Source organism: Chloroflexota bacterium, assembly GCA_009840355.1.
In the GTDB taxonomy this organism is placed as follows: domain Bacteria; phylum Chloroflexota; class Dehalococcoidia; order Lucifugimonadales; family JADFKI01; genus Bin90.
Map to the genome: position 1 here is coordinate 57672 of VXNZ01000019.1, position 57547 is coordinate 115218.

57 protein-coding genes, 2 tRNA genes, 1 other RNA gene and 1 other annotated feature (1 of these 61 running past the window's edge) are annotated in these 57547 nt (G+C 57.6%); of the genes, 39 read left to right on the plus strand and 21 right to left on the minus strand.

The annotated features are described in order from the left end of the window. From F4X57_04880 to F4X57_04890, 3 genes are all read left to right on the plus strand, one after another. A protein-coding gene (locus tag F4X57_04880; protein MYC06492.1) for a 4-coumarate--CoA ligase family protein crosses the window boundary here: on the plus strand, positions 1 to 623 show its final stretch. 967 nt of this gene lie to the left of the window's left edge; 623 of the gene's 1590 nt are visible here — the last part of the coding sequence; its start codon lies off the left edge, out of view; its stop codon occupies positions 621 to 623. A 221-nt stretch (positions 624 to 844) separates the two neighbouring features. Beyond that, the gene (locus F4X57_04885) at positions 845 to 1072 is read left to right on the plus strand and encodes an NrdH-redoxin (GenBank protein ID MYC06493.1); all 228 of its coding nucleotides are present in this window, start codon (positions 845 to 847) and stop codon (positions 1070 to 1072) included. Next, positions 1050 to 1328: an NrdH-redoxin gene (locus tag F4X57_04890; protein ID MYC06494.1), complete on the plus strand. Its 279-nt coding sequence runs from the start codon at positions 1050 to 1052 to the stop codon at positions 1326 to 1328. Before F4X57_04885 ends, F4X57_04890 begins: the two co-directional genes overlap by 23 nt. A gap of 22 nt (positions 1329 to 1350) precedes the next feature. On the opposite strand, the gene F4X57_04895 is transcribed toward F4X57_04890, so the two are convergent. Continuing rightward, positions 1351 to 1995, minus strand: coding sequence for a hypothetical protein (locus F4X57_04895; protein MYC06495.1), 645 nt, complete (start codon positions 1993 to 1995; stop codon positions 1351 to 1353). Between the two features lie 273 nt (positions 1996 to 2268). On the opposite strand from F4X57_04895, the gene F4X57_04900 reads away from it, so the two are divergent. From F4X57_04900 to F4X57_04965, 14 genes are all read left to right on the plus strand, one after another. Continuing rightward, positions 2269 to 3321: an LLM class flavin-dependent oxidoreductase gene (locus F4X57_04900; protein ID MYC06496.1), complete on the plus strand. Its 1053-nt coding sequence runs from the start codon at positions 2269 to 2271 to the stop codon at positions 3319 to 3321. Between the two features lie 121 nt (positions 3322 to 3442). Beyond that, complete coding sequence (locus F4X57_04905; protein ID MYC06497.1) at positions 3443 to 4858, plus strand: NYN domain-containing protein; 1416 nt, start codon at positions 3443 to 3445, stop codon at positions 4856 to 4858. A 91-nt stretch (positions 4859 to 4949) separates the two neighbouring features. Then, a complete protein-coding gene (locus tag F4X57_04910) occupies positions 4950 to 5714 on the plus strand; it encodes a type III pantothenate kinase (GenBank protein ID MYC06498.1) in 765 nt (254 codons plus the stop codon). A gap of 114 nt (positions 5715 to 5828) precedes the next feature. Then, entirely contained in the window at positions 5829 to 7010 is a 1182-nt protein-coding gene (coaBC, locus tag F4X57_04915; GenBank protein MYC06499.1) for a bifunctional phosphopantothenoylcysteine decarboxylase/phosphopantothenate--cysteine ligase CoaBC, read from the plus strand. Positions 7011 to 7061: 51 nt separating this feature from the next. After that, the gene (locus F4X57_04920; protein MYC06500.1) at positions 7062 to 7247 is read left to right on the plus strand and encodes a 4-oxalocrotonate tautomerase; all 186 of its coding nucleotides are present in this window, start codon (positions 7062 to 7064) and stop codon (positions 7245 to 7247) included. A 99-nt stretch (positions 7248 to 7346) separates the two neighbouring features. After that, positions 7347 to 9587: a DUF262 domain-containing protein gene (locus F4X57_04925; protein ID MYC06501.1), complete on the plus strand. Its 2241-nt coding sequence runs from the start codon at positions 7347 to 7349 to the stop codon at positions 9585 to 9587. A 50-nt stretch (positions 9588 to 9637) separates the two neighbouring features. Next, positions 9638 to 9924: a binding site (T-box leader), on the plus strand. Positions 9925 to 10053: 129 nt separating this feature from the next. Continuing rightward, complete coding sequence (gene trpS, locus F4X57_04930) at positions 10054 to 11112, plus strand: tryptophan--tRNA ligase (GenBank protein ID MYC06502.1); 1059 nt, start codon at positions 10054 to 10056, stop codon at positions 11110 to 11112. Between the two features lie 68 nt (positions 11113 to 11180). Then, positions 11181 to 12635, plus strand: a complete 1455-nt coding sequence (gene trpE / locus F4X57_04935) for an anthranilate synthase component I (GenBank protein MYC06503.1) — start codon at positions 11181 to 11183, stop codon at positions 12633 to 12635. 92 nt (positions 12636 to 12727) lie between these two features. Next, positions 12728 to 13291 (plus strand): aminodeoxychorismate/anthranilate synthase component II, encoded by a 564-nt coding sequence (locus F4X57_04940; GenBank protein MYC06504.1) that lies wholly within the window; start codon positions 12728 to 12730, stop codon positions 13289 to 13291. Between the two features lie 36 nt (positions 13292 to 13327). Continuing rightward, the gene (trpD, locus tag F4X57_04945) at positions 13328 to 14341 is read left to right on the plus strand and encodes an anthranilate phosphoribosyltransferase (GenBank protein MYC06505.1); all 1014 of its coding nucleotides are present in this window, start codon (positions 13328 to 13330) and stop codon (positions 14339 to 14341) included. Between the two features lie 244 nt (positions 14342 to 14585). Further along, on the plus strand, positions 14586 to 15368 hold the full coding sequence (gene trpC, locus F4X57_04950; protein MYC06506.1) for an indole-3-glycerol phosphate synthase TrpC: 783 nt from the start codon (positions 14586 to 14588) through the stop codon (positions 15366 to 15368). Then, complete coding sequence (locus F4X57_04955) at positions 15365 to 16063, plus strand: phosphoribosylanthranilate isomerase (GenBank protein ID MYC06507.1); 699 nt, start codon at positions 15365 to 15367, stop codon at positions 16061 to 16063. The genes trpC and F4X57_04955 overlap by 4 nt, the downstream gene beginning before the upstream one ends. Next, positions 16029 to 16319, plus strand: coding sequence for a hypothetical protein (locus F4X57_04960; protein MYC06508.1), 291 nt, complete (start codon positions 16029 to 16031; stop codon positions 16317 to 16319). The genes F4X57_04955 and F4X57_04960 overlap by 35 nt, the downstream gene beginning before the upstream one ends. Before the next feature lie 19 nt (positions 16320 to 16338). Continuing rightward, complete coding sequence (locus F4X57_04965) at positions 16339 to 16824, plus strand: SRPBCC family protein (GenBank protein MYC06509.1); 486 nt, start codon at positions 16339 to 16341, stop codon at positions 16822 to 16824. Between the two features lie 18 nt (positions 16825 to 16842). On the opposite strand, the gene F4X57_04970 is transcribed toward F4X57_04965, so the two are convergent. Beyond that, entirely contained in the window at positions 16843 to 17907 is a 1065-nt protein-coding gene (locus tag F4X57_04970; protein MYC06510.1) for a hypothetical protein, read from the minus strand. A 172-nt stretch (positions 17908 to 18079) separates the two neighbouring features. Here F4X57_04970 and F4X57_04975 point away from each other — a divergent pair, with 172 nt between their 5' ends. From F4X57_04975 to F4X57_04985, 3 genes are all read left to right on the plus strand, one after another. Further along, a complete protein-coding gene (locus F4X57_04975) occupies positions 18080 to 18517 on the plus strand; it encodes a VOC family protein (protein MYC06511.1) in 438 nt (145 codons plus the stop codon). Further along, positions 18388 to 18936 carry a RidA family protein gene (locus F4X57_04980; protein MYC06512.1) on the plus strand — a complete coding sequence of 183 codons (549 nt, stop codon included), beginning with the start codon at positions 18388 to 18390 and terminating at the stop codon, positions 18934 to 18936. The genes F4X57_04975 and F4X57_04980 overlap by 130 nt, the downstream gene beginning before the upstream one ends. A gap of 281 nt (positions 18937 to 19217) precedes the next feature. Beyond that, the gene (locus tag F4X57_04985; protein ID MYC06513.1) at positions 19218 to 19568 is read left to right on the plus strand and encodes a histidine triad nucleotide-binding protein; all 351 of its coding nucleotides are present in this window, start codon (positions 19218 to 19220) and stop codon (positions 19566 to 19568) included. A 34-nt stretch (positions 19569 to 19602) separates the two neighbouring features. On the opposite strand, the gene F4X57_04990 is transcribed toward F4X57_04985, so the two are convergent. From F4X57_04990 to F4X57_05000, 3 genes are all read right to left on the minus strand, one after another. Continuing rightward, positions 19603 to 20493, minus strand: coding sequence for a hypothetical protein (locus tag F4X57_04990; protein ID MYC06514.1), 891 nt, complete (start codon positions 20491 to 20493; stop codon positions 19603 to 19605). A 103-nt stretch (positions 20494 to 20596) separates the two neighbouring features. Continuing rightward, entirely contained in the window at positions 20597 to 21490 is an 894-nt protein-coding gene (locus F4X57_04995; GenBank protein ID MYC06515.1) for a hypothetical protein, read from the minus strand. Positions 21491 to 21679: 189 nt separating this feature from the next. After that, complete coding sequence (locus F4X57_05000; GenBank protein ID MYC06516.1) at positions 21680 to 22195, minus strand: YfcE family phosphodiesterase; 516 nt, start codon at positions 22193 to 22195, stop codon at positions 21680 to 21682. Between the two features lie 488 nt (positions 22196 to 22683). Here F4X57_05000 and F4X57_05005 point away from each other — a divergent pair, with 488 nt between their 5' ends. From F4X57_05005 to F4X57_05015, 3 genes are all read left to right on the plus strand, one after another. Next, positions 22684 to 23934 carry a CoA transferase gene (locus F4X57_05005; GenBank protein MYC06517.1) on the plus strand — a complete coding sequence of 417 codons (1251 nt, stop codon included), beginning with the start codon at positions 22684 to 22686 and terminating at the stop codon, positions 23932 to 23934. Between the two features lie 77 nt (positions 23935 to 24011). Beyond that, complete coding sequence (locus F4X57_05010) at positions 24012 to 24272, plus strand: type II toxin-antitoxin system HicA family toxin (protein ID MYC06518.1); 261 nt, start codon at positions 24012 to 24014, stop codon at positions 24270 to 24272. After that, entirely contained in the window at positions 24262 to 24474 is a 213-nt protein-coding gene (locus F4X57_05015) for a type II toxin-antitoxin system HicB family antitoxin (GenBank protein ID MYC06519.1), read from the plus strand. Before F4X57_05010 ends, F4X57_05015 begins: the two co-directional genes overlap by 11 nt. Positions 24475 to 24692: 218 nt before the next feature. Here F4X57_05015 and F4X57_05020 read toward each other — a convergent pair whose 3' ends face one another. Then, positions 24693 to 24926, minus strand: coding sequence for a hypothetical protein (locus F4X57_05020; GenBank protein ID MYC06520.1), 234 nt, complete (start codon positions 24924 to 24926; stop codon positions 24693 to 24695). Between the two features lie 147 nt (positions 24927 to 25073). On the opposite strand from F4X57_05020, the gene F4X57_05025 reads away from it, so the two are divergent. The 6 genes from F4X57_05025 to F4X57_05050 all read left to right on the plus strand — a co-directional run bounded on the left by F4X57_05025 (position 25074) and on the right by F4X57_05050 (position 32965). Next, complete coding sequence (locus tag F4X57_05025; protein ID MYC06521.1) at positions 25074 to 26738, plus strand: acetolactate synthase; 1665 nt, start codon at positions 25074 to 25076, stop codon at positions 26736 to 26738. 136 nt (positions 26739 to 26874) lie between these two features. Then, a complete protein-coding gene (locus F4X57_05030) occupies positions 26875 to 28107 on the plus strand; it encodes a CoA transferase (protein ID MYC06522.1) in 1233 nt (410 codons plus the stop codon). Between the two features lie 158 nt (positions 28108 to 28265). Further along, positions 28266 to 29141 (plus strand): MaoC family dehydratase, encoded by an 876-nt coding sequence (locus tag F4X57_05035; protein MYC06523.1) that lies wholly within the window; start codon positions 28266 to 28268, stop codon positions 29139 to 29141. 115 nt (positions 29142 to 29256) lie between these two features. Then, complete coding sequence (gene rsmI, locus F4X57_05040) at positions 29257 to 30084, plus strand: 16S rRNA (cytidine(1402)-2'-O)-methyltransferase (protein ID MYC06524.1); 828 nt, start codon at positions 29257 to 29259, stop codon at positions 30082 to 30084. Between the two features lie 201 nt (positions 30085 to 30285). Then, positions 30286 to 31953 carry a methionine--tRNA ligase gene (locus tag F4X57_05045; protein MYC06525.1) on the plus strand — a complete coding sequence of 556 codons (1668 nt, stop codon included), beginning with the start codon at positions 30286 to 30288 and terminating at the stop codon, positions 31951 to 31953. A 46-nt stretch (positions 31954 to 31999) separates the two neighbouring features. Beyond that, complete coding sequence (locus F4X57_05050; protein ID MYC06526.1) at positions 32000 to 32965, plus strand: polyprenyl synthetase family protein; 966 nt, start codon at positions 32000 to 32002, stop codon at positions 32963 to 32965. An 82-nt stretch (positions 32966 to 33047) separates the two neighbouring features. Here F4X57_05050 and F4X57_05055 read toward each other — a convergent pair whose 3' ends face one another. From F4X57_05055 to pyk, 5 genes are all read right to left on the minus strand, one after another. Beyond that, positions 33048 to 34601, minus strand: coding sequence for an amidohydrolase (locus tag F4X57_05055; GenBank protein MYC06527.1), 1554 nt, complete (start codon positions 34599 to 34601; stop codon positions 33048 to 33050). Between the two features lie 41 nt (positions 34602 to 34642). Further along, positions 34643 to 34963, minus strand: a complete 321-nt coding sequence (locus F4X57_05060) for an NIPSNAP family containing protein (GenBank protein MYC06528.1) — start codon at positions 34961 to 34963, stop codon at positions 34643 to 34645. Positions 34964 to 35064: 101 nt separating this feature from the next. Next, positions 35065 to 36111, minus strand: coding sequence for a sodium:calcium antiporter (locus tag F4X57_05065; protein MYC06529.1), 1047 nt, complete (start codon positions 36109 to 36111; stop codon positions 35065 to 35067). Positions 36112 to 36209: 98 nt separating this feature from the next. Next, entirely contained in the window at positions 36210 to 38453 is a 2244-nt protein-coding gene (locus F4X57_05070; GenBank protein MYC06530.1) for a cysteine--tRNA ligase, read from the minus strand. A gap of 180 nt (positions 38454 to 38633) precedes the next feature. Then, positions 38634 to 40166, minus strand: a complete 1533-nt coding sequence (gene pyk, locus F4X57_05075) for a pyruvate kinase (GenBank protein ID MYC06531.1) — start codon at positions 40164 to 40166, stop codon at positions 38634 to 38636. Between the two features lie 163 nt (positions 40167 to 40329). On the opposite strand from pyk, the gene F4X57_05080 reads away from it, so the two are divergent. The 4 genes from F4X57_05080 (at position 40330) to F4X57_05095 (ending at position 43278) form a co-directional block, all read left to right on the plus strand. Beyond that, the gene (locus tag F4X57_05080; GenBank protein ID MYC06532.1) at positions 40330 to 41067 is read left to right on the plus strand and encodes a hypothetical protein; all 738 of its coding nucleotides are present in this window, start codon (positions 40330 to 40332) and stop codon (positions 41065 to 41067) included. A gap of 50 nt (positions 41068 to 41117) precedes the next feature. After that, entirely contained in the window at positions 41118 to 42614 is a 1497-nt protein-coding gene (locus tag F4X57_05085) for a recombinase family protein (GenBank protein MYC06533.1), read from the plus strand. 70 nt (positions 42615 to 42684) lie between these two features. Continuing rightward, an RNA gene (gene rnpB / locus F4X57_05090) (RNase P RNA component class A) lies at positions 42685 to 43049 on the plus strand. A gap of 152 nt (positions 43050 to 43201) precedes the next feature. Continuing rightward, positions 43202 to 43278, plus strand: a tRNA-Trp gene (locus F4X57_05095). 281 nt (positions 43279 to 43559) lie between these two features. On the opposite strand, the gene F4X57_05100 is transcribed toward F4X57_05095, so the two are convergent. Then, positions 43560 to 43633: transfer RNA gene (locus F4X57_05100), tRNA-Gln, on the minus strand. A gap of 398 nt (positions 43634 to 44031) precedes the next feature. Here F4X57_05100 and F4X57_05105 point away from each other — a divergent pair. The 4 genes from F4X57_05105 to F4X57_05120 are packed head-to-tail and all read left to right on the plus strand — an operon-like array spanning position 44032 to position 48505. After that, a complete protein-coding gene (locus F4X57_05105; protein ID MYC06534.1) occupies positions 44032 to 44955 on the plus strand; it encodes a MoxR family ATPase in 924 nt (307 codons plus the stop codon). 4 nt (positions 44956 to 44959) lie between these two features. Beyond that, complete coding sequence (locus F4X57_05110; GenBank protein ID MYC06535.1) at positions 44960 to 46225, plus strand: DUF58 domain-containing protein; 1266 nt, start codon at positions 44960 to 44962, stop codon at positions 46223 to 46225. 2 nt (positions 46226 to 46227) lie between these two features. Next, on the plus strand, positions 46228 to 47643 hold the full coding sequence (locus tag F4X57_05115) for a DUF4129 domain-containing protein (protein MYC06536.1): 1416 nt from the start codon (positions 46228 to 46230) through the stop codon (positions 47641 to 47643). Next, positions 47606 to 48505, plus strand: a complete 900-nt coding sequence (locus F4X57_05120; GenBank protein MYC06537.1) for a sulfite exporter TauE/SafE family protein — start codon at positions 47606 to 47608, stop codon at positions 48503 to 48505. The genes F4X57_05115 and F4X57_05120 overlap by 38 nt, the downstream gene beginning before the upstream one ends. A gap of 203 nt (positions 48506 to 48708) precedes the next feature. Here the strand turns inward: F4X57_05120 and F4X57_05125 are convergent, their stop codons facing one another. The 6 genes from F4X57_05125 to F4X57_05150 form a co-directional block, all read right to left on the minus strand. Continuing rightward, complete coding sequence (locus F4X57_05125) at positions 48709 to 49215, minus strand: CrcB family protein (protein MYC06538.1); 507 nt, start codon at positions 49213 to 49215, stop codon at positions 48709 to 48711. Beyond that, complete coding sequence (locus F4X57_05130) at positions 49086 to 50270, minus strand: acyl-CoA dehydrogenase (GenBank protein MYC06539.1); 1185 nt, start codon at positions 50268 to 50270, stop codon at positions 49086 to 49088. Before F4X57_05130 ends, F4X57_05125 begins: the two co-directional genes overlap by 130 nt. Before the next feature lie 231 nt (positions 50271 to 50501). Continuing rightward, positions 50502 to 50840, minus strand: coding sequence for a type II toxin-antitoxin system PemK/MazF family toxin (locus F4X57_05135; GenBank protein ID MYC06540.1), 339 nt, complete (start codon positions 50838 to 50840; stop codon positions 50502 to 50504). Then, a complete protein-coding gene (locus F4X57_05140) occupies positions 50825 to 51067 on the minus strand; it encodes a ribbon-helix-helix protein, CopG family (protein ID MYC06541.1) in 243 nt (80 codons plus the stop codon). The genes F4X57_05135 and F4X57_05140 overlap by 16 nt, the downstream gene beginning before the upstream one ends. A 29-nt stretch (positions 51068 to 51096) precedes the next feature. After that, positions 51097 to 52023, minus strand: coding sequence for an FAD-binding protein (locus tag F4X57_05145; protein MYC06542.1), 927 nt, complete (start codon positions 52021 to 52023; stop codon positions 51097 to 51099). A 21-nt stretch (positions 52024 to 52044) separates the two neighbouring features. After that, positions 52045 to 53451, minus strand: coding sequence for an aspartate aminotransferase family protein (locus tag F4X57_05150; protein ID MYC06543.1), 1407 nt, complete (start codon positions 53449 to 53451; stop codon positions 52045 to 52047). A gap of 92 nt (positions 53452 to 53543) precedes the next feature. On the opposite strand from F4X57_05150, the gene F4X57_05155 reads away from it, so the two are divergent. Together F4X57_05155 and F4X57_05160 are read left to right on the plus strand one after the other, a co-directional pair. Beyond that, positions 53544 to 54137 carry a hypothetical protein gene (locus F4X57_05155; GenBank protein MYC06544.1) on the plus strand — a complete coding sequence of 198 codons (594 nt, stop codon included), beginning with the start codon at positions 53544 to 53546 and terminating at the stop codon, positions 54135 to 54137. A gap of 60 nt (positions 54138 to 54197) precedes the next feature. Then, positions 54198 to 55367, plus strand: coding sequence for a threonine synthase (locus tag F4X57_05160; protein MYC06545.1), 1170 nt, complete (start codon positions 54198 to 54200; stop codon positions 55365 to 55367). Between the two features lie 4 nt (positions 55368 to 55371). Here the strand turns inward: F4X57_05160 and F4X57_05165 are convergent, their stop codons facing one another. From F4X57_05165 to trmD, 3 genes are all read right to left on the minus strand, one after another. Further along, positions 55372 to 55614, minus strand: coding sequence for a hypothetical protein (locus tag F4X57_05165; protein MYC06546.1), 243 nt, complete (start codon positions 55612 to 55614; stop codon positions 55372 to 55374). A gap of 113 nt (positions 55615 to 55727) precedes the next feature. Then, on the minus strand, positions 55728 to 56600 hold the full coding sequence (locus F4X57_05170) for an amidohydrolase family protein (protein ID MYC06547.1): 873 nt from the start codon (positions 56598 to 56600) through the stop codon (positions 55728 to 55730). 184 nt (positions 56601 to 56784) lie between these two features. Next, positions 56785 to 57534 (minus strand): tRNA (guanosine(37)-N1)-methyltransferase TrmD, encoded by a 750-nt coding sequence (trmD, locus tag F4X57_05175; protein ID MYC06548.1) that lies wholly within the window; start codon positions 57532 to 57534, stop codon positions 56785 to 56787. Positions 57535 to 57547 lie beyond the last annotated feature (13 nt).

Here is a 57547-nt window from a genome sequence, read left to right on the forward strand (position 1 = left end):
TCCAAGCTTACGGCATGACCGAGCTTTCGCCCGTGTCCAATCTGGACTACATTGAGCCTGACAGGATGACGCCCGGCTCGGTCGGTCCGGCGATTTCAGACACCGAAGAGCGTGTGGTTGACACGGAGACTGGCACGAAAGATGTGCCGGTGGGCGAACTGGGCGAACTGTTAGTGCGAGGTCCGCAGGTGATGAAGGGCTACTACGCCAACGAAGAAGCCACGCGCGAAACAATCGACGACGACGGCTGGCTGCACACCGGCGACATCGTGCGAATGAACGAGGATGGCTGCGTGTGGATTGTTGACAGGGTGAAGGAACTCATCAAGTATAAGGGCTTCCAAGTGCCGCCCGCCGAACTCGAAGGCTTGCTGCTGGAACATCCGGCAATCACGGACGCCGCTGTCGTCGCCAAGCCCGATGTTGAATCCGGCGAAGTGCCCAAAGCTTTCGTCGTTACGAAGCAAGGCGAAGATGTGTCCGGCGAAGACGTGATGAGTTTCGTCGCATCGAAGGTTGCCACCTTCAAGCACATCCGCGAAGTGGAGTTCATCGATGCCATCCCCAAGAACCCGTCCGGCAAAATACTCCGCCGCATGCTAATCGAAGGCGAAGGCGAGTAGTATAGTTCCGCCTCCTTGACGAGGAAAGGTTGTGAGAGCCTTCGGCAACGAAATCTATGCCCAACACCTAACCATCCATTCACACCGCGCACTCCCAAAGGAGATGAACAGCAGACTTTGCGCCAGCGCGCCCGATAGGAGTATCATTAAAGGGCGGCGTGATTTTCTCAAGCTGCAGGCAGAGAAGGCATCAGATTTAAGAAGGGCACGAGGTAGAAAAATTGGCAGACGCAGTATTGGTCTATTCTACGATTGGATGCGGCTACACGGACATCGTTAAGGCAGAGCTCGACAAGGAAGGTAGGGCATACGAAGAGATAAACCTGTCGCTGCATCCCGACCGCTGGCCTGAGATTCTGCCGCACACGGACGGCATCCGCTTGACGCCCGTCGTTATTGACGGCGACGAAGTTACTGTCGGCGTGAATGGTATCGGCTGCGTATCGTAGGGTAAACGGAGGGCACGACTTGGCAGAATCCAATATCGTGATTTACACGCATCCCACTTGTGAGATTTGCGTGACGGTCAAAATGGAACTTGACGAGCAGGGCAAAGCCTATGAGGAAATCGATCTCGCCGAGTTTCCTGAGCGATGGTCAGAGGTCGAGGAACTAGCCGACGGCGATCGCATCACACCAGTGACCGTGGAGAACGGCGAGGTCACCATCGGCTACCACGGCATCGGCTGCATGTTCTACGACTAGCCGGAGACTCCGCGCCACCTGCTTAGGAAACGTCATGCGCCTGCATGAGGCACACCCAGCTCTTTTGGGTCATCTCCACGCGGCGGCGGCGCAGAGCATTCTCATTGTCCCAGAGCTCCCTAGCAACGCCCAGGTGACGTGGAGCGTCATACCGCGTCTGTTCCCAGTGCGACGGACTGCGGTATCCGGTCACCAGTACAATTTCCATCGGACTTGCGACTGCAAGAGTCGTCCAGAGCCCCAATATGCTGGCGCCCATAGATTCGATTCTGGGCCATATCCCGTTCTCAGAGCAATGCACAAACTCTTTGAGGTCGCCCGGCTGAATGAAGAACCGACGGAAGCCGTAAACGGGACGCCTGTCTCCCTCCGGAATGACCGACTTGGGGCGCGACGATATCGCCCTGAACAGTCGCACCTCTTCAGATTGACAAAGCCCATCTAAATATATTCGTGATAAGGACTGCGCCTTCTCCCATGAATATAGGGAGCGCCACGATGTTATCTGCACCAATTCGTTCTGCGGATTGCCTATGAGTCCGCTGAGCTGGCAAATAACATTTCCACCCGCGCCACGAATCGCAGGAAACATGTCGGACTGGCAGACAGACAAGTATTCGTTCAGCCGCTTGGCATCGACGATTACGCGTCGCTCTTCGTAAATCATGCTTCCTCCTATACCGGGTTAGTCAGCGCACATCATACCGCATCGCGCCGCTCAATTGAATGGTGTTCCGATTAGTCCCTTCGCTCTGTGGTGGAATGTTGGGATTGGAAAGTTAGGAGGGGGAGAGATGAGAAACGCCCATCCCCTTCACAGGATAGCGAACGCTTGACCAGCCGCCCGTTAAAGCGTAATCTTGGCGTAGTCCACATTGGCACACAATGGCACAGATCACCGACATGCCCTCGCCGTCGGGCGTGTTAAGGAAGGTACGCAATGCAGTTCGGTTCGTTTATGGAGTTCCATCGCCGCGAAGGCAGCACTCAGGCGGACGCCTTCCGCGAGGCGTTCGACCACATCGCGCAAGCCGAAGCACTCGCCTTGGACGGCGTTTGGCTTGCCGAGTCGCACTTCAACCCGGCGCGCTCTGTCCTGTCGTCTCCACACGCCATCGCATCCGCGATCGCCGCACGAACAGAGCGCCTACGCATCGGTACCGCAGTGAGCGTGCTGCCGCTCGGCAATCCCCTGCGCACGGCGGAAGAAACGGCGATCATCGACCACATCAGCCAAGGTCGCTTCGACTTCGGCGTGGGACGCAGCGGGCTGCCTGGCTCGTACGAAGGCTACAATATTCCCTACGCCGAAAGCCGCGAGCGGTTCTACGAGTACCTCGAAATCATCACGAAGGCGTGGACTGAAGAGCGTTTCAGCTACGAAGGCGATTACTACACCTACGACGATGTTTGCCTGGTGCCTAAGCCGTATCAGGACCCGCATCCACAGATACGCATCGCCGCGAACACATCTGCCACATTCCCGGTCATCGGCAAGATGGGACACGCTATATTCGTCGGCGTACGCCAGCAGAGCCTAAATGCGGTGGGCGAGCAGGTGGACAGCTACCGAGATGCGTGGCACAAGGCGGGACACGATGGGCAGGTCGATGTGTCGCTGCGTGTGCCGCTGTATGTTGGCGAGACAGAAGAAGACGCCCTCACCGTACCCGAAGAGAGCTTTATGCGGCAGTTCAGGCGGCTCGGCGGACAGCTGACCGCATCCGTACAGCGCGCCGGATCGCACGCGCTTCAAGAGCGCGCTGAGCGTGGTGCAGAACTAGCGGTGCTGGAATGGGAGCGCGATGTCATCGGTCAGAAGGCAGCAGTCGGCACACCTGAAATGGTCATCGAACAGCTCCGCGTGATGCGCGAAACGCTCAGCCTAACCGGAGTCGTCGCCGAGTTCAACGCCGGCGAACTAATACCGGAGGAGAAAATCGCCAGTTCCCTGCGCCTATTCTGCGAAGAAGTGATGCCCGCATTCAAGTAGATAGCGTCGTTATCGCCTGAAATCGTCTCGAAGACCACACTGTGCTATCGTTGTAATAAAGATGATATAATACATACAGCAAACGAAACCCACCAAAGAATATGTGAACGGAAATGAGACTTTGGTTGACTCAAATCTTGCAGTCTTAATTGACTACGAAAATGTCGGGCTTGATGCCATTCAGCGCCTGCTCGACCAGCTCTCCGATGTGGGCCGCGTGATAATCCGGCGGGCATACGGCGACTGGTCGGTCCAGCGCAACAAGCAGGATCAGCTCCTTGAGCTTGGCATCGAACCCATCCACCAATACCACTCCAACAAGTCTGGCAAGAACTCCAGCGACATCCGACTCGCCATCGAAGCCATCGACTTGCTATACAACAACCCCATCGACACCTTCGTCATCGTCTCTTCCGACAGCGACTTCGTGCCACTCGTTGGCAAGTTGCGCTCGTCCGGCAAGAGCGTCATCGTCGCTGGGCGGCGCGAAGCGACTTCGCCCACGCTAATCAAGAGCTGCGACCGTTACATCTTCCTCGACACTGCAGAAAAGCAGCCGACATCGCACACTTCCAGCCCTGCGCGCCGTAGAAACTACCGACGGAACGGCAGGCAAACTTCATCCGCTTCCAATCTTGAAGCGGAAGCGCGCTCGCTATTGCAGCGTGCCATGGACGCATCGATGGACGAATCCGGCGAGGTCGTCGGCTCCAAGCTGTACCAGACTATGCGCCGCATCGAGCCGAGCTTTAATTTCAAGGACTTGAAATATCGCGCGTTCAACCAGTTCCTGGAAGCGCACACAGATGTCATCGAAATGACACGCCCCAAGGACGGCAGCGGCGATGTGGTCGTACATTTCACCGGCAGGGAGCAAATCACTCCACCTCCGGTCAGTGCTGACAACGAGAATCGCGCCGCAAGGCTTGTCGATCCCGCGAGGGACGATGGGCAGGAAGAAGACGCGCCGCAGACGGCAGCAGCGGCAGCACCGGAACCGGTGGAAGAAGACAAGCCATCGACCAGCCGCGCCAAGCCTAGCACAGGCCGCAGGCAGAGCGAGCGCAGAAGCAGGTCCGGCCGCCGCTTGCTGGGTTCCACGAGACCGCAGGCAAACAGGAATGAGCCTAAAGCGACAAGCGACGAAAAGCCGATCGACATCGATGATGTCGCAAAGGCAGACTCCGCGCCGGTAGCCGCAGGAGCGGCATCACTCGCGCAGCCAAAGCAGAGCGTCGATCAGGACAAGGCATCGACGCAAAAGACCGAGCAACCGGAGCTGCCTGAGCCGGATACTGGCGCCGAGACAAATGGCGTCGCGGCACAAGTCAGTTGGGAAGTGCTGGTTGATGAGGCATGGGCGAAGCGGGATGTCGAAAAGATAGCCGGACGCTCAGCCGCATCGGACGCCGCGAAGATCCTCGGCGCTGCCAAGTTGAGCGAGTCGGAATACCCGACGCTCGAGAAGTTGCTGAATTCCAGCACGCTGCTGCAGCTAAACTGGCGGCGCGACGGCAACGCGATTTTCCGCAAATAGCAGCCGAAGGTATCCGCAAATTACCCGGCGGGAATAGGCGACGGGAACATACGGCGGATGCCTTCGTATCCACGAACGGGACGCCGCCGCTATGCTGTTAGCCCTCGACATAGGCAACACGAACATCACACTCGGTGTGTTCGACGGCGAACGGCTCGCCGCCACTTGGCGGCTGTCCACCGATCGCTCCAAGATGCCGGACGAGTACAGCATCATGCTCACTCAATTGATGAGTCTGCGCGGCATGTCGCCACAGGACATCCACGCGGTCGCGCTATGCAGCGTCGTCCCGCCACTAACGCCGATGTTCGCGGATATGTGCCGGCAGTTCTTCACGGTCGAGCCGCTGGTAGTCGCAGCGGGCACACGCACCGGCATACGCATTCTGTACGACAATCCCCGCGATGTCGGCGCAGACCGCATTGTGGACGCCGCCGCCGCGCTGAAACTGTACGGCGGGCCAATCATCATCGTCGATATGGGCACCGCTACCGTGTTCGACGCAGTTACGGCGGACGGCGACTATCTAGGCGGCGCAATCGCGCCGGGCATGACAATCGCGCACGACGCCCTGTTCAGCAGCACATCGCAGTTGCGGCGCGTGGAACTCGTTAGCCCTGCCACGCCCATCGGCAAAAACACCATCCACGCCATACAGTCCGGCATCGTGCTCGGCTACGCCGAACTCGTGCGCGGGATGGTAGCGCGCTTCGACGAAGAACTGGGCGGCGGCGCGAAGGTAATAGGCACAGGCGGCATGGCGCACATCATCGAACGAGAAGCGGGCGTTTTTGATGATCTGAACCCTGACCTGACGCTCACCGGGTTGCGCCTCATACACGAGATGGCGAAGTAGTCAGGTGGCGAAGTATCCTGACTTTCGGCACGACCATATCAGCGCTAACGCCGGACTCGTCTGCCACAATTTCAGCGCGCGAATAATTAGAGGTGAAGCATGCCGAACCCTTTAGTGAACCGCAGGATAGCGCTCGGCGTTACGGGCAGCATCGCCTGCTATAAGGCGGTTGACCTCGCCAGCAAACTCACGCAGGCAGGCGTGCTCGTCGATGTCATTATGACGCGCGAGGCGTGCCAATTCCTAACACCGCTCACCTTCCAAAGCATCACGCATCGTCCCGTCGTTACGGACGTGTTTGACCCGCAGTCCGAGTTGAGCATCGACCATGTGGCAATAGCAGAACGCGCCGACGCCATAATCGTCGCTCCTGCCACCGCGAACACGATTGCCAAGATTGCGCACGGCTTCGCAGACGACGCCCTGACTACGACAATTCTCGCCACGCAAGCGCCGCTCATCATCGCTCCCGCGATGGACGCTCATATGTACGACAACGCCGCCACGCAGCGCAATATCTCCATGTTGAAAGACATGGGATGCGTAGTCGCGGGACCGGCAAGCGGGCGGCTGGCATCCGGCCTGATTGGCAAGGGACGGCTGCTGGAAACTCCGGAACTGCTAGGATGTCTGCGGCAAACTCTCGGACGCAACGGCGACCTCGCCAATCGCAAAATTGTCGTGAGCGCAGGCGGCACACAAGAGCCGATCGACCCTGTACGCGTCATCGCCAATCATTCGTCCGGCAAGATGGGCTATGCGCTCGCAGAGGCAGCAAGGGACAGAGGCGCATGCGTCTCCATTGTGTCGGCGCCGACTGCACTGCCCGACCCGTTCGGCGTCAAGGTCGTAAATACGCAAACCGCGTTACACATGCAAGCCGCTCTGCACACCGAATGCGCCGACGCGGACGCACTAATAATGGCTGCTGCCGTGGCTGACTGGCGTCCGTCGAGCGCCGCGGAGCAGAAGGTCAAGAAGGGCGACTCCGACACTTGGGAAATCAGTCTGGTGAAGAACCCGGACATCATCGCCGGAATCACCTACGAACGCCTAATCAAAGTTGGGTTCGCCGCTGAGAGCGAAGACCTGCTACAGAACGCGGCAAGCAAGATGCTGAGCAAGAGTTTGCACCTGATTGCCGCCAACGACATCACAGCCGAGGGCAGCGGCTTCGGCGTGGACACCAACCGAGTCATCCTATTGGACCTCGAAGGCGGCAAAGAAGAGCTGCCCCTGATGAGCAAATACGACGTGGGCAGCGCAATCTTGGACAGAGTAAGCGGACTTCTGTAAGATTCGCCCAACATACAAACCAATTCGCACCGAGCAAAGAAAGGACAAACAATGCCCATAGTCAGAGTAGAAATGTGGCCCGGCCGCACGCGCGAGCAGAAGGCAGAGCTGGCAAAAATCATCACCGACGCCATCAACGACATAGCCGGCGCCCCGCCCGAAGCCACCATCATCGTCTTCGAAGACGTCTCCAAAGACGACTGGGCCCAAAGCGGCAGGCTGGCGTCCGACGAGTAGGCATATTGCGTCAAGGCATCCCTGCAAGCTAAAGGTTTACGGGGATGTCCGACGTCGTGCAATAAATGCCTTGCAATTCACATTTCAAAGGATTCTCCAATGAATGTAGCCAGTTTCGACACTACAAAGCGGCTCGTTGAAGGCTTGCTTGAAGAAGTTGGAAACGGGAAGACACAACTTCCAGACTTCCAACGCGGATGGGTTTGGGATGACCATCATATTCGCGACCTCATAGCCAGTGTGTCACTGTCATTCCCTATCGGAGCTGTAATGACTCTGGAAACGGGTGGACCCGATGTCAACTTCAAGCCACGTCCGATTGAAGGAGCCGACGAATCACTCCGAGAGGTGAGCCCCGACCTTCTGGTGCTTGACGGTCAGCAACGGCTGACTTCCTTATTCCAATCCTTGAAAACGGGGAAACCCGTCGCGACTAGAGATACAAAGGACAACGAAATTAGTCGTTGGTACTACCTAGATATGAAAAAGTGCCTTGACGACGACGTTGACCGCGAAGAGGCAGTTCTATCCGTCCCTGAAGATAGGAAGGTGAAGACATTCCGAGGTGAAGTAACCCTGGACCTCTCCACGCCTGAAAACGAATATGCCAACGATATTTTCCCGTTGAGGTATATCTTCAACGAAGGGGTGTGGATGAAAGGTTACATTGAGTATTGGCAATTGAATGCCGATAAGTGGAGTTTGTATCAAGAGTTCAATGAACGTGTCATAAAGCGATTCGGACAGTATCAAGTGCCAGTGATTGAACTCGACAAAGAAACGCCAAAGGAAGCCGTTTGTATCGTCTTTGAGAAAGTGAATCAAGGCGGTGTCTCGCTCACCGTTTTTGAACTTCTTACTGCGTCTTTCGCCGCCGATGATTTTCAACTCCGCGAAGATTGGGAGAATCGTGAAGAACGACTTCGGAACGCCCACCCCGTACTGAGCGGTATGGAAAACACGCTTTTCTTGCAGGCGCTCACATTGCTTGCTACGAAAGCTAGGGGCAATACCATCAGTTGCAGACGGCGGGACATCCTGCGTCTGAGAACGGATGAATACAAAGAATGGGCTAACAAGACCGAACAGGGCTTTATGGAAGCCGCAAAGTTCTTGCATGGGCAGAAGATTTTCAACAACCGAGACCTGCCTTATCGAACGCAACTCGTTCCTCTCGCCGCTATTTTGGCGGATTTGGAGAATGTAGCCAATACTGAAGGTGCGCGACAGAAGATCGCCCGTTGGTTCTGGTGCGGTATTCTTGGTGAGATGTATGGCGGCACGACAGAAACAAGGTTTTCTCAAGACCTAATAGACGTGACCAACTGGGTGCATGGAGAGTCTGAATTGCCGCGCACAATTCAGGACGCCAATTTTCAGGCGAACCGTCTGCTCACGCTTCGGACACGCAATAGCGCTGCGTACAAGGGAATACATGCGCTGCTTATGCGTGACGGCAGCCGGGACTTTCTATCGGGCATCCCTATTGAGGATACGACTTTCTTCGACGAAAGTGTGGACATACACCACATATTTCCTAGAAACTGGTGTGCTCGCCAAGGCATTGGTTCCTCGCTCTTCAACAGCATCGTCAATAAGACGGCAATCTCCGCAAGGACGAATCGCAGCATAGGTGGAAGAGCGCCATCTCTGTATCTCCCTACACTCGAAAGAAACGCAAAAGTCTCTCCTGAAGTTATGGATGAGATACTGGAATCTCACCGAATTCCTGCCTGGACCCTGCGCCTCGATGATTTCAATAGGTTCTTTGCGGACCGTGCCGAAGGGCTGCTTGAACGAATTGAGTCAGCAATGGGCAAACAGATAGCGCGTGAAGAAGGGATATTCAGACAGGAAGAACGCGACGATGATTTTGACATCAATGCTGTCATAGACAACGGTGAATCTGTAAGAATCGAGTTCAAGTCTTCGTTGCGAATGAACTTACACACTAACAAGACTGATAAGCGAATGGAACTCGCCGCGCTCAAAACTTTGGCCGCTTTCTTGAACTCCGACGGCGGATCTTTGTTGATTGGCGTCGCGGATGACCATGAACCTGTTGGCATTCAAATTGACGGTTTCCCTAATGAAGATAGGATGAATTTACACCTCGGAAACATCGTCAATCGCACTATGGGCGCTTTGGCGATGCAGCACATCGACATCTCCTTTCAAGATTTCAGAGGTGTGCGAATAATGGTGTTAACCTGTGAGCGTTCAAATCACCCTGTCTTCGTAAAGGACGGGAACGAAGAGGTTTTCTATATTCGCTCTGGAGCGGCAACACAATCTCTATCCATAAAAGACGCTCACACATACATCAACGACCGTTTCTAAATCCTTGACACCGCCCCACAACACGCGCTAACATCATTGCGAACATACTCACAAATGCGTTGAGCAGGAGTAGTAGGTTTTCCAGCGGGGTTCCAGAGAACCGGGATAGGTGAGAGCCGGTGCCCGCGCAGATGACTGAATGGACCTGGGAGCTGCCACCCGAAAGCCCTCACAACAGGCAAGTAGGCGTGGACGGATAGGGCACCGTTACCATAACCCATGGTATCGAGAGTGCATCGACACTCTCCGTACTTCGAATGAGGCCGCTTGCATTCGCGTTACGGTGATGTGCGGCGGCGAATTAGGGTGGCACCACGGATTTCAACCCGTCCCTTTGTGGACGGGTTTTTTCTTGCCATTTTCAGAATCAGGGAGGCAGTTGCACGATGAGCATCATCGGCGCATTATTCTGGCGAAGCCGCTAGTTGAACACAGCACATACCGAAGTTCAATGAGGTTTCAAGCCATGACAACTCAAACGAAAACGACAATCGCAGCCCCAGCACCGATCACTGCCGGAAAGCGGCGCGTGTTCAGCGGCATACAGCCATCCGGCGAGGTGCAGTTGGGCAACTATCTCGGCGCCATCAAGGGCTGGGTTGAGCGACAGGAAGAGAAGATTAACTTCTTCTGTCTCGTGGATCTGCACGCCATCACGGTGTACCAAGACCCCGACGAACTACGCAATCAAACGCGCTCGCTGGCGGCAGTGCTTTTCGCCGCCGGACTGCACCCGGACAAGAGCACGGTATTCGTGCAGAGCCATGTTGCCGCGCACGCCGAGTCGTGCTGGGTGCTCAACTGCGTCACTCCTATGGGCTGGCTCGAGCGCATGACGCAATTCAAGGACAAGTCGTCGCGGCAGGAAAGCGTGTCCGCGGGCTTGTTCGACTACCCCGTTCTGATGGCGGGCGACATCCTGCTTTACGACTCGCACGAAGTGCCGGTCGGCGACGACCAGCGCCAGCACGTCGAACTCGCGCGCGACATCGCCATCCGCTTCAACCGCATCTACGGCGACACATTCGTCGTGCCGGAGCCGATGATCCCTGAGATCGGCGCGCGCGTGATGGGAATGAACGACCCTACGGTCAAGATGTCCAAGAGCTACGCGCACATCCGCGGGCACGCCGTCCGAATGTTGGACGAGCCGAAGGAAATCGAGCGCACAATCAAGCGCGCCGTTACCGACTCTGGTAGCGACATAGTGTTCTCTGATGACCCGGAGAAGGCAGGGGTGAACAACCTGCTCGGCATCTACAAGGTTATCACCGACAAGTCGCAGGCCGATGTGGTATCCGACTTCGCGGACGCGCGCGGCTACGGCGATCTGAAGTCGCGCGTGGCAGAAGTCGTCATAGACGCGCTCGCGCCGATTCAGCAGCGGTATTACGAATTCATGGACGATCCCGCCGAGCTGGACCGCATGCTCGCTCGCGGCGCGGAGAGCGCTGCCGCCGTTGCGACGCCCAAGATGGACGAACTAAAACGACGTGTGGGCTTCGTCCTGCCGCCACCCCAATGAACTAACATTTTCTCTGGCTGCCGCCAGTGAGAATAGGCGGCAGCCGGCTGTTTTGGAGGAACGCGACAATGTACTACCCTGACTTGGAGCAAGTGAAATCGCTTGCTCACAAGGGGAATCTAATTCCCATATCACGCGAAATCAACGCTGACTTGGACACGCCGGTCAGCGCATATCTAAAAGTGGCGCGGCCACCCTACTCGTTCCTGCTGGAAAGCGTGGAAGGCGGCGAGCGAATGGCGCGCTTCAGCTTCATCGGCACAGAACCGCACAGCATAATCAAGACAGGTTATGGACAGGGACACGGAATGATTGACCCGCTCAACCCTGTCGAACAAGAGCTTAGCCAATTCAAACTCATCGAAGTGCCGGGCATGATGCGATTCAACGGCGGAGCGGTCGGCTACCTGTCTTACGAATCCGTCGGATACTTCGAGAAATTGCCCACGCCCGAAACCGTGATAATAGATGTGCCGGAATCGGTATTCATGCTGACGATGACATATCTCGTCTTCGACCACATCGGGCATACCATCAGCGTCGTGAGCCACGCCCATCTCGACGGCGATGTGGAGGCAGCGTACAACGCGGCGACCGCGCGCATCGACGACCTGATTGCACGGCTGCGTGCGCCGCTGGACATACCCATGCCATCGCAAAGCGCGGCTGATCAGAAGCTCGCCACCACATCCAACATGACATTCGAAGAGTTCGCCGATATGGTGAATCATGTGAAGGAATACATCGTCGCGGGAGATGTGATACAAACTGTCGTATCGCAGCGGCTATCGCGCCCGACGACAGCCGACCCCTTCCAGATTTATCGATCGTTGCGCGCGATTAATCCTTCGCCGTATATGTACTTCTTCGAGATTGACGGCTTTCAGATTGTAGGCGCGTCTCCGGAGATGCTGGTGCGCGTGGAGAACGGCATTGTAACTACGAACCCTATTGCCGGCACGCGACCGCGCGGCAAGAACGCGCAGGAAGACGATGCCAATGAAGAAGAATTGCGCGGCGATGAAAAAGAACAGGCTGAGCACATCATGCTGGTCGATTTAGGGCGCAACGACATCGGGCGCGTGAGCGAGCCGGGCACGGTGAAAGTCAACCAGCTGATGGACGTCGAGCGATACTCACACGTGATGCACTTAGTCTCGCGCGTGAGCGGCAAGCTCCGCGACGGCTACACGAACTTTGACGCGCTCCGGGCATGCTTCCCCGCAGGCACGGTTTCCGGCGCTCCTAAGATTCGCGCGATGGAGATAATAGCAGAGCTCGAGCCGGACAAGCGCGGTCCATATGCGGGCGCGGTGGGCTACTTCGACTTCATGGGCAATATGGACACTGCGATCGACATCCGCACGCTGATAATCAAAGATGGCATCGCGCACGCCCAAGCAGGCGGCGGCATCGTCTATGACAGCACACCGGACTTCGAGTACCGCGAAACACTGCATAAGGCATCTGCTCTGATGCGCGCAATCGACGACGCCGAAGAAGTCGGCATCACACATCAATAGACTATTCACGGCAAGGCGCACACGGCAATGCTGCCCGACCATTACGCCTATAACACATCGCCCTGCGGCTTGCCTCCTGCAAAGGACAACCAATGATACTCTTGATTGACAACTACGACAGTTTCACCTACAACCTGTACCAGTACCTGTGCGAACTCGGCGCGGACGTGGATGTCGCGCGCAACGACAAGATTACCATCGCGGAAATCGAAGAGAAGGCGCCGGAGAAGATTGTCATATCGCCGGGTCCTTGCACGCCGAAGGAAGCGGGCATATCAAACGAAGTCATCCAGCACTTCGGCGACCGCACACCAACGCTCGGTGTGTGCCTTGGACACCAGTGCATCGGCGATGTGTACGGCGGCACGGTAACCGGCGCCGGCGAGATTATGCACGGCAAGATGTCGAGCATCAAGCACGACGGCGAGGGCGTCTTCAAGGGACTACCTAACCCATTCGACGCGATTCGCTACCATTCGTTAGCGGTCATGGAGGCCGACATTCCCGATGACCTGGAAATCACCGCCTGGACGGACACCGGCATCGTGATGGGCGTGCGCCACAAGACGCATCCCGTAGAGGGCATACAGTTCCACCCAGAGTCTATAATGACTAAGGTTGGACACGATCTTCTGCGAAATTTCCTCGAAATGTAGCAGCGCAACTTGCAGCGCGAAGCAGTGGAGTTAGCGATGATTAGAGAAGCCATTGAAGCGGTCGTGAGCGGCGAATCCCTGTCGCTGGAAGCCGCCGCGCAGGCGATGAACGAGATAATGAGCGGCGAGGCGACGCCCGCGCAGTTCGGCGCATTCGTAACAGCGCTGCGCCTCAAGGGCGAGACCGTTGACGAGATCGCCGGCATGGCTCAGGTCATGCGCCAGCACTCGCTACAGGTCAAAGTGGACGGCGCTCTGGTGGACACCTGCGGCACGGGCGGCGACGGTTCCGGCACTTTCAACATATCCACCACCGCGGCATTCGTGGCGGCTGGCGCGGGCGCGAAGGTCGCCAAGCACGGAAATCGCGCGATGTCCGGCTCATCCGGCAGCGCGGATGTGCTCGAAGCGCTGGGCGCGAATATCGCACTCAGCCCGGAATCAGTTGCGCGCTGCATCAACGAGACGGGCTTCGGCTTCATGTTCGCGCAGGGCTTTCATCCGTCAATGCGCTTCGCCGCCGGTCCGCGCCGCGAAATAGGCATTCGCACGGTGTTCAACATATTGGGACCGCTCACGAACCCGGCCGGCGCAGGCGCACAAGTCATCGGCGTCGCGGATGCGTCAATGGCGGCGAAGATGGCGCAGGCGCTGAGCAGACTCGGCAGCAAGCGTGCGTTGGTCGTACATGGCAATGACGGCTTGGACGAAATTACTATCGCGGAGTCCACACAAGTTTGGGAACTCAACGAGGGCGCCGTCAGCGAGTACTCAATCTCCCCGGAAGACTTGGGTCTCGACAAGTCGCCGCTCAGTGAAGTGCAAGTCTCCAACACCGCGCAAAGCGCACAGACGCTCCGCGACGTTCTCGACGGCGGCACGGGCGCAGCGCGAGACATCGTGCTTCTCAACGCCGCAGCCGCGCTACTCGCCGGCGGACAGGTGGATAGCCTCCAAGATGGCATCGCCGCAGCCGCCAAGTCCATAGACGAAGGCAGCGCAAATTCTCGCATGGAAGCATTCATCGCGCTTAGCCAAAGTTTGGAATAGTCTAGTATAGAAGAAACTTCATGGTCTCTAGAAGAACGGAATGGAGTAGCCAAGTGCAGGCACACAAGGCGTCTCAATCGGCGACAAATACTTGACCTACAACTAGCGTCGCAACAAGGCGGAAGACCTAACCGAATGGCTAAACTACGCCAACGGCGGCGGTGTCAAAGTCTATCTGGTGGCATTAGCCTGCCACAAGCAACGGTAAGGCGTGATTGGCTGAACCTCCGATGAGAAGGGTAAAATGGCAGACATACTGCAGAAAATAGTGGAAGTCAAGCGCGTCGAGGTTGAACGGCTGAAGGCGGAAATGCCTATTGCTGAACTTGAAGCAAGGATCGAGGCGCAGGCGCCGCCGCTCAATTTGGCGGGCGCACTGTTTGGCGAATCGGTGCGCATCATCGCGGAAGTGAAGAAGGCTTCGCCGTCCAAGGGGCTGCTGCGCGAGAATTTCGACCCAAAGTCGCTTGCAAAGATTTACACCGACAACGGCGCTGCCGCTATTTCCGTGCTGACTAACACCGACCACTTTCAGGGCAGCATTGAGCACCTGAGCGCCGTCCACTCGGTCGCCAACCCGCGCAAGATTCCCGTGCTGCGCAAGGAGTTCATCTTCGACGAGTATCAGGTGTACGAAGCGCGTGCCTACGGTGCGGACGCCATCCTGCTCATCGTCGCGATGCTCACTCCGGACCGCTTGAAAGCCCTGATGAACTTGAGCCGAAAATTCTGGATGCAGTGTCTGGTAGAAGTGCATGACGAAGATGAACTGAAAGTTGCGGCGGCAGCCGGCGCGGAGGTCATCGGCATCAACAATCGTGACCTTCGCACATTCACCACCGACCTGGCAGTTACCGAGCGGCTGGCGTCCAAAGTGCCGTTTAGCAGCGTGGTCGTAAGCGAGAGCGGCATCAACAACCGCGAGCATCTGCAGCGCGTACAGAAGGCGGGCGCACACGCCGCGCTCATCGGTGAGGCGCTCGTTACCGCGCCCGATGTCGGCGCCAAGTTGGGAGAATTGGTATGACTAGCGTGCCTGAATTCAAGATATGCGGCATGCGGACGCTGGAACACGCGCTCGCGGCTGCGGACGCCGGGGCATCGTTACTCGGTTTCGTCTTCGTGCCGGGCGTACGCCGTCAAGTGTCGCTCGAACACGCGCAAGTGGTAATCCGCCGTGTGCGTGAACGGCGCGGCGCGGCTTGCCCTAGCATTGTAGGACTGTTCGCCAATCAGCCGTTGGACGAAGTGAATCGCACTGTGAGCGAGTGCGATTTGGACTTCGTGCAACTCTGCGGCGACGAACCCGCCGACTACTGGGACAACGTGGACGCCTGGGTGATGCGGCAGGTGAAGGTTGACGATTCGCTCGGTCACGATGCGGCGGTGTCGGACGCGCTGCGCGAAGTCGAAGAGGTGGCGAAACGGCTTCACATCACCCTGTTAGACAAGCGGGTAAGCGGCGCACTCGGCGGCACCGGACACACCTTCGACTGGCAGATAGCTTGCGAGATTGCCAAGCGGCATCCCGTGTTTCTAGCCGGCGGTCTTGCGCCCGACAATGTGCGCCAAGCGATCGACACGGTGCAGCCCTGGGGCGTCGATGTTTCCAGCGGCGTTGAGACCAATGGCGTGAAAGACATTGCGAAAATCGCAGCATTCGCGGATATGGTCAAGCAAGCAGCTCATGCACACAATGATGGTGGCGGGGCACAATCATAACGCGCGCGATGCAATTACAGAATTCAATACGCTCGATGCGCTGACGACACTGTTCGACAATCTGTATGTGCTTCGGAATCAGATACTACGCGGCGGCGCCACATACGGCAGTTCGGTCAATCGACAGCAATTGCAAGACGACACGAAGATTCTCGCGAGCCTGCTCCCGAATTTCTTCGACATAATGCAGGCGAACATACACATCGAAGGCTGGAGTAAACCGTACTATCCACGTGTCTATATTCAGTCGTCGTAGCAAGCAGACTAACGGTAGCATGGCAAAACCCGTCCCACTTCGCCCCCACACCGTCAGCATCGCCGCGCCGCGCGAACTGGTCTTTCAGATGTTGTCACACTTTGGCAGGGGCAGGCTGCCCGGCGACAGTAACGAGTCGTCGCGAGTTATCGAACAAGACGGCGACCGGCTGATGGTCGAATTCGTGTCGGAAACGCCAGTCGGCACATACACGACCATCGAAGAGGTGCGCCTCTACCCACCCGAGCGCATCACATTCAACCACCTGTCGGGACCGCTTCGATATGTGAGCGAAGAGTTCACGCTTGAGGAAGTGGACGCACGACACACTGACCTTACGCACAGCGGCGAGTTCGTATGGCGCGATGTGCCGCTATACGGCTGGCTCGGCGGCATTTTGTACATACGACCGGTGTTCGAGCGCACCATGGTCAAGCACATGGCGCAGATCAAGCAAGCCGCGGAAGCGCGTGCGGCGCGCAGTCGCGTCTTTCCGCGCGCGTAATGGCATAGCGTCGCTGCCCTACCCGCCTCGTACTGCCTTCGTTACCGATGTTGACGACACTTTTGGCCCCCAGCTTGGTATGACGGCGCACATCGTCCGTTCTTCACCGCCCGCGAATATCAGGAGGATGTCGTCCGGAGTCGCGACCAGCGGCAGCCAATGATTTTCGTCTTCGGGCATCACATCGCCGCCCACCTCGCCTGCGCGCTTGATGTCTGCGAGCGTGCGGCGAATTTTCGGCTGCAATGCGGCGCGAATGTCCTGTTTGCTCCATCCTTCCCACACGCTGCTTTCGCCGGAGATTACGACTGCGAGTTCTCCCTGCCGCACAACCGCAGACCTGTCGTCCGTCGAACCAACGGTCGAGAGAGACGTACCGAGCGCGGACGACACATCCGCCACGGTGTTTATCATAGTCTCGGGACTGCCGCTCGCCCGCACCTGACGCGGCGATTCACACGCGAACACCGTAACGGCGCTCTGCGCCCGCTCAAAGCCGCGCTCGACGTGCAACGGATTCCAGTGGGTCTCGGTTTCCGCCTCCGCGATGCAGTAGCTATACTTGCCAGGATGGCCAAGAATGCTGCGGTCGAACAGACCCGGTATTGCGGCGCATGCGTTAATGAGAATCAACCGCACGGCGCGTCCGATAGTCGCGTTGGCACGATTGCCCGGTCCGAATAGATTGTTGCGCGCGTTGATGTCCAATTCTCGCGCGATGGGCCCGTTCACGATGACCATTATTCCCGACCCGCCCAGACTCGACGATGGCCCGACGAGGTTGAACTTCGGGTCAAGCATCGCCTCCGCCGTTGCCAGAACTACAGGCATATACTCCGGCATGCAGCCTGCCATCACCGCGTTGGCGGCGACCTTCTCCACGCTTATCTCACGGCGGCGCTCCGGCAGTTCACCGACGATTTCGCTTGCAGGTCTGCCACCACGCTCGATGAACTCTGCGACTCGTCGCTCCGTTGGCGGCACGACCGGAAGCCCGTCCGTCCAGCCCAGCCGGTACATCTGCTCCATCGCCTCGACCGGGTCGTCCCAATCAAATCCCACTAGTGTGCTATCCGTGCTCATCTGCGCCTCCAATGCCGTCAAATTCGCGCTGCCTGAATGCCATCGCTATTCGGCTTGCAAGTATATCAGTTTGCAGCGCCTGACTGTGCCGCTGTCTTCATTCTACCGCCGGGCGCTTCTGTCTGGTGACAAGTATCAATAAACTTGACAGGCTGATACGCCTAACTTAGGCTTGACCGCACTGATTTCCGCAATAGCTGACAGGAGGATAAAGTTGGCTTTTCATTTTGACCACATCCATCTGAAGGCGCCGGACCCGGAGAAGACGGCGAATTGGTATGTTAAGGCGTTCAATTTCGAGATCTACAACGACCGCGGCGTGCGTCCGAGCGGCGACAGGTTCATCGAGTGCAGGATGCAAGACGGCACGATTGTCCGCATCTCAGGCGCGAGGACTGCCGAGGCGACGGGACAAGGCGACGCGGAAGTTCACTTCGGCTTGGAACATTTCGGCATCACCGTTGACGACATGGACGCGGAATTAGAGCGGCTGCAGGCGCTTGGCGCGGAAATCGCGGAAGGACCGATTTCCAACCCTGGCGGGCCGACCATCGCCTTCATCAAAGTGCCCGACGATGTGCGAATCGAACTGCTGCAGATGCCAAGTTAAAGCGCATCTACCAAATCAAGATTGGAGCAAATAACGTGGTAAGGCAAGTCTATTTTCCGTATCCGAACAACAAGCCGGTGGGCTTTTCGCCGGCGACGCGCGTGGGCAACCAGGTCTTTGTCTCCGGACAGGTGGCGGCTGACGAAAACGGCAATCTCGTCGGCATAGGCGACGCTAAAGCGCAGTCCGAGCAGTGCTTCAAGAATGTTGAGGCTGCGCTGACCACCGCCGGAGCGGTCTGGGACGATGTAACGAAGATTACCTGCTTCCTAGTTAATGCCGACGATTACGCCGCCTACGCCGAAGTGCGAAACGGCATATTCCCGGAGAACGGCCCCGCGAGCAGCACAGTCATAGTGACGGCGTTGGTGCGCCCGGAGATGCTCGTGGAGATTGAAGCCTTCGCAGTCGTCGAGTAGCCTGCACCAGCAGCCTGGTCGGGAATTGGGGATTATGTTCCCCCTCCTAACCTTCCCTGCCAAGGGCTATGAGACTCGTTGACCGCGCATCATTGATACTGGGGCATGTTGACATTTGGCGCGTGAGGCATTTCAAACACGACAAGCGCACTCATCTGTCATTCCGAACGCAGTGAGGAATCTAAAATCGTTGTGATCAAGCCGGTTTCCGACTCTAGATTTCTTGCTTCGCTCGAAATGTCCACACAACTTAGAACATTCCTCACAAGGATGAACGCGAAATGCCTGAAGACTGCATCTTTTGCATGTTACGCGATGGCGTAATTCCCAGCGAAAAGCTGTACAGCGACGACGATTGCTTCGTGATACGGGACATCAATCCGCTCGCGCCGACGCACCTGCTGGTCATCCCGAATCGGTGCTTCTCCCAGCTGTCCGAACTGGAAGACGAACCTGATGCCATGTTCGCCAGCGTGTTTGCGGCAGCGCGCAAGATGGCTGAACAAGAAGGCATCGCCGAATCGGGTTATCGCTTGATAGTCAACCAAGGCAGCGACGGCGGCCAAGAAGTGGCACACTTTCACATGCACGTTCTCGGCGGCAAGTCGCTGCGTGGTCTTGGCCTGGGTTAGGCTCTTGGCGTAGTAAAGCGGTAGCCGGCAGAGCCTAGACAGGCATGGTGCGGCCCGTATGCACCCTGCCTATTCGCGCCGCTTCTTCGCCCCCGGGACCGCCTGCCGAGCAGACCATCACGCCCTCGTCAATCATCTCCGTTACATTCTCGGGCGAAACGCCGTTCAGGAAGAACAGACCGGCGTCGCGACAAGCTTGAAATATACGATCACGAGCCGCGAGAAGTTCAGGTGTGAACGGGTTCGGCGGAGTTTTGAAGCCGTGCGCCATGCTCATGTCGCCGGGTCCCCATTCCGCATAGGTGATGCCGGATATACGAGTGCTGAGTTCGGCATTCTCCAGCGCGCGCTTGTTTTCCAGCTTTAGACCCAGCATGAGTTCGCCGTTAGGATTCAAGGGCCAGGGGTCGGCTTTGTCCAGATACTCGTCCGCGGACACGCCCCAAACCTCGGCGGCAGGTCCCTGAGCGCCAGCTCCACGAGTTCCCCTGCCGATGAGTTCGCCCACGCCAATATCTTGGAAAGTATAGCGGCACGATTCAACGAACGCCCTTACTGCGCCCGGCGTCTCTGCGTTGCAAAGGATGATGCCATGCACGCCGCGCGCCAAAATTTGCCGGAACTGCCATGCGTTGTAACGCACGATTTCCTCGCTGCCACCGTCAACCGGCACTTCCACAATTACCGCTGGCGTGCGGTGTCCACTATTCGTCGGTCCGGCGTCCACCAGACCGCGCATGAACTGGTCAAGCCCTGCCATATCGAACGCGCCGTGTTCCATGCCAATGTTGATGTAATCGGCGTAGGTGCTCGCCATTTCCCTGCCGTATTCATACGTCAGCACCGCGCCCGAGTGCGCGCCGGTGTAGTATATGGGCTGACCTTGTTCAAGCAGTTCGATAGCGCGATTAATTCGCTTAGCCATTATGATTTCCTTCCGTCAACTATTACAGGTCCAATCACCTAAATGGAGGGGCTGCTAAGATGAGCCTGATGAAGCTACATCAACCCTACTGCGCGAATCGCCGCTAAACAGGCATCGTCCTGCCGGTAATTTGGCGCCCGATAGCCGCGCCTTCTTCGCCCACGCCGGACAGTATCTTCACACCGTCACCCATCAGCTTATTCACGCGTGCTTCAACGCTGATGGTGTAGTCGCTCCAGCTGCACAGGAATGCCAAGCCAGCCGCGTCGCACGCCGCCTTGACGCGCTGCCGCGCCTCTTCCATGTCGTCGGGATACGGCGGGTCGTGTGCATCAGCATATCCGAACGACAAGCCCATGTCGCCTGGGCCCCACTCGGCGAAGGCAATGCCGGGCACAGCCGCACTCGCCTCGCAATTTTCCAGCGCACGCTTATTCTCTAACTTCAGCCCGAGGACAATCTCGCCGTCGGGATTGAGCGGCCATGGGTCCGCAATCTTCATGTATTCGTCCGGCGCAACACCCCATATCTCCGCCGCGCTGCGCTGTCCACCACCACCGCGCCGACCTACGCCTAGCCCGTCGCCGACGCCAGCCGTCTGGAACGGGTAACGGCACGCCTCCACGAACGCCTGCACCGCGCCTTCGGTCTCCGCATGGCACAGCAGAATACCATGAATACCACGCGCAAGCGCCTGCTTCATCATCCAGGCGTTCGCACGGACGACATCTTCGTTCGTGCCATCTGTGGGGATAGTCATGATTACTGGAGGCGTGCGGTGTCCGCTTGGCGTTGGGCCGCCGTCCACCAGCCCGCGCATGAACTCGTCGAGGGCGGACATGTCGAATGGACCATGCTCCATCTCCACACCGATGTAGTCCGCCCAAGTGGACGCCATCGCCTTGCCGTTCTCGTAGGACAATTCGTGCGCGCCGGCATTGTACAGGGGCTGCCCCTGGTCCAACAATTCGATAACTCTGTTGATTCGTTTCGCCATTCCTCACCTCGTAAAGTATTGCATCCCGCTAATTCAACGCGCAGTCTATCGCATCAAACTCGCGACTGCCAATCATCAAACTTCTAGTGCAGGTTACCCGGACGCCAGAAAGAATCTTCGCTCACAATGTTCCTTCTCCCTTCAGTGAGGAAGGGAACAAGACGTGCTACTCCACCATCTGGCACAGATTTACCGCGCCGGCACGATTGTCTCGATTTCCGCATGAAAACCACCGTTATCCACGGTAAGCACCGCGATGGTGGCAGCGACCATGAACGACGGATAGCCTTGACCCGGGTTCAAAAAATGCACGCCGTCTCTCAATTCGTTGAGAGGCTCATGTGTATGCCCGAACAGGACTATATCGACCGGTTCCTCGAAGTCGCCGAGCAGGTCTTCGAGCGGGAACTCTGGCCCGCCCCAAGCAGGATGCGTCACGCCAATACGCACGCCTTCGATTTCCAACACTTCGACATAAGGCAAAGTGTCCCGTAAGTCCGGCGGGTCGGCATTGCCGTGCACCACGACTGCCTGTTTCGCCACGCTGCGCAGCCCGTCAACCACATCCATCCGCACAATATCGCCACAATGCACGGCAATGTCGGCGTCGGCGACAGCGGTGCGTATGTCGGCGTGAACTTCGTCCCATCGGTTGCAGTGCGTGTCCGAAAACACAACGATTCTTGTACTCATAACGGCAAGCATCTTATCACAGACCGCCTTATCTATGGCGCATCAGTTGCCCATTCCTAATCAGTAGCAAGGGAGTTAGGAAGGCTATCCACACATGATATGTGTCTGTTCTAAGGTAAATCTCCGAATTCGTCCTATGCTTGAGACGATTTCACAAATTCCTATTGTTGTCATTCCGCGCTGTTTTTATCATTCCGAATACTTCTCCCTTGTCATTCCAAATACTTCTCCCCTGTCCTTTGTCATTCCGAACGCAGTGAGGAATCTGAAGCATCTCCCTGCGAAGACAAGGATCGCTGTCTGCAAACCTGTTGCCGACTTTAGATTTCTCGTTGCGCTCGAAATGACAGGCATAAATTGCACTTGTGAAATCGTCTTAATCCACGCCATTGTTATCTTGAATTTGCGTTATGTGATACAATCCCCGCAGTGTTTTATTGACCGCAACCGAAGGCTCGTCGCATCGTGCAACGAGCATACACAGACTGGAGGCATAGACTGTGAATTCCAATGGTCATTTCTCCGGTAACGGTCCCCTCAAGGGCATCCGCGTGCTGGATATGACGGTATGGCAGTTCGGACCCGTGAGCACCGCGATGATGGGCGACATGGGCGCCGATGTCATCAAGATTGAGGCGCTAGACGGAGACGCAGGGCGCGGCTTGTGGCGAGCGTCCACCATGAATATGGACTTGGGCGAAGGGCGCAATGCGTACTTCGAGGCATGCAACCGCAACAAGCGTGGCATCGCCGTCAATCTGAAGACCGAAGAAGGCCGGCAGATAATCTACAAGCTGGTAAAGGAAGCCGACGTGTTCGTGCAGAACTACCGTCAGGGCGTCGCGGAACGACTCGGCGTCGGCTACGACACGCTGCACGAGATTAACCCCATGCTGGTGTACGGCTCCGCCAACGGCTATGGGCCAGAGGGCCCGGATTCGCACCTACCGTCATTCGACGGTTGCGGACAAGCGCGCGCCGGTCTGATGATGTCGGCGACGGAGCCGGACGCCGAGTATCCTACGCGTATTTCGCAGGGCGTGTCTGACCAGATGGGCGGCATAATGCTATGTCTGGGCGTGCTGTCCGCGCTCGTGTGCCGCAATCAACAGGGCATCGGGCAGAAGGTCGAAGCGTCCCACCTAAGCGCGAACATGTGGCTGCAAGGGCTTGGCATCAGCATGAGCCTGTTGAACAACGGTCAGACCTTCGGCTCGTACGAGCGCGACGCGCCCACGAATCCGCTGTCGAACGTGTACAAGTGCAAGGACGGGCGCTGCATTCAGATGATGCATCTGCAACCCGACCCTTACTGGCGACCAATCTGCCGCGCGATGGGTATGGACGACATCATCGACGACCCGCGCTTTGCCGATATGCGCGCGCGCGCCGATAACACGGTGGAGCTTGTCAGGATAATGGACGAAAAGTTCGCCACGAAGACCGCCGACGAATGGGACAACATCTTCCGCGAGTTCGAGGTTGACTTCATCTACGCGAAGGTGCAGTCCATCACAGACCTTGAAGACGACGTGCAGGTGGTGAAAAACAACTATATCACCGACTTCGATCACCCGGTTCTCGGCGATGTAAAGATGTGCAATCATCCAAACATCTACAGCGAAACGCCTGCCGGAATATGGCAGGAAGCTCCGGAACTAGGGCAGCACACAGAGCAGATCCTAATCGACGAACTCGGCTACGACTGGGACGACATCAAGGAGTTGCAGGACGCGGGCGCAATACTGTGAAGAACAGAATAGGCACTTCCAACAGACTGATTAGAGCAAGAGGATGTTAACGCCATTTGTCCGATTCAGAAGTCAGCCTGTCATCCAGAGATCGGCGTTTGCTACGAACCATATTGGCCGGCCGATCGGACGCGAATATCAGGTTCGCAGAATTTCGTCGGCTATTGCTCAATATGGGCTTCTATGAAACCATACGAGGAAGCCACCATATTTTCCGCAGAACTGGGTTGAGAGCGTCTGTAATAATACAGCCGAGGAACTCAATGGCGAAGGCATACCAAATCAGGCAGTTCCGACAAATGGCGATCAGATATGGACTGACTCCGCATGACTCATAGATACGAAATAGTGATGTATTGGAGTGAAGAAGACGGCGTTATCGTCGCAGAAGTGCCTGAACTTCCTGGGTGCGTCGCCGACGGACCCACATACGAAGACGCACTGGAGATGATCCAAGAGGTCATGGACATCTGGATTGAGACACAGAGGGAGATGGGGCACCCCATACCCATACCCAAGGGAAGGCCGATGTTTGCATGATTGATTAAATTGCAGCGAGAAAAAGGATTCATTTTGAGGAGCCGAGTTACTGCGTTAGTCAGATGGTCTTTGGTTCCGGTGGTATTCTTTGTGATTCCAGTCGTGCTAACAACAGTGATGAGTTTCATCTGGCAGTTTGGCTGGTTTATAATTCCCAATTGTGATCCAGTTATCTTGTCGGTATGGCATCTTCTCCCTTGGTGCCCTCAAGAGTTTTTTCACTGGTTATCTGATATTGTAAGATCTGCTGTATGGGGAATAACTGGAGTTTGGGCAACTGTCCTAATGGCACCATCCCACAAGAAAATGGCTTCCGTCATTTCCGGATCAGCAACAGTTCTTATATACATAGGGTTCAACATCATATCTGCTCCTGCTGGCTTCGGAACAACCGATTGGATTAACCATGTAACCACTGGTGTATTTGGTTTGCTAACTATGTGGTTTTTCATTGTTTCTCAGAAAAGTGATCACCCACAGGAGGACATATAAAGGATTCCCGCCTCTGGCCATACAAAAAAAAGATCAACACACTTCATCTAGATTCCAAAGAATAGACCCCATATCAGTGAAACCCATCAATAGAAACAGGAGGAATAATGGCAGAGATAGACGGCGGGCGGTTGTTCGCCAAAGCACTAAAGAGAGAGGGCGTAGAGTATGTGTTCACGCTAAACGGCGGGCACATCTACAACCTCTACGAGGGCTGCGTGGACGAAGGCATAAAGGTCATCGACTTCCGGCATGAGCAGGTAGCCGCGCACGCCGCCGAAGGCTGGGCGAAGGTTACCGGCAAGCCGGGCGTCGCCATCGTCACGGCGGGACCGGGCGTTACGGACGCAGTTACCGGCATCGCCAACGCATTCCAAGCGCCAAGCCCGATGATCCTCATCGGCGGCAACGCGGGTATCACAGACCACCTGCGCGGCGGCTTGCAGGACTTCGACAGCGCGACATTCCTGAAGCCCGTTACCAAGTTCTCAGAGCAGGTCAAGCGCGTCGAGCGCATACCGGAGTATGTATCGATTGCGTTCCGTCACGCCACATCCGGCGTTCCGGGACCCGCGTACCTTGAAATACCCATCGATGTGGTCGGAGGCACGACAGACGAAGAGAATGTCAAGTACCCCGGCAGCTACCGCACGGAGTCGAAGGCGTACGGCGATCCTGAGTACATCAAGCAAGTTGTGGACATCCTGCACAACACCGAACGCCCGATGGTGCTCGCCGGCTCCGATGTCTGGTGGAACGATGCGTCGGAGGAACTGCGAGAGTTCATCGAAATGATTGACTCTCCCGTGTTCCTGAACGCGATGGGACGCGGCAGCATCCCGTCCGACCACCCGAACCTCGGCAGCCTCGGCAGGCGCTATGGCATGGTGAAATCCGACACGGTCATTCTGATTGGAACTCCTATCGACTTCAGACTCAGTTATGGTGCGGACAGCTTGTTCCCACAGAATCCTAAGCTCGTCGAAATTATGATGGACGGCAGCAAGATTGGCCAGAACCGAGACATCGATGTCGGTGTGGTCGGCGACTCCAAGGCAGTGCTTCGCCAGATAATGGACGAGTTGAAGGCGACCGGTTACAAGTCCCCCGGCAAGGGCTGGGTCGAAGAGGTCATCACCGAAGACCAGTCGCTCAAGGCGGCGGACGAGGCCATGCTCAACAGCGACCAATCGCCCATCCATCCGATGCGCCTGATGAAGGAACTTCGCGATGTGCTGGACGAGGACGCCACGGTGATCGGTGATGGCGGCGACATCGTTACATTCGCCGCGCGCGTGCTGAACATCAACGAGCCGGGCCACTGGCTGGACCCGGGGCAGTTTGGCTGCTTGGGCGCGGGCAGCGGTTTTGCGGCGGCGGCGCAGCTCGCGCGACCGGGCAAGCAGGTCTGCATCGTGTACGGTGACGGAGGCTTCGGACTGACCGGCTTCGACGTCGAAAGCTATGTGCGCTTCAATCTGCCAATCGTATCCATCGTCGGCAACAACGGCGCGTGGAACCAGACAACTCAGGGCGTCGTGCGGCGCGGCATGCGTGGCATAGGCACCTATCTGTCGCAGGAAACCGACTACGCCAAGATTATGGACGGCATGGGCGGCTACGGCGAGCGCGTAACCGATCCGGAAGAGATTCGCCCCGCACTCGAGCGTGCGTTCAACTCCGGCAAGCCGGCGCTCCTAGACGTCGTTACCGACCCCGATGTGGCATACGCCGCAATGGGCGGTCGATCGCGGCAGCAGCGGCAGTACTAGGAACATATCCGTCTGACATCAAGTAAATCAGTCAGGCTAGAAGTTGGGCGGTCCTGACACATCGGGACCGCCCTTCGCATATCCAAGGGCAATCGCAATTGATTATCCAAACCAGCAGCGCAATCCGGTGTCAATCATGAAAGACAGTCACGGCAAGCAAGGCGGCCCGCTATCCGGCATGCGCGTTATCGACTGGACGATGTGGCAATTCGGGCCCGTCTCCACGATGATGCTAGCCGACCTCGGCGCGGATGTCATAAAAGTCGAGTCATTAGACGGCGATCATGGCAGGCAGTTCGCGAGTGTCGCGGGCGTGGTCAACGGGTTGGAAGGCAGCAGTGCCTACTACGAGAGCCTAAACCGCAACAAACGCGGAATTGCGCTGAACCTCAAGCATCCGAAAGGGCTTGAGGTGATGATGAAGCTCGTGGACCAGTCGGACATTTTCGTGGAGAACTTCCGGCAAGGCGTAGCCGAACGGCTCGGCTTGGGATACGAAGATCTGACTAAGCGCAACCCCAACATAATCTACGCATCCGCAACCGGCTATGGACCAAAGGGCGACGACTCCGGCAAGCCCGCATTCGCGCTCACCGGCGAGGCGCGCGCCGGTTCGCTGTGGTGGGCAGGGCCGGGCGATGGCATTCCATACAACATCAACGGCATGGCAGACCAGATTGCGGGCATAATGCTATCGTACGCCGTGCTTGGCGCAGTTGTCGCGCGTGAACGATTCGGCATATCGCAGCGCGTCGATGTGTCGCATCTTGGTAGCCTGATGTGGCTTGGTGGCATGCGTGACGGCATCGCGCTGTTAATGGGCAGGGCATTCGAGCGCCAACCTAGAACGCGCGCCGGCAACATCCTGTGGAACTATTACCGATGCAAGGACGACAAGTGGATCGCCTTCTCGATGAGCCAAGGCGAACGGTACTGGCCCACATTCTGCAAGGCGCTTGAACGCCCAGACCTCGTAACGCACGAACGCTTTTGCACGATGCCGCTGCGCAATGAACACCGCGAAGAGCTTATCGGTATCCTCGACGACATTTTCGCCAGGTACACGCGCGACGAATGGGAAAAGCGGCTCAACGACGCCGGCGACCTGATATGGGAGCGCGTGCAGTCCATCATGGACTTGCCTGACGACCCACAGGTCATCGAGAACGACTATCTCATCGACTTCGAGCACGCTACACTAGGCGCGACCAAGTGGCATCAGACGCCTATCGCATTCAGTGAAACGCCCGTAGCGACGAAGCGGCTTGCGCCGGCGCACGGTGAGCACACCGAGTCAGTGCTACTCGACCTGCTAGATTACGGTTGGGACGACATCGCAGAATTGCAGGCGCAAGGCGTTATCCTCTAATTGTCCCTTCTCCCCTGTCGGGAGCGGGCCAGGATAGGGATAAACTGAACGGGGTTACATTCAAACCCGCTCTACGCTGCCCACTTGCGAATTATCGCGGATTGCGTAAAATAGCCGTAGCAATTGACAACGCATATCGCAGCAGCAAGGAGCAGGCAATGACGCAGCAACAGACTCGCGATCCGGAAGAAGCATTTGTGGGCAAAGACCTCGGAAAGAACGAATTCACCGCAAGCGAAGAAGTGCTGCATCACTACTTCGAAGGGCTTGAGGTTGATTCATCCTTCTACAACGAGAATTCGCCGTATGGCAAGCCCGTCGTGCCGTCGATGATCCTCACCAATGTTGATGGCGGCTTTAGCGGTGCGGGCTTCAAGGATAACTTCGGCAACCTGTGGATTCGGCAGGAATGGGAACTGCACAAGCCGATGCACCCCACCGAGACATACGGCCGCACTTCGACCGTCGCAGACATATACGACTGGCGCGATCGCACGGTCGTCAAGCAGGTCGTTGACCTGTGGTCCGACGACGGCGAACTGATGGCGCGCGGCACGCACCACCAGAGCTACCTGCTTGGCAAGAGCCATCTCGGCAAAGTCCAGCTGCGCGACCCGAAGAAGAAGGAAGGCATCCGCAAGTTCCAAGTACCGGACGGCGAACTCATCGATCCGGTCGAAAGCGACATCACGCTGGAAATGTGCGGCTTGTTCTTCCACGGCAACAAGAACTACCACACCGACAAGCAGGCGGCTGAAGAGCTCGGCTTCGAGGAAGTCGTAGTCGGCGGCAGGATGACAATGTCCTATATCGGCGACATGATGGACAGGCGCTTCGGCAAGGGCTGGTACGAAGGCGGCACGCTGGACATCAAGTTCACAAACATCGTCTGGCCCGACGACCGCGTGGTTGCTCGCGGCGTCATCACCGACCGCGTGCAGGAAGACGGCGGCGCGCGCGCCAACGTCGCGGTCTGGATGGAAAAGCCGGACGGCACCGTCTGCATCGTCGGCACGGCGAGCGCGTTGGAATAAGCACCGCGCCGTTCTAATTTGCAGATCTATTGGGGGCAGCTTTCGGGCTGTCCTCTTCGCATCATCAATGAAATAATTTGCGTCAATGACTAGCAGCAATGCACACGATATTCACATGCCAACGCTCTACATTGTCTCAACGCCCATCGGCAACTTGGAAGACATCACTCTGCGCGCCCTGCGCATCTTGCGCGAAGTCAGTCTTATTGCGGCTGAGGACACGCGAGTAACTCGCAAGCTGCTGAGCCACTACGACATTCACACGCGACTGACTAGCTTCAACGAACACAACCAATCATCGCGAATTCCGGAATTGCTGTCCACATTGCACGAAGACGACATCGCGCTAGTATCGGACGCTGGTACGCCCGGCGTCAACGATCCCGGACAGACGCTGGTAAATGCGGCGATAGATGCAGGCGTCCCGGTTGTCGCCGTGCCGGGCGCGTCCGCCGTGACTGCCGCCGTCGCCGTGTCAGGGCTAGTGGAAGAACCCTTCGTGTATCTCGGATTTCTGCCGCGCAAAAAGAGCGAGCGTGTTGCACTGCTCCAATCGCTGCTGGCAGAGACGCGCCCCGCAATCGCATTCGAGTCGCCCAGACGCCTTCGCCGCTCGCTGCAAGACTTAGACGACATGCTAGGCGACAGACGCATAGCAATCTGCCGCGAGATGACAAAGCTCCACGAAGAAGTGTTTCGCGGTACTGCTTCAGATGCGTTGGCACACTACACGCAGCCGCGCGGCGAGTTCACGCTGGTAATCGCCGGCGCCACGAATGTGCCGCAAGACGACTGCGCGGCAGAGCGGACGGCGACATGCCTGATCGCCGAACTGCGCGTACAGGGCACCGGCGCAAAGCACGCGGTGGCGCACGTCTCGACCGTTTCCGGCCTGTCGCGCAGGCGTGTCTATCAGTTGTGGCTGGAACAGCGCGGCGACTGAGCGTGTAGAGTCTTGCATAATTCCGTCTATCCCGATACAACCCATCCCAACCATCCTCCATCAAGGGAAAGGGACAGAATGGCAAGTAAGGCATTGGGAATTGTGCCAAGAGAGCTAGAGCACTGCGTTTAAGTGCCGCGCCGCGCTGCCTTGTGTTATCATAGCAGGCGAATACTCTGGTCATTCTGAGCGTGAATCACGATGCCTGAACGAATACTCGCCGCCGTTGCCTGGCCGTATGCTAACGGCTCCATCCACATTGGGCATGTCGCGGGAACTTACCTGCCCGCCGACATCTTCGCCCGCTACCATCGCCTCAAGGGAAATGAGGTGCTGATGGTGTCTGGCAGCGATGCGCACGGCACGCCGGTTACGCTTACCGCCGAGCAGGAAGGTGTCAGCCCCGAGGACATATACAGCAAGTATCAGGCAGAGTTCCTGGAAAGCTGGCAGCGTCTTGGCATCAGCTTCGACTTGTTCACTACCACGCACACGAACAATCACGAAGAAGTGGCGCAAGGCATTTTCACCCGCCTGCTCGAACGCGATTTAATCTACAAGGACACGATGGTCCAGCCGTACTGCGAAGTCGAGTGCCGTTTCCTCGCGGACAGGTATGTCGAAGGCACCTGCCCGTTCTGCGGCTACAACGGCGCGCGCGGCGACCAGTGCGACAACTGCGGCCGCACGCTTGACCCGAAAGACCTGCTCAACATGAGCTGCCGCATCTGCGGCAGTACGCCGATATTCCGTGAAACCGAGCACTTCTTCCTGAGGCTAAGCGCGTTCGAAGACCAGCTGCTGGATTGGGTGCGTGCGCAGGAGCACTGGCGTCCCAACGTGCGCAACTTCACCATAGGCTATCTGGAAGGCGGGCTGCACGACCGAGCCATCACCCGCGACATCGATTGGGGTGTGCCCCTGCCTCTCGACGGCTACGACGGCAAGCGCATCTACGTCTGGTTTGAGGCGGTCGTTGGCTACTTGTCAGCATCGATTGAATGGGCTAAGGACAGCGACAACCCTGACGCATGGAAGTCGTTCTGGGAGGACGGCAGCCGTGCATACTACTTCATGGGCAAGGACAACATCCCGTTCCACACGGTCATCTGGCCCGCGATGCTGCTGGGCTACGGCGGATTGAACCTACCCTACGACGTGCCTGCCAACGAGTATCTGAATCTCGAAGGCTTCAAGCTATCCACCAGCCGCAATTGGGCGGTTTGGCTGCCAGACTATCTCGACCGCTACGACCCGGACCCGCTGCGCTATGTCATCGCCGCGAATATGCCGGAGACATCGGACTCCGACTTCTCGTGGCGCGAGTATGTGCGGCGCAACAACGACGAGCTGGTTGCGACATACGGCAATCTGGTACATCGCGTGCTGTCCATGCTGAACCGCAATTTCGACGGCGTGCTGCCCGAGGCCGGCGAACTCGACGAAGTGAGCCGCGCTCTGCTCGATGAGGCGCACCGGCGATTCGACGAAGTAGAGTCGTATATCGAAGGCGTGCGGCTGCGGCAGGCGCTGCAATCTTCGATGGCGCTCGCTCAAGCTGCCAACCGCTACCTTGACCAAAAGGAGCCGTGGCGTGCCGTGCGCCGCGACAAGGATGACGCCGCGCAGACGCTCTGGACGGCGCTCACGGCAATCAACTGCCTGAAGACGACGATGTACCCCTTCCTGCCGTTCAGCTCGCAGAAACTGCACGAGATGCTCGGTCTCGAAGGCAATGTCGAAGACGGCGGCTGGGCGTGGAACGACGCGGAGATGAAGCCCGGCTTGAAGATTCAGCGCCCTACACCGCTATTCCAAAAGCTGGACGAAGAAGTCATCGCGGCGGAAGAGCAGCGGATCGGCGACTAGATAATCACTGGCATTATTGCCAGGCTATTGCGAAGGAACGGATCGAGTGCAGTCGGCATCGTTTTACCAACCCGTCATGAATCGCTTGGAAGGCGTGAATGCGTCCCTGATGGGCATGGCGGCGGAGAAGCACCCGTTTCTCGCGCAGTTGCTAGAGCATTCGCTGTCGTCACCGGGCAAGTACATCCGGCCCGCGATAACGCTGCTGGCGTCGAGCTTCTGCCCGCACGACGAGCGCACCACCGAGAAGATGGCAATCGGCGTGGAACTGCTGCACATCGCATCGCTAATCCACGACGACACGGTGGACGGCGCATCGCTGCGACGCGGCAAGATGACTATCAGCAGTCTATGGGGACCGAAGGCAGCCGTGCTCGCCGGCGACTACATCTTCGCCGCGTCCGCCACATTTGTCTGCGACACTGGCAACATCCGCGTAATCAAGCGCTTCGCCGAGACGATTATGGAGCTTTCTAGCGGCGAGTTGCAGGAAATGTCAGAGACATACAACCCGGCCCAATCGATGGACGGTTACCTCGGACGTATCTACAACAAGACTGCTTCGCTGTTCACTACGGCAGCAGAATCCGGAGCAGTGTTAAGCGGTGCGCCGGAAGAGCGCTGCGTGGCATTCCGCCATTACGGCCACAATCTCGGTATGGCGTTCCAAGTCGTCGATGACATCCTAGATTTTGACGGCACGGAGGAAGAGTTCGGAAAGCCCATCGGCAGCGACCTCGCCAATGGCATCGTCACCCTGCCCACGCTCATCGCCATGAAACAGAAGCACTGCGCACAAATCGTGGAACGCGCGCTTAAAAGCCCTGATGACGAAGACCTAATGGGCGAGGCAATCCGCACCATACAAGATGACGGCGTACTGGAAGAGTCGTACAAATTCGCCAGCCGCTACTGCGAAAAAGCGCTCGCCAACCTCAGATGTCTCCCATCCAGCCCATCCCGCGACTCACTGGAAGAACTTGTCAGCCACGTGAAAGTGCGGCGCAGCTAGCCAATAATATAGCGCAATTGCCGCTCATTCAGTCCCTGTCCACCTCTGTTGGAAGACTAGGATGGGACAAAACCGCATACACTCACGCTTGCCAGACCAATTCCCCACCGATAATCGTCATAGTTGCCCGCACATCCAACAGCCGCTCAGAAGCAATCCTAGTCGGATCAGCATCCAGCAGCACTAGATCAGCGCGCTTACCCGGCGCTATCGTGCCTACCTCATCCTCGCGGTATATCGCGTATGCTGCCTTGTTGGTATGCATCTCAAGCGCCTGAGCTACGGTAACACTTTCGCCAACGTTCAATTCAGCGCCGGAGTCTGTTTCGCGCGTGATTGCCGCGTGCATAGACATCAGCGGGCTTGGCACACTCACCGGGGCATCGGATGATGCCGCGAGCACGATGCCGCTCTCGGCAAGCATCCGAAAACGATAGAGCCATCGTGCATCTTCACCGAATTCGCTGAGGTAGCGCGCGCCGCTGTCCCGCACGAAACTTGGCTGGGACACGACGACCGGCTTAGCGCGAAGCAATGCGTCCATCGCCTCAGGCGGACATTCAGACGCATGCTCAATCCGGTCTCGCAGCCCGGGGATGCGTGATGCCATGAGCGCAGTTGACGCGGCAAGCACGGCTTCCTTTTCAATGGCATGTATCGCCACGGGAGAGCAGTGTCGGTGCGCCAAATCGATGCGATGGCGCAATTCGTCGGGACTCGGGTGCAACCGGCCGCTAGTGCTGCTGGTGAGTATGATTTTGGCGTGCCCTATTGTAGCAACACTGTCGCCGTAGCCGAAATGCAGACCCTCGTCAGCAAATTCATCAAGATTTGCGGCGCCGGGCATTACGGTCAGGGATGGCGTGATCAAGCCGTCGCATTTCAGGCGGCGCAGCAGCTTCCACCTGTCCGGCGAGTTTGACACTGTCGCATCTGCGATCGAAGTGATGCCCTGCGATAGGAATTGCCGATTTGCTTGCGCCATGCCATCGCGCAGTTCGCCCTCGCTCATCGGTGGAATCCGGACGTCAAGCCATTCATCCATATCTAGGAGTAAGCCATTTGGCTCGGCGGATATTAAGTCGCGCGCCATCGTGCCGCCGGGTGGCTCTTCGGTGGCAATATCAATGCCCACGCGCTCAAGCGCGATGCTGTTCAGCACGCAGGCATGCCCGGAGCGATGATTCAGGCGAACGGGGTTAAACGGTGCGGCGCGATCCAATTCCCAGCGTGTCGGATGGCGTTTCTCGCGCAAGTCAAACTCGCTGTAACCTGTGCCGCGAATCCACTCACCACGCGGTGTGCTGTCCGCGCGCCGCCGTATCTGACTAAGAATGTCGTCGATTTCGGAAGTGGAAGCAGACGAGCAATCCACCGCGAGCAGGCTTGCGGCATACGCCAGCAGGTGGCAGTGCGCGTCGATAAAGCCGGGAATTAGCGTCTGACCGCCGCAATCTATAATATTCGCAGATACGCGAACTGACGACGGCAGTCTATCACTGTCACCAACCCAAGCAATTCGACCGCCGGAGACGACAACTGCATTGGCGCGAGGATGCGCAGCGTCAAGCGCAATGACATTTGCGTTAAGCAGAACTAAGTCCGCCCAGTTCGCTGTGTCGCGATTCGCTTGCATGTCGCTCTAGCCGCGCAGTTTCTGATGCGAAAGCGTATTCGCTACTGGATTACGGACATCGGCGTGGACTCGATGCGGCGGACGACAATCTTGTCGCGGACCATCATGTCCGGGATGGCGGGCGCGATCTCGTTCTTCCAGGTGTCGCTGTCGTACACGGCTTCGTAAAGGCGCTCGCGCTCTTCCTCGCTGGCGAATCGGCGCACCCAGATGTAGAGGTCGTCCTCTTCCTCGCCGACGAAACTGCCAACGATCACCATGCCTTTGCCGGTCTGGAACGGGATGATCGTCTCTTCCATAAAGCGCACCCAGTTCTCGCGCTGGCCCGGCTTCGTCCTGTACTCTCTAAGCTCAAAGAACATTCTTGTCTCCTCTGCAATGTCTGGTATGCGAGTAATGTATTCGCGCCGCCTGTCTGTGTCAAGTACGCGGTAGGTTGCCGGCGCCGATGCAATATAACGGGCTATGTGGCGAAGCTGAACACATACAAGCTGGCGATGATATACAGCGCGATGAGCGCCATCGATTCGTAGGTTACGAACTTGAACGGGCGCGACCTGTTTCGCACCATCAAGCCGAGTATGACCACGCTCGTCATGATGATGGCGAATATCGCCGTCGCTTCATGAATGGATGATATGGAGGACCACAGCGGCTTGCCCACAAGCGCCAAGTCGTCAATTGTCAGAATGAAGCCCATGTTAAACAGATTGCTGCCTAGCACATTCGAAATCGCCAACTCGGGCGCGTTGATGCGCAGCGCGGCAATGGACGCGGCAAGCTCCGGCAACGATGTGCTGAATGCGAGGAACTGCGTGCCAACAAAGCTCGCCTCCCAGTGCATTGCGTGCGCAATGCCCTCACCGGTACGCGCCAGCCATATCGCCGAACCGATTATCACCACCGCCGCAATCAGATATGTCAGGCCGGCACGCAGCAGACTCTCGGATGCATAGTCTTCTTCTTCTATTTCCGACGCTTCGGAATGCCCGTCAGACAGCGCAACACGATATATCATATACATCGAAAACAGGAAGAACGCCAGCAGTATTATCGTGATCGGGCTAATGAACCATCCCGCGAGCGCGCCCATCGGGATGCTTTCGTGAAACAGCACGGCGATGATGGTGATGGATATGGTCACGATGCCCAACGCGCCCACAGTAACCGAAGTCGTGCTCACGCTGTTTAGGATGGGCGTGCCCTTGCCGCGCCAGAACAGGTCAAGTATGCCGATGATGAACAGATTGAACAGGTTGCTGCCATAGGCGTCTCCCACAGCGAGATCAGGCGCGTCCACCAGCGTGATGGCGCTGACGCCGGTTCCCAATTCAGGCAGCGAAGTCGCGGTAGCGAGCAGCACCACACCTATGAATGACCGGCCAAGCCCTGTCCGCAGCGCGATGACATCAGCTGATTTCGCAAGGAAATTGGACGCGAATAGAATCAGGCCTGCGGTGATTAGTAGCTGCACCCACAGCGCAGGGGTTGATTGGGCGAATTCAAGCAATTGCTTTCCTTTTCATATCGTATGATTTGCTTTGCGCAAAGAAACGACCCCGTAAAAACATCGGGGTCGTTTTCGATTCGTTTATCTGCGGTCTAGATTCAACTCTTAGATATGTTGCACGCCAGAAGGTCGGCGCGATCGCCCCACCTGTCCAAGAAACGACCGTAGTTCTTCCGGCTCAGCTCGTCGCGCTCTGCCTCGGCGAGCTCCGACCAGACGCGGTGTTCGTGCTGGCTGATGGGAAGTTCCTGGTCAGCGACTATTCTATACCCCTGCGCCTTGAATTGGAAACTAAAATCCAAGTCCAAGTTGCGATAGAAGCGGAATGTCTGGCGCGGCAGCCCGACATCTTGCAGTCGCTGCCGCCTGAACGCGAAGCAGTACGCCTGCATTGCGTCCATATCACCGCTCTCACCTTCGCCGTCGTGGAAGTGATGCAAGTCGTCCGTGCGCAGCCCGAACGGTCCGATTACACCGACGGTATCATCTTCAAGCGCCTGCTCTATCGGCCCGAAAATATCTCCCGTAACTTCAACGCTGGTATCCAGCATGACCACCGTTCTGCCAACGCACTGCTTGAGCAAAATCCGCTTCGCCGAACCTTCACCCAGCGGATGATCGACATGGATGACGCGCAGTCGGTCGTTGTCGGTCGCCTCTTCTTCCAGCCATTCGTCCGTGCCATCGTTGGAGCCGTTGTCCACGACGACGACTTCGGCGTCACGGTCGCCCAGCCATTTGAAGGCGCTGCGAACCAACCGCTGCACATCGCCCAGGTAGTTGCATGCGACAATGCCTATTGAAATGTCAGCGCCGTCAGGGTGGTCAAGCAGCGACGATACTTCTGCCTCTGATGAGAATGTATGCCAGCGTTCCTGCCGCATCTCCCATTCCGTCTTCGGGCGCACGAGAGTCGCAACGCCACTGTCCTGCACGACGAATCCGGAATCCGCGAGACTCGCGCGAATGGAGTCGGCGCGAGCGTAGTCCTGCCTGACACGATGCTGTGAGCGATGCGAAATCTCGCTTGATACGCTGCCGGGCACCGAGTATTCGTCGAAAACACTGTTGAGGCTCAGCCCGAGCACCCTGTCGAAGTATGCCAGGATTTCTAGCTTTTCCGCCGGGCTGACATCCGAGTGCGCCAATTCCCAAGTCAGCGCGAGTGCGCCCGGCATGTTGAGATTGTCATCGACAAGCGCCTTGAAGCGTTCCTGCCATTGCGAGACTACATCGGCATCTGTCGCGCTGCCGTTCGCAAGCATACTCCACCGCCAGACCATGTTTCGCAGCCGCAGCAACGCGCGCTGAGACGCCTTCAGTGATGTGAATGTGAAGTTCAATCGCCTGTCGTACTGCGCCGTCAGGCAAAGGTATCGGAACGCCAGAGGGTCGATGCCTTGAGCCTCGATGTCCGACAGGATGAACGAATTGCCCATGGACTTCGCCATTTTCACGCCGTCCGCGAGCAGGTGCTGCCCGTGCGTCCAAATGTTTACCACCTGTTCGCCGGTGTAGCCTTCGCTCTGCGCAATCTCGCCTTCGTGGTGCGGGAAGATGTTGTCCACGCCGCCGGTGTGAATGTCGATTCGTGGACCCAAGTACTTGATGGACATAGCCGAACATTCGATATGCCAGCCTGGGAAGCCTTCACCCCACTTGCTGGGCCATTTCAAGTCCCTGCCCGGCTCAGCAGCCTTCCACAGCGTAAAGTCGCGTGGGTCGCGCTTCAGAGGGTCTGCTTCAACGCGCACGGCTTCCAGCAGTTCCGCCTCCGCGATGTTGCCGGACAGCTTGCCGTAATCGGCGAACTTTGCCACTTCGTAGTACACATTGCCATGCACTGCATACGCGAGCCCGCGTTCCACAAGGCGCTCGGTGATTTCGAGCATCTCCGCCACGTGATCAGTCGCTTTCGGGAACTCTTTCGCGGGAATGATATTTAGTTTCTGCTCGTCGTTGAGGAAACGGTCGGTGTAGAACTGCGCAATCTGCGCGGGCGTCTTGCCCTCGGCTCTCGCCGCCGCTATCACCTTGTCACCGCCCTGTTCGAGCACTTCTTGGCGCATATGCCCCACATCGGTGATGTTCTTGATGTGCAGCACATTCAGGTCGTTCAGTTCAAGCGCCCTGCGAATCCAGTCCGCCATCAGATACGACCTAAGATTGCCAATGTGCGCGTCACGGTAAACCGTCGGCCCACATGTGTACATCTTGACCACGCCCGGTTCAATCGGGCGGACTTCCTCGATTCGCTTGGACAGAGTGTTGTTTAGCCTTAACACTTCCCTGCTCCCCGTCTTCTTGCAATTTGCTGTGCAATGGTGCAATGGATTGTACATCGGACATTGCCGATTGTCTAACTGCTTTCCAGTCCTGCCGCGTAAACGTTCAAATGATGTGTAGCAATTATGGGGAAGTCCGACTTCACTAGGATACGCTGTCAGACAGTCCCTTCCCCGTAACTGGGAAAGGCCAGGATGATGACGAATGATACACGGATGCGCAATCCCCCAACATCCCTACCCGTCTATCGTCAGCGCACGCAGCAAATTCGTGCTGCCTTGCACGCCCATCGGCAGGCCGGCGACGAGAACCACCGTATCGCCGACGCCTACACCGGGAATCCTGCGCGCCTGATCCTGCCCGACACGGAAGAAATCCTCGCCGGATGACAGCGGCGTGCAGATTGTCGGAATAGTGCCCCAGTAGAGCGTCAGTCGATTGCGCACTTCCTCGTATGGCGTCAGGGCAAGTATTGGCGACTTCGGTCGATACTTGGATACCCTGCCCGCCGTGCTGCCGCTTTCCGTGAACGCCAGAATCAGCGCAGTGTCAAGCTGATGCGCGAGTCGCACTGCCGTGAAGCTTATCGCGTCGTCCGTGCGCTGCTGCTCGGTTTCCTGAGACTTTGACTGGAGGATGTCATCGTAGCGCAGCGCCTGCTCTGTTTCCAACGCCGTCTGCGCCATGGAATGCACGGCATCGACCGGATACCAGCCGGTCGCAGTCTCCCCGGAGAGCATCACGGCGTCCGTGCCGTCGTAGATGGCGTTGGCGACATCGCTCACTTCGGCGCGCGTCGGCATCTGCGAGCGTACCATTGACTCCATCATCTGCGTCGCGGTGATGACGGGCTTACCGGCGGCATTGCACCGCGCTATCAGATTTTTCTGAATGACCGGGATACGGTACAGCGGCACATGCACACCCATATCGCCGCGCGCAACCATGATGGAATCGCTCGCATCGAGTATTTCGTCGAAGTTCGCCAGCGCCTCGGTCGTCTCCACCTTGGAAATGATGAGTGGGTTAGCGCCGTTCTCGCTCAGTATGTCGCGCGCCTTCTGCACATCTTCCGCGCTGTTGACCATCGATACCGCCACGAAGTCGGACTTGACACGCGCGGCGAACAGCAAGTCTTGCTGCGCGTCTTCATCCGGGAACGGCTGAGTCGGCGCTTTGCCCGGAGTGGTTACGCCACGCCCCGGCGTCAGTCGCCCGCCGACCACAACCTTGCAATGCACTTCCGTGCCTTCAATGCGCGATACTGACAATCGCACCAACCCATCGTCAACAAGAATCATGCCATTTAGAATCGCGTCGCGGTGAATACCGGGCGGTGAAACGGATACTACAGTTCGGTCGCCCACGATGTCGCGGCTAGTCAGTGTAAAGTCGTCGCCTTCTTGCAGTGCGAACTCGCCCGGTGAGGTAGGACCGGTACGATACTTGCGTCCGCGCACATCGACCATTATCCCCACGGGCGTGTCAAAGCGACGCGACACGCGCCGGACACGCTCGATGACCGTGGCGTGGTCGTCCTTGCCGCCGTGCGACATGTTCAGGCGCGCGATGTTCATGCCCACCCTGACTAGGCTCTCTATCGTCGCCTCCGACAGGATGGTGTTGGAGAATCCCTCTTCACCCGGCTTCGGCTCTAATGCCAGCGTGCAGACGATCTTCGTTTTTCGCAATTTTCTGCCCATATCGGTTGAGAGCATAGCGTAATCCTCAATAGTATTTGCGTGATTTGTGGAAATTGGCGTCCACATGCGCAGAATACCAATTTCCTACCAGAATGTTAAACACGAATAGGCATTTGCACAAGTCAAACAAGAAATCCTGAAATCTGAACCTTACAAGCCTATAAGGACTAACGCACGTGGACATATATTAGATTTAGAAAACGAGACGCGATTATGCCAGAGATATGGCATGTCGGCTTGGCAGGTGAAATTGTCGCTTCACGAACTATTCGACCTTCAGGAAATCGACCTCGCTAGGGCGGAAAAGCAAGAGACGCTCGACAAAGTTCGCGCTGAACTCGCCGACGATGCTCGTCTGCGGCAGGCACAGCAGCGCTTGGCGCAGCTCGAATCAGAGTACACAACCCAAAGTGCGCTAAGACGAGACGCCGAGCTAGTGGTCGAGCAGATCGAAACTCGCGAAGAAGGCGTACAGAATCGTTTGTACGGCGGTATGGTAACCAACCCGCGCGAACTCGAGGCGCTGCAGGAAGAGCAGGCGATTTTGCGCACGCAGAAGGCAGAGGCAGAGGATGTGCTGCTCGAACGCATGGTAACGACGGAAGAGCTTCAGGACGCGCTGTCAAGGTTTCGCGAAGGCGTCGCAGCGCTCGAAGCACGCCGGACGCAGCGCCTGCCAATGCTGCAAGAGCAAGAGCTGACACTGAGCGCCGAAATCGAAGAACTTGAAAGCAGACGCGCCGCGATGTTACCGCAATTCCCGCCGCGGATACTGTCCACATACGAAACGCTGCGGGCAAACCGAGGCGGGCAAGCCGTGAGCATGGTCGAATCCGCCAGAGGACGTGAGATCTGCGGCGGATGCAGAGTCGCGCTGCCACGCTCCGATGTGCAGCGTCTCCGCAGCGGCGAGGCGCTAGTCCAGTGCAACAACTGCCGCCGCATACTCGTTCCCGCCTTGCCCTGACAATAGACCCACATTCGCCACTGACGCGATGAAATGAAGATGAGAACGCAATGCGCGCAATTGGATATTACAGAACGACAAACGGCGAGGAAGAAGACCACGCAGAACGGCTGCGAAAGCGCTTCAAAGACTACTGCGAGCGCTATCTGCACCAGCAAGCCGCTATTTTCTCCGACGAGATTGGCAGCAACGAAACCGTCAAATTCGCTGAGGGTGGCGATGGTCTGAATGCCGATTTGCCTGACACCGGCGAGGGCGTTCATGTCAATGGCAGCATCCACGCCAATGGCAACAGCCACGCGCCCGTCAATGCACACGATAATGCATACACGAATGGCAACAGACCGCATGCCAAACCATTCCCCGAATTCTCACGCATGCTGGACTATATAATTTCGTCCGGCAACACCTATTTAGTCGTCGTGCCGGACACGATGCACCTAGGCGCGGATGTAGAGGAAGTGGTGCGCAGCATCATCGAAATCGAAGCAACCGGCTGCAAAGTCATCTGTGAAGACGAAGACCTGCCCGACCCGCTGCAGAATGCGCTCGCATCGCTCAGCAGCGCCGGCGTGTCCAAGACGCGCAGCGAACGAATTAAGGACTCCATGCGCAACCGGGCGCTTCACGGCAAGGTGCTGGGCAAGCCGCCATTCGGCTATCGCAACAGCGGCGACGGCACGCTCGAAGTCGTCGAGGAAGAAGCGGTGACCGTCCGACGCATATTCGACAAGTACATCGACGAAGGCTTGGGCTTGCGGCTCATCGCGCAGCACCTCAACGAGCGAGGCATCAAGACTCGGCGCGGCGGCAACTGGAACATGGTCACCATCCGCGACATCCTGAAAAACCCGACATACACCGGCACATACTACCGATTCGGTCTGCGCCTGCCTCGCTCTCACGAAGCGATAATTTCATCTAAGACATACCGCCAAGCACAAGATCAGACGAAGGCGAAGCGTCCATCAACTCGGACAGTCAATACAGAGCCGTTCTTGCTATCCGGCCTAGCCGAATGCGGATACTGCGGGAACAAGATGATGGGCGTTACACGCAGGCAGTCGTGGAAGCGCCGCGACGGAAGAAGCTCGCGCGGCATATACCGCTACTATCAATGCCAAGGCCGCAACAATCAGAGCATATGCGGATATCACACTTGGCGCGTGGGCGTGCTAGAATCCACCGTGCTCGAACAGGTGCGAGGCATTCTCGACGACGCGCACGCCGTGGATACGCAGTCCGCCGACCTTAACCGCGCACGCCTGCAAACAATGCTGGACAAACGAGTGAAGAACGCGGAAAGGCGCTTCCTGGTAGGGCTGAAAGGCGCGGCGCGTGGCGAGTTCGGGTTGGGCGCGGTGCACACCTACCTCAAGCAGCTCGATAACGCGCGCACGAACGCCGCATCTTGGAACCGCGACTGGGATGACAGAGAGACTATCGACAAGTGGGACACGCTCACCTTCGAAGTCCAGCAGGCGTTCTTATACATGCATATCTCGAAGATAGTCGTGCGCGACGATTCCGCAGAAGTCATTACATAGCGCAGGATGCTACTGCTCTCACTGATTCACATCCAAACGCTGCTGCCGTAAGTGCTACAATGGTATGCGCCAAGGAGGCTGGGCGACCGCTGTTTCGTCAATAGGCGAAAGAGAGGAAAGTCCGAGCTCCACCGGGCAGGATGCCCGCTAACGGCGGGGCGGGGCAACCCGACGGACAGTGCCACAGAAACATACCGCCCAGGTGAATCACTTGGGTAAGGGTGAAAAGGTGCGGTAAGAGCGCACCGCCGCGCTGGTAACATCGCGGGCTAGGCAAACCCCATTCGGAGCAAGGCCTAATAGGGGGATACGGACGCCCGGTCCCTCCCCGGGATGGCCGCAAGACCGCGACGGCAACGGCGCGGCTAGATGGATGGTCGCCGCCTGCGCAAAGAGCGCAGGACACAGAACTCGGCTTACAGGCTTCCTTGGCATCGCTCAACCGGTTCCTTCCCCGTAAATGAGGAAGGCTAGGATGGGGAGTGAAAGCCCTCGCCCGCATCCATCTCCAACATGAACGCATTCCAATGCATGTCGAATTCGTTTGACCGGATAGCGCCAAGCCGCTAAAATTATAGTCACGGCGCAGGAGCGTAGCTCAGCTTGGTAGAGCATCGGTCTCCAAAACCGAGTGTCGCGGGTTCGAATCCTGCCGCTCCTGCCAACGCCGCCATTCCCTTCGTTCTCCCATCGCCCTACTCCCCAGCCTACGCTTGCGCCTAACCTCTGAAGACGATTTCACAAATTCCTAATTTTGTCATGCCGAACGCAGTGAGGAATCTCAAATCGTTGTAAGTAAGCCTGTTTCCGACTTTAGGTTTCTCGCTTCGCTCGAAATGACAGGTATAAATTGCATCTGTGAAATCATCTTAATTTCTGACGCACGTCTTCAACAGATACACGACAAGACTTAATGCATTCACAGAAAAAAGGAATGAGGGAGAATGGCTGCCCGGCGAGGATTCGAACCTCGGTCAAAGGAGCCAAAGTCCTTTGTGCTACCACTACACCACCGGGCATTGAGTAACTCTGCGCCGCCAAACATCGCCATCATTCACCTATCCACTAGGCACACCGCACCATAGCGCAGACACTACCGAATAATATAGCGCATCTAAGCGGCGTAAACCAGTAATTGCCCCGCGGAATGCTCCCTGTCGGGTCATTCCACAATCCCTGCCACGCCGGCATCCGGCTCCCTAGCCTCTGTCATTCCTGTAATGCTAGGGTAATTCGCTGTCAGTAGCGGGCAGCGCAGCGAAAATCCGCGCAACTATCGGATTGGCGCAATGTGCATTATACTAACCCTACCCTGCGGTGGAACATCAGCGGAAGACCGGTGAACATACGGCGCACGCCGCGACAGCAAGTGAGGCAGCATTTGACTAACGGAATCGACGTGCAGAGCGTGCAGCGGATGGCGGCGCGAATACGCGAGAATGTGCAGCAGGTCATCGTGGGCAAGGACGAGGCGATCAATCTCGCTATCATAGCGATGCTATGCCGCGGACACATTCTCGTTGAAGATACGCCCGGCATCGGCAAGACAACGCTCGCCAAGGCGCTGGCGCAGTCGCTGCAATGCACATTCCGGCGCATCCAATTCACGCCCGACCTGATGCCGACCGATGTGCTTGGCGTCAACTTCTACAACCAGCGCACAGGCGATTTTCAGTTTCGCGGCGGCCCGATTTTCAGCCAGATGTTGCTTGCGGACGAGATAAATCGCGCAACGCCGCGCACGCAGTCTTCTCTGCTTGAAGCGATGCAAGAACGACAAGCGACCGTCGATGGCGAAACGCGTCCCCTGCCCGAGCCGTTTCTCGTAATGGCGACGCAGAATCCCATCGAGATGGAAGGCACATTCCCGCTGCCCGAAGCGCAGCTCGACAGGTTCATGCTGCGCGTCAGACTTGGCTACCCCACGCCCGAAGAAGAGTCCGACATACTGCTTCGCTTCGAGCGCGAATATGAGCCCCCGCAGATTGACGCTGTAGCGGATGCCGCCGAACTTGCTGAAATGCAATCGCTGGTCTCGGGTGTGCTCGTGGACGATACGGTACGCCTTTACATCGTGGACATACTGCAAGCGTCCCGCACGAACCAGTCGCTGACGCTTGGCGCAAGTCCACGCGCGGGCTTGGCGCTATACAAGGCATCGCAGGCGCGCGCCGCGCTAGACGGGCGCGATTTCGTTACGCCGGACGATGTAAAGGCCCTCTCCCTGCCCGTACTCGCGCACCGCTTCATCGTGGCGTCCGGCGCACGCCTTCGCGGACGCACTGCAGGACAGATTGTGCGCGACATTCTCGCCGGCGTTCCCGTGCCCATCGAAAGGTAGCGCCATGCTGAGCCAGATGCTGCATGAGCTGTGGATGATCGTCTTTGTTGTGCTGATTGGCATCGGCATCTTCGCAGGCGAAGGGCTGCTCATCGGCTTCAGCGTGATGGGGCTGCTCGTGGTCGGCACGGCACGGCTGTGGAACAAGGCGTCGCTGCAGCACCTGACATACGAACGCGAATTCTCGCAGCAACGCGTCTTCATGGGCGAGAAAGCAACTCTCACCATCACGCTGACGAATCGCAAGCCGCTTCCGCTTGGACGGGTGCGCGTGGAAGACGACATGCCCGCCTGCATGACGCTAGAAGGCGCGGATGTCGTAAACAGCCCAAACCCGGAAGCGCACACGCTGCGGCACTCCACATCCATGTCGTGGTACGAGCGCGTACGCTGGACATACGAGTTCCGGTGCGACCGGCGTGGCTACTTCCGTGTCGGCCCATCATACCTGCGCAGCGGCGACCTTCTTGGCTTCTTCGGCAGCGAACGGGAATCGCAAGACCGCGATTATGTGCTGGTGTATCCGCGCCTCGTATCGCTGCCTGAGATCGGCATACCGTCAGCAAGGCCGCTCGGCGAGACACGCGGGGGCATCCGAATCTTTGAGGACATGGCGCGACCGATGGGTTTGCGCGACTACCAGACTGGCGATGCGCTGAAGACCGTGGACTGGAAGGCCTCCGCTCGGATGCAGGAATTGCAAGTCCGCACTTACGAACCCAGCACTTCGGTCACAGTCGTGCTTGCCGTAGCTGTCGACACGATGGCGCACACATGGGAAGGCTATTCTCCGACACACCTAGAGCGCATCATAACCGCCGCCGCGTCTTTGGCTGTGTACGCATCAGAGCGCCACTACAATCTTGGGCTGTTCTCGAACGGCACACCCGTGCTCGCCGACAGACCGATGAAGGTCGCGCCAAGCCAAGCGCCGGAACAGCTGACAATTATCCTAGAAGCGCTCGCTTCCATTCGTCCCCTGCCGATGGGCTCGATCACTGGGCAGCTGGCGCAGCAGTGGCGTCGCTTCCCGCTGGGCGCCACAGTGGTTGTTGTTCTGTCATTGATGTCGGACGACCTGCCGCAGATTCTCGAATCAATGCAGGCGCACGGCTACAAGCTCGTGGTCGTCTATGTCGGCGACGATCCCTGCCCGTCGATGCCTGATGGCGTCATTCTGCACGAAATCGGTGGCGCATTCGAAGGCTTGGAGTTCAGCGACCAGCGCAACTTCCGCCAATTCGCCACATTGACGGCAACGGGAGACTAGCCATGACCGTGATGCGTGAACGGCTGGTTACAGGCTCGCTGCTGCTGTCCGAGAGCGCGTGGCTCGTGGCGCTGCTGGGTATATTGAGCTTCCCATTCGGCGCGACCGGCAGCCCAATATCGTGGGTTGCAGTGCTGGCTGTGATGGCGTTGTCGCTCATATGGGCGCGCACCCTATCAATGGTAATCATGCCGCCGCTGATGGCATATGGCTTGCAGATGATCGCGGGAATCATCGTCGTGTACCTGATGGTCGCCTCACAGGTGCCACAGGAGACCGGCGCGCTGAATTTCGGCTGGATTGGCGCAATGAGGGCAGAAGATGTGTCCGACAGGTTCATTCTCGGCGCGGTGTATGGCAGTCTTGGTGGCGCGGCGCTGTGGTGGCGCGGCGGGCATATCGGCGCGTTGGACATTCCGGCAGAAAGCCTCGGCACTAGCTTCCGCATCGGTATCTTGGTGCTCGCCATCGCCGCGGTCATCGACATTGCGCATCCCGCCAATCTCAATGTATTCCCGATGATGTTCCTCTTCTTCGCATCCGGCGTGGCAGGGCTCATCGTCGCTAACATGGCGCCCGCCACACAGCAAACCAACGTAACGCGCGCGTGGACACGGGTAATTGGTGGCTTAGTCGGCGCGCTTGTTGTGCTTGGTTTGATATTCAGCCTCCTGCAGCGCGATGTGCTCGCCTTCATCGCCGCGCCGCTGCTCTGGGTACTGCAGATTCTCGCCACGATAGTCTTCTACATCGTGATATTTCCGCTCGCTTACTTCATCGACTACTTCACAAGGGGTATATTCGCGCTGCTTGTCTGGCTTGGCGGCGACCCGCGTCCGGAGACTGAACTCGCCATGCCGCAGGGTCCGGCAACATTCGAAGGTTTCGCGAATCAAGGTGAGTCAGAGCCGGCAGCGCTGCTCCTGCTGCAGATATTGCAGTGGTCGATTGTCGCCGCAATCATCATCGCCGTGCTGGTCGTGATGGCGCTGGCGTACAGGCGTCGTGTGCGTCGGCGGCAGGCGGATGCCGACGGGGACCGCGAATCGGTGATAGAAGGCGCGGATATAACCTACGACTTCGCGAACCTGCTGTTCAACATGCTGCCCTCGCGGTTTCGCCGACGAAGGCAAAACACCGCCCTGCGCGTTCCGTCTGACGACCCGAACATTACCGATGTATTCCGCATCTACTTCGGCATGTTGATGCTGTCCGAAAAGCGTGGCAACGCCAGACACGCGAGCGAAACGCCATCTGAATTTCAGCCGACTCTCGAACGAACATTGCCGCGCAATTTGGTGCGCGCCGCGACTAGGGCATTCATACGCGCCTGCTACGGTCATCATCCCGCCACGCGCGAAGAGATAGACGAAATGCGAACTGAATTGGAAGACGCCGCAAAGTCTGACAAGAAATAGCCAAATCGGAGGTCAGGATTTGAGCGAAATAGAGTTTATATCAGGAATCGAACTATGGCAGGCGGTGCTGCTGACCGTCGTATCCGGCTTGGTTGGCGTACTGGGCGGATTCGTCGGGCTTGCGCTCGGCACGATACGCCTGCCCGCGATGCTGCTGCTGGGCATGCCACCGGCGGTAGCCGGCGGTACGAACATTCTGGTAAGCGGCTTGGCGTCCCTGTCCGGCGCAGCCCGTCACCTGCGCGACGGTCGCGTGAATACGCGAATTGTTCTGGTGATGGGCTTGCCCGCATTCGTTGGCGCGCTTGTCGGCGGTTTCATGAGCGACATAGCGCCAGCGGGACTCCTGATATTCCTCGCAGGGCTGCTGGTATTCTGGCAAGGCGTGGAGTTCCTGATTATGGCGCGAGAGCGCATGCAGGAAGAAACGCATGAAGCAAACCTGTTCGGCGGCGAAATGACAGGCTCGGCGGGCACATTCACCTTCTGGCGGCAGATAGAAACCGGCGGCATCGGACTTGGCGTCGGACTGCTCGGCGGCGCGGTCGGGCTCATACTCGGCAGCATACGACTGCCCGCGCTCATCCGCGTTCTGCGCGTGGACCCGCGCATCGCAGCCGGCACGAACCTATTCATCGGCGTGCTTATCGGCGCGTCCGGCTGGGTCGGCCATGTGCTGAAGGGCGAAGTCGATTACGCTTTGCTGATACCGATGGGCATCGCCGCTATGATAGGCAGCTACTACGGCGCGAAGTTGACGGGGCGCGTCAGGTTGGTCAACCTGATACTGGCAATGGGCTTGGTGCTGCTGGCAGTTGGAGGGATACTAACCGTGCGCGGCGCCGGTACACTCTTCTTCTAGGTTACTTCGCCAAGCTCTGGCAATGCTCGCGTTCTTCATCAGTACGAACATAGCCGAGCGTTTCAAGGATTGTCCACGGCGCATAATTTTTCAATGCCCACAGCAAGATGCCCTGAATCACGACACATTGGCCCCTTACCGCAATTCAATTCCGCTTCTGTTAATTCGAGCAGAGTGCTGTCATTCCAAGCAAAGTGAGGGATCTAAAACACCGCCCTGCCCAGCGCGATTCCTGCGAATGCCGCGACGACGCCAACAACCGCGCTGCCAACGATATTCAACGCCGCGCGCATCCAATCGCCATCTGCCGCGAACTGCACGCTGGCTACGGTGAGCGTGGAGAATGTCGTGTAAGAACCTAGAAAGCCCACCGCGATAAACAGCCTGAATTCCTCTGGTAACCCCGTCCGCGCTGCTATCGCTGCGACTAGCAGCCCTAGCAGGAACGACCCGCTGATGTTCGCCGCGAATGTGCCGAGCGCCGTAGTGCCGAACATGGCGTTAACCCCGCGGTCAACACCATAGCGGGACACCGCGCCGAACGCGCCGCCGACTGCCACCAGCACCCACGGTAGCAACGCTAACCTCGCGGCAGACCAAGCCCACGGCTGGCGATAATGTTGCGCTGAATTTCCGATGTGCCGGCGCGAATCGTCAACGACACCGAGTCCATCCACTGCTGCGCGATTCTTCCGTTGATGTACGCCCACTTCGAGCCTTCGTCGAGCAGCCCGTACATGCCCAGCATCTGCATCCCCAGCTGGCTAATGCGCTGGCTGATTTCGCTGCCGACAAGCTTCGCTGCGGACGCTTCCTTGTTCGGTACAAGCCCTTCGCTCTGCATCCACGCCACATTGTACGCGACCATCCTGCCGGCTTCGTTCGCGGTCCAAAGTTCCGCAAGACGCCGCCTGAACTTCTGGTCGTTATTAAGCGTGCTGCCGTTCAGCCTGATTTCTTTGGACAAACCGGCGAGTTCTTCCAAGTCGCGGCGGTTCGAGCCGTATCGCCCAACGCCGGAGCGCTCGAAGTCCAGAGTCGTCGCGGCGACATACCATCCCTTGTTAATCTCGCCGATCATATTGCGCTTGGGCACGCGAACATTCTCGAAGAACACTTGGTTGAAGTAGTGCACGCCGAACATGTTGATGATAGGAGCGACTTCGATGCCGGGCGTGTCCATATCCACGATGAACACGCTGATGCCGCGATGCTTGGGCGCTTCCGGATCGGTGCGCACCATTATGTAGCAGCGATTGGCGCGCTGCGCGCCGCTGGTCCAAATCTTCGACCCGTTCAGCACAAAGTCGTCACCGTCTTCCACTGCCCTGAGCTGAAGTGAGGCAAGGTCGGAGCCGGATTCCGGCTCGCTGAAACCTTGGCAGTACACCGCATCCCCGCTGGCGATTTCGGGCAGATATTGCGCCTTCTGCCCGTCCGTGCCGTAGAGCATAATGGAGGGACCGACCATGTGCGTGCCCATGCTGGTGTCGCGTGTGGGTGCGCGGAAATACGCCGTCTCTTCGTTGTATATCATCTGCTCGATGTGCGGCCGCCCCTGCCCGCCGTACTCCTCCGGCCAAGCGAGCGTGAGCCATCCCTTATCGACAAGCTCGCCAGTCAGGTTACGGATAGTGCGCCAATTCTCGTCAGTAAAGTAGTCGTCCGGCACAATGCCGTTCCAGTCCTCGCCAAGCTTCTCCGCAAGGAACTCGCGCACTTCTTGGCGGAAGTCTTCCTGTTCCTGAGTAAATTGAAAGTCCATCAGTAGTCCCTTATTGCTGCCCGTTGATGTTCTGTGTGCGGCGATAAGCCTCGCACCGATGCGTAGTGCACATAATGAGAATCAACCCAACCGCATCGTCTATCCGACAGATTGTGCGATATTGGCAAATCCAAATCCCGTAACGCCCCTGAAAGCCCCGAAGCTTGCCTACCCCTTACACATACCGCCGCGCCGCAATCACCGCCGTTGCGCCGCCAATTTCTATTGAGGTCATTCGGTTATCAATTCATTTAATCCAGCGACTAACATATCCAATTCACTCTCCGTAACAAAGCCTATTGTTCTTCCGAGACGTTCAACAGAAAGTGTGTGGACTTGACTGATTTTCACCCAAGAACGCCTAGGGAGTCCTGCATCCTCCAGTTCAAGCGTGAGTGGATACCTCTCTCTTTGTGGCTGACTCGTCACTGACATTGCTATCACGGTTCCTGAGCGAACATTGAAATTGTCATAGCTTATGACAACCACCGGCCTTCGACCTGCCTGTTCGTGCCCACGTGCCGGATAAAGGTCAGCCCAGACGACTTCGCCTCTTAATATTCCGGCCATTCTGACAAGTCTCTTGGAAGGAATTCATCTGCCATCCGTTGTTCAAACTCTGGATCCATCTTAGCGAGCTCTCGCTCAAGAAGACTCTTGTCGGACCTTTTGAATTTGTCCTTTACCGCTTCCTGTATCGCCAGACTGCGGTCCGGATACACGGATTTTTCCACAAGCCTATCAACGGTTTCTAGCAATGCGTCATCCATCGTTATCGTTATTGTAGATTTGCCCATCACGACTTCCTTTCACAATTTACGGCAGACTATGCCAGCCCCTCCACATACCGCCGCGCCGCAATCGCCGCCGTCGCGCCGTCTCCGGCCGCGCTTACCAGCTGCGCGGCGGAGTTTTGCCGTATATCGCCTGCTGCGAATATGCCGGGCACGGGTGTGCTCATCCAGATGTCGGTCGGGATGTGGCCGCCGTTGTCCAGCGGCAGCACATCTTGCAGATATTCGGTGTTCGGATCCAGACCGATGTAGATGAATATGCCGGACAAGTCTATGCGCGATGTCTCGCCGGACAATTCGTCCACTACGCCCACTCCCTCTACCTGCCCGCTGCCGATAATCTCCCTCACGGTGGTGTTCCAGCGCACTTCGATTTTCGGATGCGCCAGCACGCGCTCTTGCAGGATACTCTCGCCGCTGAACGCCGCGCCTTTATGCAGTAGTAGCACCTTGCTGGCGTACTCTGTCAGCACCAGAGCCTCGTCGAGTGCGGAATCGCCGCCGCCAACTACGCCAACGACCTGATTCATGAAGAATCCGCCGTCACATGTAGCGCAGTAGGAAACGCCCGCGCCGAATAGTTCCTCTTCACCTGGGACGCCCAATCGCCGCAGCGTCGAGCCGCCGGCGATTATGATCGAACGCGAACGATGTTCCGTTCCCCATGCGGAGACTCGCCAGCCCTCAGCGTCCTGCTCTAATTCATCGACTTCGCCGAGTTGTATCTCAAGCCCGTACTGCATCGCCTGCTGTTGCAGCAAAGGCCCAAAGTCCGCGCCTGTCAAGCCTTCGGGAAAACCGGGAAAGTTCTCGATACGCTCAGCATTTATGACCTGCCCGCCGGGCATCAGACGCTCCAGCAACAGCGTCTTCAGCCCCGCGCGGCAGGTGTACATTCCGGAAGTGAGGCCGGCCGCACCACCGCCGATGATTAACACATCGTACATGTCGTCTTGCATTAGACCATCCCACCCGTCGAACTAGACAAGTCCCTGCTCGCGCGCATCGGACAGCGCATTGCCTATCGACCCGACCGATTCGTCGATGTCCTGCTCAGTATGCGCCGCGCTGAGTATGAAACGTGCGCCGCCGTGTGCGTTGCCCGCGTGGACGCCGTAATTCAGCATCGCAAGTCCGAGTTGCTCTTGCAATTTGGCATCGTCCGAGTTGCGCATATCGCGCGCCGCGTTCGGGTTCTTATCCGGGTCTGCCGCGTCTTCATCGACATTGAGACGCAGGAATATCAGCGAGTTGATGCCCGTCGCGCAGCCCGGAATCTCAAGCTTCGTCAGCGTCTCGTTGATGCCCGCCTTCAGGCGCTCGCCCATCGCCGCCGCTCGATCGTTCACATCGCCCGTCTGCACCAGTTCAAGCGCGCGGATACCCGCCACGGCGGACAGTGGATTCGCGTTGAATGTGCCGTTGTGCGCCACACGCCGAGACGGGTCGTTGCCGCCTTCGATCATGTTGATTATGTCCGCCTTACCCGCGACCGCGCCGCCCGGCAGCCCACCGCCCAGAATCTTCGCCATCGTGGTCATATCGGGCGTAACGCCATAGAGCGATTGAGCGCCGCCCTTCGCCACGCGGAAGCCCGTTACCACTTCGTCGAATATCAACACCACGCCGTTCTGCTCGGTGATGTCGCGCAACTGCTGCAAGAATGTAGGGCTAATCGGCTCAAGCCCCATGTGCGCTCCGGTCGGCTCAAGGATGATCGCGGCAATGTCGTCGCTTCGCTGCAACGCTTCTTCCACCGCGCCTATGTCATTCGGCGGCAGCACAATCATCGTGCTCAGCGTCTCCTGTGGTATGCCGCCCAAGCCTGCGCCGCCCGCCGCGAGGTAGTCGCTCCAGCCGTGAAAGTGCTCCTCAAACTTGATGACCTTCGTCTTGCCCGTGTACGCGCGCGCCATGCGTATCGCCATCATCGTCGCTTCCGTGCCGGAGCTGTGAAAGCGCACCTTCTCCGCGCTCGGTATGAGCTGCTGCACCAGTTGCGCCCAGCGTATTTCCAAGTCGGACGACATACTCAAGTGCGTGCCGATGGCGACCTGTTCTTGCACCACTCTGACTATCTCCGGATGCGCGTGCCCCAGCATCATAGAGCCGTGTCCTGTCCAAAAGTCTATGATGCGATTTCCGTCCACGTCCCACTTCACGCCGCCCTGCCCATGCGTGCCGTAAAGCGGAAACGGCGACATGCGCCGCCCATCGTGAGTTACGCCGTCCGGGAAAATGTCGCGCGCGGTCGCCCAGCGCTCCGCCGAGCCGGTGTGCAAGTCGTAGTATCGTTGTTCAATCGTGGATACCATAGTGTTCCTTCCATTTCCAATTCGCATGCATGAATGAAAGCAATCATCGCCGCGAAAGCCGACTGCTGACATTAAGTCGTCTAGCAAGCTGCATGTAGAATAATTGCAGTTGTCTGCTATTATATCCCCAAGCGTATAATATGCAACGAAGGGAGGGTAAAGGGATGGACTTAAAGATTGAACTCGCAAACGAACGCACAGCCTTGCGCGAAGAGATTTTAAGTGTCGGCGCGATTTTGTCTGCACATGAGAAACACCAGATTGAACTGACAACGCTGACCGCGGAGTACCAATCCTGCGAAGATTTGGAAGAGAAAGCTACCATAGCCATGCGCGTTATGGACTTGCGGATAGCGATCGACGACGAAGGATTCGACGCAGCCGACCTTGATGCACGCATCGATGTAGCATTCGACGAGTACGACAACGCGCTGATGGACGCGCTCATAGCGTCCGAGCCGCAGCCGCCAGCACCAGCACCGGCACCCCAGACTTCGCCGCAGATTTCGCCGGCTGTCATAACCAACGGCACTCAGGCGGTCGAGCGAACGGCGCCTCCGCGCTCAGCGTTCCCGCCCATTACGAACAAGTGCCCGCTGTGCGACGGCTACAAGCGCGCCGAGTTCGACTACTGCCGTAACTGCTACATGCAGCGCAATCCCAACGAGTTCGACACTTGCTCCTGCGGCCGCACGAAGCATGTGCGCTACGAGATGTGCGGCGCGTGCTATCACGAAGAGCAAAACAGATTTGCCTAGCCGCATCGATTTACGGCAACATATATCATCGCAACATATACCAAAGCAGGAATTGAATTGATGAAGAGTTTTCTGACGAACTTGGAATGCACATACTGCGGAATCGTACGCTCCGCTGACGAGCCGCACCGCACCTGCGACATATGCGGCAAGGTGCTCTACCCACGCTACGACCTGAAAGGTGCAACTGCAGCGCTCAGCCGCGACGCACTGCGAGACCGACCGGCTAATATGTGGCGCTACTTCGAGGTCATGCCGGTGCGCGACGAGGCGAATGTCGTAACGCTCGGCGAGGGCTTTACGCCCATATTCAAAGCAGAGCGGCTTGGCGGCGACATTGGATGTACGGCGCTGTACATCAAGGACGAGGGCATCAACCCGACCGGGTCGTTTAAGGCGCGCGGGTTGGGCGCTGCCGTATCCAAGGCGAAGGAACTTGGCATTACGCGGCTGACCATGCCGTCCGCAGGCAACGCCGCTGGCGCGATGAGCGCATACGCCGCCAAGGCTGGCATGGAAGCCTATGTCTTCATGCCCAAAGACGCGCCCGAAGCCAATCGCGTGGAAGTGGAGATTTCCGGTGCGAATCTCGAGCTCGTGGACGGGTACATTACCGACGCCGGGCGTATATCCGGCGAGCGTGCGGAGGAGCTTGGGCTGTTTGATGTGTCCACATTGCGCGAGCCGTATCGCGTTGAGGGCAAGAAAACGATGGGCTACGAAATCGCTGAGCAGATGGATTGGACGCTGCCCGAAGTCATTCTATACCCGACCGGCGGCGGCACGGGCATTGTGGGCATGTGGAAGGCGTTCGCCGAGATGGAGGAGATGGGCTGGATCGGCAGCGAGCGCCCGAAGATGTTCGCCGTACAATCTGAAGGCTGCGCGCCTATAGTCCGCGCGTTCAACGAGGGCACAGAGTTCGCGGAGCCCTGGGAAAATCCGGACACGCTTGCCGCCGGCATTCGCGTGCCTGCCGCTATCGGCGACTATCTGATATTGCAGGCGCTGCGCGAGAGCGGCGGCGGCGCGATTACCGTCAGCGAAGAAGAAATACTGTCCGACATGCGAGCAGTCGCATCGCTCGAGGGCATGTTCGTCTGCCCGGAAGGCGCGGCGCTGTCTGCGGCGCTGCGCAAGCTGCTCGCAGACGGCACGCTATCGCCTGATGAATCGATATTGCTGCTCAACACCGGCTCAGGGCTGAAGTATCTCGATATGATTCGCTGACGCGCTAGAGCAGCTCGAGGTCCCGCACATACGGCGCGAAGGTTGACATCGAAGTGCGGAACATTTGCTCAACGAGGGCATGGTCCGGAACGCATTCCGGGCACTCTTCGTTCACGCCCTTGTGGTACTTCACGGTCAGGCGTCCGCCCTTCATGTCAATGTACTCCAGAGACCCGCCCTCGGACGCCACGATCACTTGCATATTGTCCAATATCGCCTGCACGCCGGGATCGGTGTTAACTGCCACTTCGCTATGCCTCCATAGTCGGTCTTTATTCAATGCCGTCAATCGCCATTTAGTCAGTGAGGTTATGCCCTACGCCTGCCAGTGTCAACATTTAGCCACCCCATCGCCATTAGCTAAATCCCATACAACGCCTCAGTATTCTCCGCAAACATCGCGAGCTTTTCATCTTCAGAAAAGCCGGCGATTATCTCGGTGTATGCCGCGATGACCGTATCGTAGTCGCTGAACAGGCTGTCCACGGGCCAGTTCGTGGCGAATATGCTGCGCTCCACGCCGAACGCTTCGATGCAGCCCAACACGTAAGGGCGTATGCTGTCCACAGTCCAATTGTGGTCGCCCATACCCAGTCCGGAAATCTTGCAGATGATGTTATCCGCAGTCGCGGCGGTCACCATTCCCTGCTTCCACCGGGCGAAGAACTCGTCCGTGCGTTCAGCCGGATTGCCAGCGTGGTCAATAACGATTTTCGTGTTTGGGAACTTGTTCGCCAGCGCAGCCAGCTTGTCCATATCCTGGCACTGCGCGGCGATGCTCGCGTGCAAGTTGTACTTTTCGAGCAACGCGTATCCCCTATGGAAGTCATCCGCAACAAGAAAGTCGCCATAAGAGAAATCGCGTATCCCCTTCATGCGCGGAAACTCGCAGTGCCGTTCCAAGACGCGCTCGACGTCTGGATCGCGCAAGTCTGCGTACGCGACAATCGCGTGTGGAAAGCCGGTGCGTTCCGCCGCTTCTTCCAACCACTCGGTTTCCTTCACCGGGTCCGGAGAGCCGATAGCAGCCTGCACATGCACCGCCTTCGTAACATTGGACGCCCGCGTGGTCTCAATGAAGTCCTCGGCGAAGAAGTTTCGTTCGCCCAGCTTGCGCATCTGCTTGCCGATGAGCGGCGGATTGACGTCCGGCTGCCAGTGCCCGTAGTGCAATTCCGGATGCTGCATGTCGTAGAAGTGTACATGGGCGTCAACAAATTCTAACTTTGGCATTTGCGCCCTCCCTAGTCTGCCGGATAGATGCTGATTTGCTTATCTATGGATGTATGGTGTCTTGCTGATAGCGATGGTGCAGAAATGAACCGTGCCTGCGTTCAATTTTGCGCTCGTATTTACTTTACCGATGGAGATTAGAACCCATGGGGATCAGATTACTCCATAGCGTTAGTGCAAATCCTCAGAGCCAATCATCATTCGGGCGCAGGCTGTCGATGAAGCGGCGGTCGGCATCGGACAGCGCGGCGCTGTCGAGCAGGTCAGGGCGGCGATGGTATGTGCGGCGGAGTGATTCGCGGCGGCGCCACTTCTCGATTTCGCCGTGATTACCGGACAGCAGAATGTCCGGCACTTTTCCGCCTTCGTGCTCTGCCGGGCGCGTGTATTGCGGAAATTGCAACAAACCCGTGGAAAACGAGTCATCCTGCGTGGATTCGATTGAGCCGACGGCGCCGGGTATCAGGCGTGTTACAGCGTCGATAACTACCATAGCCGCGAGTTCGCCGCCGCTCAGCACGTAGTCGCCAACGCTCAATTCGCAATTTGCCACATATTCCCGGACGCGCTCGTCCACGCCTTCGTAACGGCCGCAAATCAGCACGATATCGTCCAGCGTAGCCAGTCGTTCCGCTATGGGCTGCGAGAATGGCGTTCCCTGCGGTGTGAGCAGAACGACAGGCGTATCTTCGCCAAGACTCGCAGTGTGCTTGACAGCGGCATAAGCGTCGAAGATAGGCTCAGGCTTCATCACCATGCCGTAGCCGCCGCCGTATGGGTAGTCGTCCACGCTGCGGTGCTTATCCGTAGCATAGTCGCGGATGTCATGCAGGCAAATCTTGACCAATCCCCGCTCGACAGCGCGCGAGATTATGCTCTCCGACAGCGGTCCGTCGAACATAGCAGGGAAGATTGTCAGCACATGAAAGCGCATCTCAATTACGGAG

What these genes read in the sequence shown, in the direction of transcription:
- rsmI (MYC06524.1), top strand. Translation starts at nt 29,257, where the DNA reads ATGCCAACGCTCTACATTGTCTCAACGCCCATCGGCAACTTGGAAGAC.
- F4X57_04995 (MYC06515.1), bottom strand. Translation starts at nt 21,490, where the DNA reads ATGGCGAAACGAATCAACAGAGTTATCGAATTGTTGGACCAGGGGCAG.
- F4X57_05135 (MYC06540.1), bottom strand. Translation starts at nt 50,840, where the DNA reads ATGGCCGGAATATTAAGAGGCGAAGTCGTCTGGGCTGACCTTTATCCG.
- F4X57_05035 (MYC06523.1), top strand. Translation starts at nt 28,266, where the DNA reads ATGACGCAGCAACAGACTCGCGATCCGGAAGAAGCATTTGTGGGCAAA.
- F4X57_05020 (MYC06520.1), bottom strand. Translation starts at nt 24,926, where the DNA reads ATGAAAAACCACATAGTTAGCAAACCAAATACACCAGTGGTTACATGG.
- F4X57_04990 (MYC06514.1), bottom strand. Translation starts at nt 20,493, where the DNA reads ATGGCTAAGCGAATTAATCGCGCTATCGAACTGCTTGAACAAGGTCAG.
- pyk (MYC06531.1), bottom strand. Translation starts at nt 40,166, where the DNA reads ATGTGGACGCCAATTTCCACAAATCACGCAAATACTATTGAGGATTAC.
- F4X57_05155 (MYC06544.1), top strand. Translation starts at nt 53,544, where the DNA reads ATGGACTTAAAGATTGAACTCGCAAACGAACGCACAGCCTTGCGCGAA.
- F4X57_04925 (MYC06501.1), top strand. Translation starts at nt 7,347, where the DNA reads ATGAATGTAGCCAGTTTCGACACTACAAAGCGGCTCGTTGAAGGCTTG.
- F4X57_04970 (MYC06510.1), bottom strand. Translation starts at nt 17,907, where the DNA reads ATGAGCACGGATAGCACACTAGTGGGATTTGATTGGGACGACCCGGTC.
- F4X57_04960 (MYC06508.1), top strand. Translation starts at nt 16,029, where the DNA reads ATGCACACAATGATGGTGGCGGGGCACAATCATAACGCGCGCGATGCA.
- F4X57_05000 (MYC06516.1), bottom strand. Translation starts at nt 22,195, where the DNA reads ATGCTTGCCGTTATGAGTACAAGAATCGTTGTGTTTTCGGACACGCAC.
- F4X57_05105 (MYC06534.1), top strand. Translation starts at nt 44,032, where the DNA reads ATGGCGGCGCGAATACGCGAGAATGTGCAGCAGGTCATCGTGGGCAAG.
- F4X57_05160 (MYC06545.1), top strand. Translation starts at nt 54,198, where the DNA reads ATGAAGAGTTTTCTGACGAACTTGGAATGCACATACTGCGGAATCGTA.
- trmD (MYC06548.1), bottom strand. Translation starts at nt 57,534, where the DNA reads ATGCGCTTTCATGTGCTGACAATCTTCCCTGCTATGTTCGACGGACCG.
- F4X57_04910 (MYC06498.1), top strand. Translation starts at nt 4,950, where the DNA reads ATGCTGTTAGCCCTCGACATAGGCAACACGAACATCACACTCGGTGTG.
- F4X57_05170 (MYC06547.1), bottom strand. Translation starts at nt 56,600, where the DNA reads ATGCCAAAGTTAGAATTTGTTGACGCCCATGTACACTTCTACGACATG.
- F4X57_05060 (MYC06528.1), bottom strand. Translation starts at nt 34,963, where the DNA reads ATGTTCTTTGAGCTTAGAGAGTACAGGACGAAGCCGGGCCAGCGCGAG.
- F4X57_05045 (MYC06525.1), top strand. Translation starts at nt 30,286, where the DNA reads ATGCCTGAACGAATACTCGCCGCCGTTGCCTGGCCGTATGCTAACGGC.
- F4X57_04965 (MYC06509.1), top strand. Translation starts at nt 16,339, where the DNA reads ATGGCAAAACCCGTCCCACTTCGCCCCCACACCGTCAGCATCGCCGCG.
- F4X57_05070 (MYC06530.1), bottom strand. Translation starts at nt 38,453, where the DNA reads ATGTACAATCCATTGCACCATTGCACAGCAAATTGCAAGAAGACGGGG.
- F4X57_04890 (MYC06494.1), top strand. Translation starts at nt 1,050, where the DNA reads ATGGTATCGGCTGCGTATCGTAGGGTAAACGGAGGGCACGACTTGGCA.
- F4X57_04955 (MYC06507.1), top strand. Translation starts at nt 15,365, where the DNA reads ATGACTAGCGTGCCTGAATTCAAGATATGCGGCATGCGGACGCTGGAA.
- F4X57_05025 (MYC06521.1), top strand. Translation starts at nt 25,074, where the DNA reads ATGGCAGAGATAGACGGCGGGCGGTTGTTCGCCAAAGCACTAAAGAGA.
- F4X57_04895 (MYC06495.1), bottom strand. Translation starts at nt 1,995, where the DNA reads ATGATTTACGAAGAGCGACGCGTAATCGTCGATGCCAAGCGGCTGAAC.
- F4X57_05030 (MYC06522.1), top strand. Translation starts at nt 26,875, where the DNA reads ATGAAAGACAGTCACGGCAAGCAAGGCGGCCCGCTATCCGGCATGCGC.
- F4X57_05085 (MYC06533.1), top strand. Translation starts at nt 41,118, where the DNA reads ATGCGCGCAATTGGATATTACAGAACGACAAACGGCGAGGAAGAAGAC.
- F4X57_05150 (MYC06543.1), bottom strand. Translation starts at nt 53,451, where the DNA reads ATGTCAGCAGTCGGCTTTCGCGGCGATGATTGCTTTCATTCATGCATG.
- F4X57_05145 (MYC06542.1), bottom strand. Translation starts at nt 52,023, where the DNA reads ATGCAAGACGACATGTACGATGTGTTAATCATCGGCGGTGGTGCGGCC.
- trpS (MYC06502.1), top strand. Translation starts at nt 10,054, where the DNA reads ATGACAACTCAAACGAAAACGACAATCGCAGCCCCAGCACCGATCACT.
- F4X57_05110 (MYC06535.1), top strand. Translation starts at nt 44,960, where the DNA reads ATGCTGAGCCAGATGCTGCATGAGCTGTGGATGATCGTCTTTGTTGTG.
- F4X57_05080 (MYC06532.1), top strand. Translation starts at nt 40,330, where the DNA reads ATGTCGGCTTGGCAGGTGAAATTGTCGCTTCACGAACTATTCGACCTT.
- F4X57_05140 (MYC06541.1), bottom strand. Translation starts at nt 51,067, where the DNA reads ATGGGCAAATCTACAATAACGATAACGATGGATGACGCATTGCTAGAA.
- F4X57_05055 (MYC06527.1), bottom strand. Translation starts at nt 34,601, where the DNA reads ATGCAAGCGAATCGCGACACAGCGAACTGGGCGGACTTAGTTCTGCTT.
- F4X57_04985 (MYC06513.1), top strand. Translation starts at nt 19,218, where the DNA reads ATGCCTGAAGACTGCATCTTTTGCATGTTACGCGATGGCGTAATTCCC.
- F4X57_04900 (MYC06496.1), top strand. Translation starts at nt 2,269, where the DNA reads ATGCAGTTCGGTTCGTTTATGGAGTTCCATCGCCGCGAAGGCAGCACT.
- trpD (MYC06505.1), top strand. Translation starts at nt 13,328, where the DNA reads ATGATTAGAGAAGCCATTGAAGCGGTCGTGAGCGGCGAATCCCTGTCG.
- trpE (MYC06503.1), top strand. Translation starts at nt 11,181, where the DNA reads ATGTACTACCCTGACTTGGAGCAAGTGAAATCGCTTGCTCACAAGGGG.
- trpC (MYC06506.1), top strand. Translation starts at nt 14,586, where the DNA reads ATGGCAGACATACTGCAGAAAATAGTGGAAGTCAAGCGCGTCGAGGTT.
- F4X57_04920 (MYC06500.1), top strand. Translation starts at nt 7,062, where the DNA reads ATGCCCATAGTCAGAGTAGAAATGTGGCCCGGCCGCACGCGCGAGCAG.
- F4X57_05130 (MYC06539.1), bottom strand. Translation starts at nt 50,270, where the DNA reads ATGGACTTTCAATTTACTCAGGAACAGGAAGACTTCCGCCAAGAAGTG.
- F4X57_04940 (MYC06504.1), top strand. Translation starts at nt 12,728, where the DNA reads ATGATACTCTTGATTGACAACTACGACAGTTTCACCTACAACCTGTAC.
- F4X57_05115 (MYC06536.1), top strand. Translation starts at nt 46,228, where the DNA reads ATGACCGTGATGCGTGAACGGCTGGTTACAGGCTCGCTGCTGCTGTCC.
- F4X57_05015 (MYC06519.1), top strand. Translation starts at nt 24,262, where the DNA reads ATGACTCATAGATACGAAATAGTGATGTATTGGAGTGAAGAAGACGGC.